Origin of the sequence: Streptomyces sp. NPDC056479, assembly GCF_042795335.1 — a bacterium.
Classification (GTDB): domain Bacteria; phylum Actinomycetota; class Actinomycetes; order Streptomycetales; family Streptomycetaceae; genus Streptomyces.
Map to the genome: position 1 here is coordinate 382,457 of NZ_JBHTRZ010000009.1, position 56,363 is coordinate 438,819.

Annotated in this window: 50 protein-coding genes, 2 tRNA genes, 1 pseudogene and 1 riboswitch (2 of these 54 running past the window's edge); of the genes and pseudogenes, 29 read left to right on the plus strand and 24 right to left on the minus strand. The window is 70.4% G+C overall.

From position 1 onward, the window contains the following. The 4 genes from ACFQ6S_RS33175 to ACFQ6S_RS33190 all read left to right on the plus strand — a co-directional run. Positions 1-85 carry the final stretch of a hypothetical protein gene (locus ACFQ6S_RS33175; protein ID WP_383418074.1) on the plus strand. Its footprint begins 242 nt before the window's first position, so the window shows 85 of its 327 coding nt (coding positions 243-327); its start codon lies off the left edge, out of view; the stop codon is at positions 83-85. Positions 86-260: 175 nt separating this feature from the next. Further along, positions 261-629, plus strand: coding sequence for a WhiB family transcriptional regulator (locus tag ACFQ6S_RS33180; RefSeq protein WP_383418076.1), 369 nt, complete (start codon positions 261-263; stop codon positions 627-629). Continuing rightward, positions 626-949, plus strand: a complete 324-nt coding sequence (locus ACFQ6S_RS33185) for a hypothetical protein (RefSeq protein ID WP_383418077.1) — start codon at positions 626-628, stop codon at positions 947-949. Before ACFQ6S_RS33180 ends, ACFQ6S_RS33185 begins: the two co-directional genes overlap by 4 nt. A gap of 139 nt (positions 950-1,088) precedes the next feature. Continuing rightward, entirely contained in the window at positions 1,089-1,298 is a 210-nt protein-coding gene (locus tag ACFQ6S_RS33190) for a hypothetical protein (protein WP_383418079.1), read from the plus strand. A 74-nt stretch (positions 1,299-1,372) separates the two neighbouring features. Here the strand turns inward: ACFQ6S_RS33190 and ACFQ6S_RS33195 are convergent, their stop codons facing one another. After that, entirely contained in the window at positions 1,373-2,740 is a 1,368-nt protein-coding gene (locus ACFQ6S_RS33195; protein WP_383418081.1) for an ABC1 kinase family protein, read from the minus strand. Continuing rightward, complete coding sequence (locus tag ACFQ6S_RS33200) at positions 2,733-3,887, minus strand: TOMM precursor leader peptide-binding protein (RefSeq protein ID WP_383418083.1); 1,155 nt, start codon at positions 3,885-3,887, stop codon at positions 2,733-2,735. The genes ACFQ6S_RS33195 and ACFQ6S_RS33200 overlap by 8 nt, the downstream gene beginning before the upstream one ends. A 368-nt stretch (positions 3,888-4,255) precedes the next feature. Between ACFQ6S_RS33200 and ACFQ6S_RS33205 the strand changes: the two genes are divergently transcribed. From ACFQ6S_RS33205 to ACFQ6S_RS33220, 4 genes are all read left to right on the plus strand, one after another. Continuing rightward, the gene (locus tag ACFQ6S_RS33205) at positions 4,256-4,852 is read left to right on the plus strand and encodes a M48 family metallopeptidase (protein ID WP_383418085.1); all 597 of its coding nucleotides are present in this window, start codon (positions 4,256-4,258) and stop codon (positions 4,850-4,852) included. Between the two features lie 176 nt (positions 4,853-5,028). Further along, a complete protein-coding gene (locus ACFQ6S_RS33210) occupies positions 5,029-6,738 on the plus strand; it encodes a TerD family protein (RefSeq protein WP_383418087.1) in 1,710 nt (569 codons plus the stop codon). 11 nt (positions 6,739-6,749) lie between these two features. Beyond that, positions 6,750-7,430: an AIM24 family protein gene (locus ACFQ6S_RS33215; RefSeq protein WP_383418089.1), complete on the plus strand. Its 681-nt coding sequence runs from the start codon at positions 6,750-6,752 to the stop codon at positions 7,428-7,430. An 18-nt stretch (positions 7,431-7,448) separates the two neighbouring features. Further along, on the plus strand, positions 7,449-8,204 hold the full coding sequence (locus ACFQ6S_RS33220; protein WP_383418090.1) for an AIM24 family protein: 756 nt from the start codon (positions 7,449-7,451) through the stop codon (positions 8,202-8,204). A 55-nt stretch (positions 8,205-8,259) separates the two neighbouring features. On the opposite strand, the gene ACFQ6S_RS33225 is transcribed toward ACFQ6S_RS33220, so the two are convergent. Then, positions 8,260-8,775, minus strand: coding sequence for an NUDIX hydrolase (locus ACFQ6S_RS33225; RefSeq protein ID WP_383418092.1), 516 nt, complete (start codon positions 8,773-8,775; stop codon positions 8,260-8,262). Continuing rightward, entirely contained in the window at positions 8,772-10,214 is a 1,443-nt protein-coding gene (locus tag ACFQ6S_RS33230; RefSeq protein WP_383418094.1) for a zinc-dependent metalloprotease, read from the minus strand. Before ACFQ6S_RS33230 ends, ACFQ6S_RS33225 begins: the two co-directional genes overlap by 4 nt. 192 nt (positions 10,215-10,406) lie before the next feature. Between ACFQ6S_RS33230 and ACFQ6S_RS33235 the strand changes: the two genes are divergently transcribed. From ACFQ6S_RS33235 to ACFQ6S_RS33250, 4 genes are all read left to right on the plus strand, one after another. Continuing rightward, positions 10,407-11,525 (plus strand): SDR family oxidoreductase, encoded by a 1,119-nt coding sequence (locus tag ACFQ6S_RS33235; protein ID WP_383418095.1) that lies wholly within the window; start codon positions 10,407-10,409, stop codon positions 11,523-11,525. A 124-nt stretch (positions 11,526-11,649) separates the two neighbouring features. Next, complete coding sequence (locus tag ACFQ6S_RS33240; protein WP_383418097.1) at positions 11,650-12,111, plus strand: molybdenum cofactor biosynthesis protein MoaE; 462 nt, start codon at positions 11,650-11,652, stop codon at positions 12,109-12,111. A gap of 150 nt (positions 12,112-12,261) precedes the next feature. Beyond that, positions 12,262-12,426: a hypothetical protein gene (locus ACFQ6S_RS33245; RefSeq protein WP_187284300.1), complete on the plus strand. Its 165-nt coding sequence runs from the start codon at positions 12,262-12,264 to the stop codon at positions 12,424-12,426. 77 nt (positions 12,427-12,503) lie between these two features. Further along, a complete protein-coding gene (locus tag ACFQ6S_RS33250; protein ID WP_383418100.1) occupies positions 12,504-13,601 on the plus strand; it encodes a PDZ domain-containing protein in 1,098 nt (365 codons plus the stop codon). 73 nt (positions 13,602-13,674) lie between these two features. Here ACFQ6S_RS33250 and ACFQ6S_RS33255 read toward each other — a convergent pair whose 3' ends face one another. Beyond that, a complete protein-coding gene (locus ACFQ6S_RS33255) occupies positions 13,675-14,217 on the minus strand; it encodes a PPA1309 family protein (protein WP_383418101.1) in 543 nt (180 codons plus the stop codon). Between the two features lie 166 nt (positions 14,218-14,383). Here ACFQ6S_RS33255 and ACFQ6S_RS33260 point away from each other — a divergent pair, with 166 nt between their 5' ends. The 4 genes from ACFQ6S_RS33260 (at position 14,384) to ACFQ6S_RS33275 (ending at position 19,933) form a co-directional block, all read left to right on the plus strand. Beyond that, positions 14,384-17,347: a UPF0182 family protein gene (locus tag ACFQ6S_RS33260; RefSeq protein ID WP_383418284.1), complete on the plus strand. Its 2,964-nt coding sequence runs from the start codon at positions 14,384-14,386 to the stop codon at positions 17,345-17,347. A gap of 57 nt (positions 17,348-17,404) precedes the next feature. Beyond that, positions 17,405-17,478 (plus strand) — tRNA-Met (locus tag ACFQ6S_RS33265). 228 nt (positions 17,479-17,706) lie between these two features. Continuing rightward, positions 17,707-19,647 (plus strand): tetratricopeptide repeat protein, encoded by a 1,941-nt coding sequence (locus ACFQ6S_RS33270; RefSeq protein ID WP_383418103.1) that lies wholly within the window; start codon positions 17,707-17,709, stop codon positions 19,645-19,647. A gap of 212 nt (positions 19,648-19,859) precedes the next feature. Next, positions 19,860-19,933, plus strand: a tRNA-Met gene (locus ACFQ6S_RS33275). 49 nt (positions 19,934-19,982) lie between these two features. On the opposite strand, the gene ACFQ6S_RS33280 is transcribed toward ACFQ6S_RS33275, so the two are convergent. From ACFQ6S_RS33280 to ACFQ6S_RS33295, 4 genes are all read right to left on the minus strand, one after another. Further along, positions 19,983-21,146: an ABC transporter substrate-binding protein gene (locus tag ACFQ6S_RS33280; protein WP_383418105.1), complete on the minus strand. Its 1,164-nt coding sequence runs from the start codon at positions 21,144-21,146 to the stop codon at positions 19,983-19,985. After that, entirely contained in the window at positions 21,143-22,006 is an 864-nt protein-coding gene (locus ACFQ6S_RS33285) for an ABC transporter permease (protein ID WP_383418107.1), read from the minus strand. Before ACFQ6S_RS33285 ends, ACFQ6S_RS33280 begins: the two co-directional genes overlap by 4 nt. After that, complete coding sequence (locus tag ACFQ6S_RS33290; protein ID WP_383418109.1) at positions 22,003-22,770, minus strand: ABC transporter ATP-binding protein; 768 nt, start codon at positions 22,768-22,770, stop codon at positions 22,003-22,005. Before ACFQ6S_RS33290 ends, ACFQ6S_RS33285 begins: the two co-directional genes overlap by 4 nt. 230 nt (positions 22,771-23,000) lie before the next feature. Further along, positions 23,001-23,417, minus strand: a complete 417-nt coding sequence (locus tag ACFQ6S_RS33295) for a Fur family transcriptional regulator (protein WP_383418111.1) — start codon at positions 23,415-23,417, stop codon at positions 23,001-23,003. A 153-nt stretch (positions 23,418-23,570) separates the two neighbouring features. Between ACFQ6S_RS33295 and ACFQ6S_RS33300 the strand changes: the two are divergent. After that, positions 23,571-25,026, plus strand: a pseudogene (locus tag ACFQ6S_RS33300) (catalase). A gap of 80 nt (positions 25,027-25,106) precedes the next feature. On the opposite strand, the gene ACFQ6S_RS33305 reads toward ACFQ6S_RS33300, so the two are convergent. Continuing rightward, a complete protein-coding gene (locus tag ACFQ6S_RS33305; protein WP_383418112.1) occupies positions 25,107-25,499 on the minus strand; it encodes a cyclic nucleotide-binding/CBS domain-containing protein in 393 nt (130 codons plus the stop codon). 112 nt (positions 25,500-25,611) lie between these two features. After that, positions 25,612-26,412, minus strand: a complete 801-nt coding sequence (hisN, locus tag ACFQ6S_RS33310) for a histidinol-phosphatase (RefSeq protein WP_383418114.1) — start codon at positions 26,410-26,412, stop codon at positions 25,612-25,614. A gap of 305 nt (positions 26,413-26,717) precedes the next feature. Here hisN and ACFQ6S_RS33315 point away from each other — a divergent pair, with 305 nt between their 5' ends. Beyond that, positions 26,718-27,326, plus strand: coding sequence for a TetR/AcrR family transcriptional regulator (locus tag ACFQ6S_RS33315; RefSeq protein WP_383418116.1), 609 nt, complete (start codon positions 26,718-26,720; stop codon positions 27,324-27,326). Between the two features lie 36 nt (positions 27,327-27,362). On the opposite strand, the gene ACFQ6S_RS33320 is transcribed toward ACFQ6S_RS33315, so the two are convergent. From ACFQ6S_RS33320 to ACFQ6S_RS33340, 5 genes are all read right to left on the minus strand, one after another. Further along, on the minus strand, positions 27,363-27,686 hold the full coding sequence (locus ACFQ6S_RS33320; RefSeq protein ID WP_383418118.1) for a DMT family transporter: 324 nt from the start codon (positions 27,684-27,686) through the stop codon (positions 27,363-27,365). Between the two features lie 154 nt (positions 27,687-27,840). Continuing rightward, positions 27,841-28,851 carry a ribosome small subunit-dependent GTPase A gene (rsgA, locus tag ACFQ6S_RS33325; protein WP_383418120.1) on the minus strand — a complete coding sequence of 337 codons (1,011 nt, stop codon included), beginning with the start codon at positions 28,849-28,851 and terminating at the stop codon, positions 27,841-27,843. 10 nt (positions 28,852-28,861) lie between these two features. After that, the gene (aroA, locus tag ACFQ6S_RS33330) at positions 28,862-30,181 is read right to left on the minus strand and encodes a 3-phosphoshikimate 1-carboxyvinyltransferase (protein WP_383418122.1); all 1,320 of its coding nucleotides are present in this window, start codon (positions 30,179-30,181) and stop codon (positions 28,862-28,864) included. A gap of 144 nt (positions 30,182-30,325) precedes the next feature. After that, entirely contained in the window at positions 30,326-31,048 is a 723-nt protein-coding gene (locus ACFQ6S_RS33335) for a M50 family metallopeptidase (protein WP_383418124.1), read from the minus strand. Positions 31,049-31,202: 154 nt separating this feature from the next. Then, positions 31,203-34,214, minus strand: a complete 3,012-nt coding sequence (locus ACFQ6S_RS33340) for an AAA family ATPase (protein WP_383418126.1) — start codon at positions 34,212-34,214, stop codon at positions 31,203-31,205. Positions 34,215-34,607: 393 nt separating this feature from the next. Here ACFQ6S_RS33340 and ACFQ6S_RS33345 point away from each other — a divergent pair, with 393 nt between their 5' ends. The 10 genes from ACFQ6S_RS33345 to def all read left to right on the plus strand — a co-directional run bounded on the left by ACFQ6S_RS33345 (position 34,608) and on the right by def (position 43,244). Continuing rightward, entirely contained in the window at positions 34,608-35,105 is a 498-nt protein-coding gene (locus ACFQ6S_RS33345; protein WP_383418128.1) for a hypothetical protein, read from the plus strand. A gap of 43 nt (positions 35,106-35,148) precedes the next feature. Continuing rightward, on the plus strand, positions 35,149-35,904 hold the full coding sequence (locus tag ACFQ6S_RS33350) for a dienelactone hydrolase family protein (RefSeq protein WP_383418130.1): 756 nt from the start codon (positions 35,149-35,151) through the stop codon (positions 35,902-35,904). Positions 35,905-36,042: 138 nt separating this feature from the next. After that, positions 36,043-36,858, plus strand: a complete 816-nt coding sequence (locus ACFQ6S_RS33355; RefSeq protein ID WP_383418131.1) for an SOS response-associated peptidase — start codon at positions 36,043-36,045, stop codon at positions 36,856-36,858. 1 nt (position 36,859) lies between these two features. Beyond that, positions 36,860-37,489 (plus strand): alpha/beta family hydrolase, encoded by a 630-nt coding sequence (locus tag ACFQ6S_RS33360; protein ID WP_383418133.1) that lies wholly within the window; start codon positions 36,860-36,862, stop codon positions 37,487-37,489. Positions 37,490-37,800: 311 nt separating this feature from the next. Next, positions 37,801-38,496: an RNA polymerase sigma factor SigR gene (gene sigR, locus ACFQ6S_RS33365; RefSeq protein ID WP_383418135.1), complete on the plus strand. Its 696-nt coding sequence runs from the start codon at positions 37,801-37,803 to the stop codon at positions 38,494-38,496. Then, a complete protein-coding gene (gene rsrA / locus ACFQ6S_RS33370) occupies positions 38,493-38,795 on the plus strand; it encodes a mycothiol system anti-sigma-R factor (protein WP_383418137.1) in 303 nt (100 codons plus the stop codon). Before sigR ends, rsrA begins: the two co-directional genes overlap by 4 nt. Positions 38,796-38,901: 106 nt before the next feature. Beyond that, on the plus strand, positions 38,902-40,191 hold the full coding sequence (locus ACFQ6S_RS33375; protein WP_383418139.1) for an HD-GYP domain-containing protein: 1,290 nt from the start codon (positions 38,902-38,904) through the stop codon (positions 40,189-40,191). After that, a complete protein-coding gene (locus ACFQ6S_RS33380) occupies positions 40,188-41,429 on the plus strand; it encodes an HD-GYP domain-containing protein (RefSeq protein WP_383418141.1) in 1,242 nt (413 codons plus the stop codon). Before ACFQ6S_RS33375 ends, ACFQ6S_RS33380 begins: the two co-directional genes overlap by 4 nt. Positions 41,430-41,538: 109 nt before the next feature. Further along, a complete protein-coding gene (locus tag ACFQ6S_RS33385) occupies positions 41,539-42,519 on the plus strand; it encodes a tetratricopeptide repeat protein (protein ID WP_383418143.1) in 981 nt (326 codons plus the stop codon). 74 nt (positions 42,520-42,593) lie between these two features. After that, positions 42,594-43,244, plus strand: a complete 651-nt coding sequence (def, locus tag ACFQ6S_RS33390; protein WP_383418144.1) for a peptide deformylase — start codon at positions 42,594-42,596, stop codon at positions 43,242-43,244. Between the two features lie 5 nt (positions 43,245-43,249). On the opposite strand, the gene ACFQ6S_RS33395 is transcribed toward def, so the two are convergent. The 4 genes from ACFQ6S_RS33395 to ACFQ6S_RS33410 all read right to left on the minus strand — a co-directional run bounded on the left by ACFQ6S_RS33395 (position 43,250) and on the right by ACFQ6S_RS33410 (position 48,701). Continuing rightward, complete coding sequence (locus ACFQ6S_RS33395; RefSeq protein WP_383418146.1) at positions 43,250-44,215, minus strand: helix-turn-helix domain-containing protein; 966 nt, start codon at positions 44,213-44,215, stop codon at positions 43,250-43,252. 244 nt (positions 44,216-44,459) lie between these two features. Then, positions 44,460-45,473: a ribonucleotide-diphosphate reductase subunit beta gene (locus tag ACFQ6S_RS33400; RefSeq protein WP_383418147.1), complete on the minus strand. Its 1,014-nt coding sequence runs from the start codon at positions 45,471-45,473 to the stop codon at positions 44,460-44,462. Further along, positions 45,473-47,860, minus strand: a complete 2,388-nt coding sequence (locus tag ACFQ6S_RS33405; protein WP_383418149.1) for a ribonucleoside-diphosphate reductase subunit alpha — start codon at positions 47,858-47,860, stop codon at positions 45,473-45,475. Before ACFQ6S_RS33405 ends, ACFQ6S_RS33400 begins: the two co-directional genes overlap by 1 nt. Before the next feature lie 124 nt (positions 47,861-47,984). Continuing rightward, a riboswitch (cobalamin riboswitch) is annotated at positions 47,985-48,159 on the minus strand. A 35-nt stretch (positions 48,160-48,194) separates the two neighbouring features. Then, a complete protein-coding gene (locus ACFQ6S_RS33410; RefSeq protein WP_383418150.1) occupies positions 48,195-48,701 on the minus strand; it encodes a GNAT family N-acetyltransferase in 507 nt (168 codons plus the stop codon). A 155-nt stretch (positions 48,702-48,856) separates the two neighbouring features. Between ACFQ6S_RS33410 and ACFQ6S_RS33415 the strand changes: the two genes are divergently transcribed. After that, positions 48,857-52,468, plus strand: coding sequence for an NACHT domain-containing protein (locus tag ACFQ6S_RS33415; RefSeq protein WP_383418152.1), 3,612 nt, complete (start codon positions 48,857-48,859; stop codon positions 52,466-52,468). Between the two features lie 36 nt (positions 52,469-52,504). Here ACFQ6S_RS33415 and mctP read toward each other — a convergent pair whose 3' ends face one another. From mctP to ACFQ6S_RS33435, 4 genes are all read right to left on the minus strand, one after another. Then, complete coding sequence (mctP, locus tag ACFQ6S_RS33420; RefSeq protein ID WP_383418154.1) at positions 52,505-54,133, minus strand: monocarboxylate uptake permease MctP; 1,629 nt, start codon at positions 54,131-54,133, stop codon at positions 52,505-52,507. Further along, positions 54,130-54,396, minus strand: a complete 267-nt coding sequence (locus ACFQ6S_RS33425) for a DUF3311 domain-containing protein (protein WP_383418156.1) — start codon at positions 54,394-54,396, stop codon at positions 54,130-54,132. The genes mctP and ACFQ6S_RS33425 overlap by 4 nt, the downstream gene beginning before the upstream one ends. 139 nt (positions 54,397-54,535) lie before the next feature. Further along, the gene (locus ACFQ6S_RS33430) at positions 54,536-54,733 is read right to left on the minus strand and encodes a YbdD/YjiX family protein (protein ID WP_383418158.1); all 198 of its coding nucleotides are present in this window, start codon (positions 54,731-54,733) and stop codon (positions 54,536-54,538) included. After that, positions 54,705-56,363, minus strand: the 3' portion of a protein-coding gene (locus ACFQ6S_RS33435) for a carbon starvation CstA family protein (protein WP_383418160.1). The gene runs 480 nt beyond the window's last position; the window shows 1,659 of its 2,139 coding nt (coding positions 481-2,139); its start codon lies beyond the right edge, outside the window; its stop codon occupies positions 54,705-54,707. The genes ACFQ6S_RS33430 and ACFQ6S_RS33435 overlap by 29 nt, the downstream gene beginning before the upstream one ends.

A 56,363-nucleotide genomic window follows, 5' to 3' on the forward strand; every position in this document is an offset into this window, starting at 1 on the left:
CGGTGCCGGATTCCGGAAGCAGACGACGCAGCATCACCTGATGTGGGCCTTCCGTGGGCCAGAACCCTGGAGTGATCCAGCCTGACAGTCGATCAGGCCGGCGCCTTCAGGGCCGCGGAACCCCATCCGGGATCCGCGGCCCTTCTGTTTGTCCCCCAACAGGGACGACGGAGCGAAGGGGCCTCGGGACAAGGAAACACCCGGTACCAGCCGCCACCCGGTCCTACAGGACCGGAACGAAAAGACGAGGAAGACGAACCGTGCAACTCGAAGCGCACGCCCCGTCAGTACCGCCCTCAGACGCGATCCCCAAGCCCGGCCTCACGGAGGACTCCACCTTGACCCCCCTCACCGCGCTCACCGCGCTCGACGACGCCATCGAGAACCTCGGCGTACCCGTCCCCTGCCGTTCCTACGACCCGGAGTTCTTCTTCGCCGAGTCGCCGGCGGACGTCGAGTACGCCAAGTCCCTCTGCCGCACCTGCCCGCTGATCGAGGCCTGCCTCGCCGGCGCCAAGGAGCGGCGTGAGCCCTGGGGCGTCTGGGGTGGCGAGCTGTTCGTCCAGGGTGTTGTCGTCGCCCGGAAGCGGCCCCGTGGTCGCCCGCGCAAGAACCCGGTCACGGCATGAACACCGCAGGCACGATCGACCGTCCCTTCACGCACGACCCCCAGAAGCAGGCCCCGATGAAGCCGTCCACCCACGAACTCGCAGGCTCCGCGCCTGAAGACGTCACCACCAGTGGCGCGAACGACTCGCGTCAGAACAGGAACCGAGAGATGCAACTCATCCAAGAAGCCCTAGCGCGTGCGCATATGCACGAGCGACAGCATGCGGCGGAGCGGGAACGCCGGGCCATGCGCCTGGCGACCGCCCGCCGGATGCAGCGCAGGGCCGAGCGCGCCTCGCTCCGTGCTCGCCGTGCGCTCGCCATGGCGGTCATGCAGTAACCGACCTCACCGCCAGGCGATTGCCTCCCGGCCCCGAGAGGGGCCATACATACCCGCGGGGGGCGGTCCGTTCGTACGGACCGGCCCCCGCGGTGCGTTGTGCCCGCCGATCGGTGAGCGGCGGCGGTATCGTCGCCGAGTGACGAGTCTTTCCGGAGGCGGTGACAACGGCGGCTCCACCACAGAGCCCCAGTCCCTCGTGTGCGCCCGCTGCGGCACCCAGGCCCAGGCCCCGCAGCCCACCTGGACCTGCTCCGTGGAGAACGGCACCCGCCACTACATCTGCGACACCTGCTCCCGAGAGAACCTCAGGGCGATCGAGGGGCGGCTGGACTCGGGGTGGTGGTAGGTGCTGCTGCTCCTCTGGGGGCTTCCCCTCCCCTCCCCCCGCCCCCCTGCCGCCTCCACGCGAGCAGCGTCAGCTCACGCCTCCGCCGCCGTCCCCTCCTCGGTCGGCTCGTCCGGTACGAAGCCCGGTAGCCACTCCTCCAGTTCCTCGCGCAGGCGTACCGTCGCGCCCAGCTGGCACAGCACCCCGATCGTGCTCAGAGTCACCCGGTGAATGAGGAGGTACGCCGGGGGAAGATTGAGCTGCTTGGCCAGTTGGTAGGCGGGGGAGCGGGGGTCTGCCACGCGGCCGGCCTGGCTGCGCATCCAGCCGCGGGTGAAGGTGAACTCGTCCACCTGGGCCGGTTCGATGATCGGCAGGAGATAGTCGAGGACGGCTTCGGGGTCCAGGTCGATGGATTCCTTGACGAAGCCCTCGGCGCAGAGGAGTTCGTAGACGGATTCCGCGTCGCCGTCCAGGGTCATGCGCAGGGAGTCGCCGATCGGGCTCGGCAGGCCGCCGGGGAGGCGGTCGACCGTGCCGAAGTCCAGGACGCCCAGCCGCCAGTCCTCCTCGCCGTCGGGGTCGCCCGGCAGAAGGCGGAAATTGCCCGGGTGCGGGTCGGCGTGCAGCAGACCGGTGCGGGCGGGGCCGGAGAAGAGGAAGCGGGCCAGGAGCTGGCCGGCGCGGTCGCGCTGCTCCTGGGTGCCGTCGGAGATCACCTCCGAGAGCGGGATGCCGTCGATCCACTCGGTGACCAGGACCTGCTCGCACTGATGGACCACCGCAGGCACGACGACGTCCGGATCGTCGGTGAACTCCTCCGCGTGGGCCTGCTGGGCCTGCGCCTCCAGGCCGTAGTCCAGTTCCTCGGAGACCCGGTCCTTGAGCTCCGTGATCAGCGGCTTGATGTCCATGCCGGGGATCAATGGACCCAGGAGTCGGGCGAAGCGGCTCAATTGGTTCAGGTCGGACAGCAGGGCCTCGCCGGCTCCCGGGTACTGCACCTTGACGGCCACCTCGCGGCCGTCGTGCCACACCCCGCGATGCACCTGGCCGATGGAGGCGGCCGCGGACGGCTTGTCCTCGAACTCCAGGAACAGGTCGTGCCAGTCCTCGCCCAGCCGCTGCGCCAGCACCGAGTGCACGGTGCGGGTCGGCATCGGCGGCGCCGCTTCCTGGAGCTTGGTGAGTGCCGCGCGGTAGGGGCCGGCGATCTCCTCGGGCAGAGCCGATTCGAAGACGGACAGGGCCTGGCCGAACTTCATCGCGCCGCCCTTGAGCTCGCCGAGCACCTTGAACATCTGCTCCGCGGTGCGCTGCTGCAGTTCGCGGCCCACGAGCTCGGCGGATTCGCCGACGATCCGCTTGCCGAGGCCCCAGGTCGCCCGCCCGGCGAAGCCGAGCGGAAGCGCGGCGAGCTTGGCGGTTCGGGTGACCGCCTTGCGAGGAAGATCAGACATGCGCCCTCCAGGTCCCAGCCAGCCGCTCCGCGTCTGCCTTACGGCGTGACTCCTTCGGCGGCCGTTGCTCCGCCATTGTCTCGTGCGACTCCTCTTCCTCGGAGGGGTGTTCTCCCTCACCTTTCTCCGCGGCGCCGCACGAGCATGCCGGATGCGCCCACACAGGCCGGGCGTGCCAGCTCAGACCGGGTAGGGCTACCTCCCAGCGTGCACCCGCGCTCGACGGAATCCGGCCGTCCAGAAAGGTCAGCGCGTGGGCGGCCGCCAGTCCGGCGACCGTGGTGGCCAGCGTGAGATCGCAGGGGCGGACCTCGCGCGTCCTTCCCGAGCCCGAGTGCCACTGTGCCACGAGCCTCGGCCAGGCCGGGTCCCGGTCGGCGCGACCCTCGTGCAGGCAGCCGGCGCAGCCGGTCTCGCCGGGCAGGACGAGCGGGCCGACCACGCCGGTTCCCTCCACGACGCCGGCGTACAGGTGGGGCGTACCGGAAGAGATCAGGGGTTCGGCGGCGGACGGGGAAGGGGCGTGCACGGCGACGTCGTCCCGGGGCGCGATGATCACCAGGGAGTGGCCGGTGCTCTCCTCACCGGGAAGCGAGTGGGGGCCGCGGCGCGGCGGGCGGTCGGGTGCGCAGCGGCGTGCGGCCCGGCGTGCGGCCTCGTCCCTGCGGTCGCCGATCGACTCCGCGGGCAGCCCGCCGGGCGCCACGTCCCATGGTTCGACCCGGCCGACCTCGCGCACGTCGACCTCGCCGACGCCGGCGGCCGACAGCAGCGAGGCCACCATCGCGCCCACGCGGCCGGCGCCCCTCACCTGCACGCGCAGTGAGCGGCGGGCGGTCAGGCGGTTCATCGCCTCGCCCGGATCGGACGTGGTCAAGGACAGTGAGGCCAGATCGGGGCGCAGCCGGTCCAGGACGTCCTTCTTGCCACGCAGGGCGTCGCCCGCCGGGCCGCCTCCCTTCGCGTCGTCGAGAAGGCCGGCCCCTGCCAGTCGCCGGACCAGCCGGTCGACATGACCGTCCGGCAGATCCATGCGGCGGCCCTCCTCGCGCAACAGCTCCAGTCCGCGCGTGCCGTTGAGCAGATCGAGGAAGCTGCCCGTAGCCGTGTCCATCGGACCCAGCGTCAGAGCGTGTGCCGGAGTCATCCCGAATTGCACTGTATTGAGGTCGCGCCAGCCGCGCTTCAGTGCGGGCTTGAGCAGAGGAGCGCGCGGAGTTGATGGAACCGTTGACGGTGACGATGTCACCGAAGCTGCGGAATCACCCGAAACCGCCGAATCTGTCGCATACATGAGCAGGCCCCCGTAGCCGTCGTGGAACATCCCCGTGTGCCGGTGGGGCTCGGTCGAAGCTCCGCCGGTGACTGTCAGCATGCACCGACGCGGCGTCAGGTGCGGAAAGTTGTCCACAGGCAGTGGATATTCGTCGTACAAATCAAACGCATGGTGGGGGATCGGGATCGAACCGTCCCGGAGTCGGGACTTCCCGCATGTGCAACGGGTAACGTCGGGGCGTGTCCGCCGACCCACTGCACCGCGCCGGAACGCCACAGCGCAGTACGACGAGCCCGCCGCCGAGCGGCTCGGGGGCGAGCGCGATCGAGGTCCGTAGAAGCGCCCGGCGCCGCCGGACGGTCTCGGCGTACCGCGAGGGCGATCGCACCGTCGTGCTCATCCCTGCCCGGATGTCAGAGGCCGAGGAGCAACGCTGGGTGAACGTCATGCTGGACAAGCTGGCCGCCCAGGAGAGCAAGCGGGTCATCGGCGATGCCGAGCTGGCGGAGCGGGCCGAGCGGTTGTCGGACCAGTATCTGGACGGCCGCGCCCAGCCCAACTCGGTGCGCTGGGTCACCAACCAGAACACCCGCTGGGGCTCGTGCACCCCGGCCGAGGGCAGCATCCGGCTCTCGCACCGACTGCAGGGCATGCCCGAGTACGTCGTCGACTACGTCCTACTGCATGAGCTCGCGCATCTCCTGGTGCCCGGACACGGGCCCCGCTTCTGGCGGCTGCTGGAGGCCTATCCCCGCACGGAGCGGGCGAAGGGCTATCTCGAAGGCGTGGTCGCCGCCGAGCGGTTGCCGCATCTGCCGAGCGCGCGCGGCGAATGAGCCCGAGGGTCCCGAAGCGGCGACCGTCCGCTTCCTGAGGCATCCCGGATGCCGCGCTTCCGGTTCGGTCGAGCGCGGGTTGTGTACCGGGTCTGTACCGGCTTCGTCCGATGTCGGAGTTTGCCGTTAGCCTGGCGCGACGCAATCGCATTCGGGATGGGGGACGGTCGTTACGCATGGCCAGGGAATTCCAACGCGGCCACAAGGCCAAGATCAGTGATCTCACGGCGGGCACGGATCTGTACGTAGGGGTACAGATCGGCGCCCCAGGGCTGAGCTTCGACATCAGCTGCTTCGGTCTCGACGCCGATGAACGGCTCTCGGACGACCGTTACTTCATCTTCTTCAACCAGCCGAAGTCCCCCGAGGAAGCCATCCAGCTCCTCGGTTCCCAGGCCGGTGACGCGGAGTCCTTCCGGGTCACGCTCGACAAGATCCCCCCGCAGATCCAGAAGCTGTCCTTCACGGCGACGATCGACGGCGCGGGGCAGATGTCGCAGGTCGGCCCGGGATACATCCGGATCGTCGCCGGCGGCGAGGAAGTGGCCCGCTACGCCTTCAACGGCTCGGAGTTCTCCACCGAACGTGCCGTGATGCTGGGCGACTTCTACCTCAAGGACGTCTGGCGGTTCGCCGCCGTCGGACAGGGCTTCGACGGCGGTCTCGACGCGCTGCTGAAGAACTTCGGCGGTGAGGTCGCCGAGGAGGAGACTCCCGCCGCCCCGCAGCAGCCGCAGGTCGGTGCGACTCCCGGCTTCGCGCCTCCCGCCCAGGCCGCAGCGCCGCCCGCGTTCGGAGCCCCGGCCGGCGCTCCCGCCGCGCAGCCCGCCCCTCCGGCCCCCGCGCCCGCCCCGGCGGCGCAGGGCTTCGCGCCCCCGCCGGGATCCACGCCGCCGCCGCCGAGCCCGGCGCCCTCGGTGCACGCGCAGCCGACCCTCATCGCGCCCATGACGCCGCCCGGGGGCGCCCCGCCGCCGCCCGCCCCGGCGCCCGCGCCCTACGGTCAGCCGGGGCAGCAGCCGTACGGCCAGCCCTCGGCGCCGCCGCCTCCCGGCTACGGCTACCCGCAGGCGCCCCCGGCACCGCAGGCCCCCGCCCCGCCGCCCGGTTACGGCCAGCCGACCCCGCCCCCCGGCTACGGTCAGCAGCCGCCCTACGGCCAGGTCCCGGGCCAGCAGGCGCCCTACGGTGCCCCCCAGGGCGCCCCGCAAGGCGCGCCTCAGGGCCCCGGCGTGGCCGCGGCGCTCCAGCAGTTCAAGGAGACGCCCACCGGCCAGCGCTGGACGCAGCAGAACAAGAAGATGGTCCGGGTCGACCTCGGCATCGGCGGTCAGCCCGTGCTGGCCCGCCAGGGCAGCATGGTGCTCTACCAGGGCAAGGTCGACTTCAGCTACAAGGGCGCCGGCTTCGCCGGCCGGATCGTGGGCAACGCGACCGGCCAGGAGATGCAGCTGATGCGCTGCACCGGGCAGGGCCAGGTGTTCCTCGCCGAGAACTCCACGATGCTGCACCCCATCGAGCTCCAGGGCGACGGCATCTGCGTCTCCGCCGAGAACGTCCTCGCCTTCGACGAGAGCCTCCAGTACGAGGTCCGCCGTGTCGAGGGTCACGGCATCCCCGGTGGCGCGCTGTTCACGATGCAGTTCACCGGCACCGGCACGATCGTCGTGAAGACACACGGCACGCCCGTGGTGCTGCCGGTCACGCCCACGACGTTCGCCGACGCCAACGCCGTGGTCGCCTGGTCGTCCGCCGCCCAGGTGATCGTCTCCAGCCAGGTACGGATGCGCCGCAACGCCTACCCCGGAGACACCGGAGAGAGCGTCAACCTCCAGTTCCGGGCCGCTCCCGGCAACTTCATCGTCGTCCAGCCGTACGAGATCTGAGGGAGCCCGTCATGAATCAGCCACTCGCGGGCTTCGCCCCCGCACCCGTCTCCGCCCGCATGGAGAACCACGGCAACCACATGCTGAAGGTCGCCATGCAGACCGGGAACGACCTCCTCGCGCGCGTGGGCTCGATGGTCGCCTACGAGGGCTTCGTCCAGTACGAGCCCAACCCGCCGGCCGTGCGCCAGATCGCCAAGGACTGGATGACCGGTGAGGGCGCGCCCCTGATGAAGTGCTCCGGCGACGGCCTGCTCTACCTCTCCGACTACGGAGCCAACGTCGTCGTCATCAACCTCAACGGCGACGGCATCTCCGTCAACGCCACCAACCTGCTCGCCTTCGACGCGCATCTGACGTGGGGTGTCGAGCGGGTCAAGGGCCTGGCGAAGTTCGCCGGGCAGGGCCTGTGGAACACCAAGATCTCCGGGCAGGGCTGGGTCGCGCTGACCTCCCGGGGCAAGCCGATCGTCGTCGACTGCGGCGGTGGCGAGGACGAGACATACGTCGACCCGGACGCGCTCGTCGCCTGGTCCCCGAACCTCAAGGTGAAGGGCAAGCGCAGTTTCAAGGCGCAGTCACTCATCGGCCGGGGCAGCGGCGAGGCCTACCAGATGGCCTTCTCCGGCCAGGGCATCGTCGTCGTACAGCCCAGCGAGGACAGCACCGACCGCCTCCGGGTCCGGGGCTGAGGGGAGCGAGAGAACGCCATGCAGAGCCCGATTTTCGCCTACAACGACCAGCAGACCCAGGACCGCTGGAGCCTGCAGAACAAGCAGATGCTCCGCGTCGGCCTGGAGGGACACGACGACATCCTCGCCCGCAAGGGCACGATGGTCGCCTACCAGGGACTCGTCGAGTTCGACGCCGAGTACCAGAGCAACCAGCAGGGACGCGCGCGAGCGCGCACCGGCGAGGGCCTGGACCTCATGCGCTGTCACGGACAGGGCACGGTCTATCTCGCCAACCTCAAGCAGCACGTCCATCTCATGGACGTCGACCAGGACGGACTGACCGTCGACAGCAGCTATGTGCTGGCGATGGACTCCTCGCTGCACCACGAGGTCATCGCCGTGGACAGCCTCTACGGCATCTCCGGCTCCGGGAAGTACCAACTCAACATCACCGGCCGCGGCAAGGTCGCCCTCATGACCTCCGGGATGCCGCTGATGATGCAGGTGACGCCCGACAAGTACGTCAACTGCGACGCCGACGCGATCGTCGCCTGGTCGACCTCGCTGCGTGTGCAGATGCAGGCCCAGACGCATTCCTCCGGGGTGTGGCGGCGCCGCGGCAACACCGGTGAGGGCTGGGAGCTCAGCTTCATGGGCGCCGGCTTCGCGCTGGTGCAGCCCAGCGAGCTGCTGCCGCCGCAGAACGCCCAGATCGGCTCCGGCCTCGCCGCGCAGTACGGCATGGGGCAGCAGGGGGCGCGGGGGCAGAACCAGGGCAACGTCTGGAGTTGACCGTCCGGAAAGCAAACGTAAGGGGCGACCATCCAGGCGGTCGCCCCTTACACGTTCACAGCCTCGCGCGCGTCGCCGCGAGCAGCCGTACCACCGACTCGTCCGCCACGTCCGCCACCTCGTCGTAGGCGAACCAGCGCAGGTCGAGCGACTCGTCGCTGATCGCCTCCACGGCGCCCTCCGGGGCGAGAGCCCCGTACTGGACGTCGAGGTGCCAGGCGCACGGCGTGTGATGGCGGTCCAGGCGCACCGGGCCGCCGGGCAGCAGGGTCAGCCCCGCGATGCCCGACTCCTCGGCTCCCTCGCGCAGGGCGGCCGCCGCCAGCGTCTCGTCGGCCGGTTCGCAGTGGCCGCCCATCTGCAGCCACATGCGCATCTTCTTGTGGAGCGTCAGCAGCACCCGCCCGCGCGAGGGGTCGATCACCAGCGCGCTCGCCGTGACGTGGCCGTCGCCGCAGGCCTTCCACATGCCGTCCGGATGGGTCTCCAGATGCTCCAGGTACGTGCGGCGCAGCTCGTCCTGGCCCTCGTACCCCTTCAGCACGAGGACCGCGTCGTCGTACAGGCTCACTCGGTCTCGTCGCCCTTGGACTCGCCCTCGGAGCCGTCGTCCTTCTTCAGGTTCGGCTTCCCGTCGGAGCCGCCCGCCGCCTCGCCGAGCATCTTGTCCAGCTCGGAGAAGTCGATCTGCTCGCGGTGCACGAAGCCGTCCGGGTCGTCCAGGTCGGTCGCGGTCGGCAGCATGTCCGGGTGGGCCCACAGGGCGTCACGGCCGTCGACACCCCGCGCGTCCGTGAGCGAGGCCCACAGGCGGGAGGCGTCACGCAGACGGCGCGGACGCAGCTCGAGGCCGATCAGCGTGGCGAACGTCTGCTCCGCCGGGCCGCCCGAGGCACGACGGCGGCGCAGCGTCTCACGCAGCGCGTCGGCGGACGACAGACGCGGCTTCGCGGCCGCGTGGACCACCGCGTCGACCCAGCCCTCGACGAGCGCCAGAGCCGTCTCCAGACGGGCCAGAGCCGCCTTCTGCTCCGGGGTGTCCTCCGGCTGGAACATGCCCTGCTGGAGGGCGTCCTGCAGCTGCTCGGGGTTCTGCGGGTCGAACTGGCCGACGACATCCTCGAGCTTGGCCGTGTCGACCTTGATCCCGCGCGCGTAGCCGTCGACCGCGCCGAACAGGTGCGAGCGCAGCCACGGCACATGCGCGAAGAGGCGCTGGTGGGCCGCCTCGCGCAGGGCGAGATACAGCCGCACCTCCTCCTTCGGCACGCCCAGGTCCTTGCCGAACGTCTCGATGTTCACCGGCAGCAGCGCGGCCTTGCCGGCCGGGCCGAGCGGCAGACCGATGTCGGTGGAGCCGACGACCTCGCCCGCGAGCACACCGACGGCCTGCCCGATCTGCGTGCCGAACATGGCGCCGCCCATCGAGCGCATCATGCCGATCAGCGGGCCGGCCATGGCCTGCATCTCCTCCGGCAGCACGTCGCCCATGGCGGTGCCGACGCGCTCGGCGACCGGGTCGACGAGCTCCTGCCACGCGGGCAGGGTCGCCTCGACCCACTCCGCGCGGCTCCACGCCACGGCGGTGCCCGCGCCGGACGGCAGGGACGTCGCGTCGTCGAGCCACAGGTCGGCCAGGCGGACGGCCTCCTGCACGGCGGTGCGCTCGGAGGGGCCGACGCTGGCGTCCTTCGTGCCGTCCGCGGTGCCCTGGGAGACGGTCTGGCGGGCGATCTGCTTGGCCATGTCCCAGTTCACCGGGCCGCCCTCGTAGGAGAGCATCTGCCCGAGCTGCTGGAACGCGGCGCCCAGGTCGGTGGGGTTCAGCGAACCGAACATGGCTGCGAACGGATTGTCCGCACCGCCTCCCATGCCGCCGGCACCGGGCCCGAAACCGAACGGGTTGGCCGGTCCCTGACCACCACCGCTCTGCTGGTCCTTCTTTTTGCCCTCGTCGCCGTCGTCCGGCTCCTCCGGCGGAAGGCCGAATCCGAATGGGGTGTCACTCACGGGATTCCTCGGCTGTTAAGGCCACCGGCTGGCGCCGGCGGCATGACTGCCCGATAACACCACCCAGCGTAGACACCGCGAGCCGATCGGGCCTCGGTGCTTCGCCGACTCTCGGCCTGCGGCAGGATGGATGCCACCTGGTACGTACGCGTCACTCGCGCCCGTACTGAAGACAACCGCTGGAGACGCCCGGTGAGTTCCCCTGATCCGCAGGTTCGCGCAGCGCGAAACCAGTCAACCCCTCCCGCGCGCGGCGCGCGCGGCCCCGTCGTCGCGGTGACCGGCGCCGCGTCCGGGATCGGCGCGCTGCTCACGGAGCGGCTGGTCGCGTCCGACGAGGTCAAGCAGGTCATCGCCATCGACGAGCGGCGCGGTGACTGCGCGGCGGCGCAGTGGCACATCCTCGACGTGCGGGATCCTGCCATCGCGGAGAAGCTGCGGGGCGCCGACGTGGTCGTGCACCTGGCGCTCGACCTGGATCTGGAGACGGATCCGGCCGCGCGGACGGCATACAACGTTCGGGGGACGCAGACCGTGCTGACGGCCGCGGCGGCGGCCGGGATCCACCGGGTGGTGCTGTGCACCTCGGCGATGGTCTACGGCGCGCTCCCGGACAACGAGCTGCCGCTGTCCGAGGACGCGGAACTGCGCGCGACGGCGGAGGCCACCGGGGTCGGCGACCTGCTGGAGATCGAACGCCTCGCGCGGCGCGCACCCCGGGCCCACCCGGGACTCAATGTCACCGTGGTGCGGCCCGCGGTCCTGGTCGGCGGCACCGACACCGCCCTGACCAGGTACTTCGAGTCGCCCCGGCTGCTCGTGGTCGCCGGGTCGCGGCCCGCCTGGCAGTTCTGCCACGTCGAGGACCTGTGCAGCGCCCTGGAGTACGCCGTCCTGGAGAAGGTCGACGGGGAACTCACCGTCGGCTGCGACGGCTGGCTGGAGCAGGAGGAGGTCGAGGAGCTCAGCGGGATCCGGCGCATGGAACTGCCCTCGGCGGTCGCGCTGGGAGCCGCGGCCCGGCTGCACCGAATCGGGCTGACACCCTCCCCGGCCGGTGACCTGGCCTACACGATGTACCCGTGGGTGGTGAGCGGCAGCCGGCTCCATGACGCGGGCTGGCGGCCGCGGTGGACCAATGAGGAGGTGCTCGCGGAGCTCCTCGACGAGGTCTCCGGCAGGCACACGGTCGCCGGCCGTCGGCTCGGCCGCAAGGACGCGACGGCGGCCGGGGCGGCGGGAGCGACGGTGGCCCTGCTGGGCGCGGCGGCGGTGGTGCGGCGGGCGAGGAAGGCCAGACGGCGGATCTGATGTACGCGCGCGTCGCCCCGGGGCCGTATCGCCGCGGGGCTGTAGGAGGCTCCAAAGCCGCACGCGCGTGTGCCGGGCGATGACGCTATTCCCCCTCCTCACGCGCGTGGGGCACGATGGGGCCATGGCACCTACCAACGATCACCCCGGCGAGCAGGGCGCTCACGACCCCGTCAAGCTCATCGCCATCCGCGAGACCGCCCTGTCCGTGGACGAGGTCTTCCGGGCCGTCGGGGACGACGCCGCCGGTGGGACCGCGCTGTTCGTGGGGACCGTGCGCAACCACGACGGGGGCGCCGACGTCGACGAACTCGGGTACTCGTGCCACCCCAGCGCCGAGGCCGAGATGCGGCGGATCGCCGAGAAGGTCGTCGCCGAGTATCCGGTCCGGGCGCTCGCTGCCGTGCACCGGATCGGGGACCTCGACGTAGGTGATCTCGCCGTCGTGGTCGCCGTCTCCTGCCCGCATCGCGGCGAGGCCTTCGAGGCGTGCCGGAAGCTGATCGACGATCTCAAGCACGAGGTGCCGATCTGGAAGCACCAGAAGTTCTCCGACGGCACGGAGGAATGGGTGGGCGCCTGCTGAGAGCCCATCCGGGCACGTCCACCCCTCTGTGCGACCCCGTCCACCCCACTCCGCTTGCGTAACCGCACCCCTGGCGTGAGCGTTGTCAGTGCCAGTGGTTAATCTGCTGATCAGTCAGTTGCGGTCGCTCATTGGGGATGGGAGGACGGCATGGCGGCGCTCGCCTGGTTGCTGATTCCGCTTGTGGCTGCGATCTTCGCCGGTCTGTGGGGCAGTTGGGCCAATCGGACCCGGAAGGCACGGGGCGACGGCCCGGAGCTGGACGGCTATGCCCGCTTCCGCGCGGCCATGGAGAAGCCCTCCTCCCGCACATGATCGCTCGGCACATGATCACGGAGTCGGGTTCGCGGCCCTGACGGGGCTCTGACAGGAGTGTCACGTACTGTCTTGGCATGCCACGCCGCACCGCGACGATGCTCGCCTCCACCCTGATGCTGATCGCGCTCCTGTGCGCGGGAGTGTTCATTCCCGTGCCGTACGCGGAGATGTCCCCGGGGCCGACGGTGAACACCCTCGGCGATCACGACGGCGAGCCGGTGCTGCAGATCTCCGGGCGCAGGACCTACCCGACGACCGGGCACCTCAACATGACCACCGTCCGGGTCACCAGTGCCGACTACAAGATGAACCTGGTGGAGGCCGTCTACGGCTGGCTCGCGCACGACAACAAGGTCGTGCCGCACGACACCCTCTACCCGGACGGCAAGACCGAGGAGCAGTCCACCCAGGAGAACGCCGAGGAGTTCAGCCAGTCCCAGGAGAGCGCCAAGGTCGCCGCCCTGAAGGCACTGGACATCCCGGTGCAGAGCTGGGTGATCGTCTCGACGGTCGTCAAGGGCACCCCGGCCGAGGGCAGGCTGCACGCCGGTGACGTGATCAAGGCCGTCGACGGTGCTGCGGTGAAGGAACCCGGGGACGTCGCCGAGCTGGTGACCAAGCACAAGCCCGGCCAGGACGTCGTCTTCACGATCGTGCCCGCCAAGGAGCAGGCCGCCGCGGAGAAGGAGCGCAGGACACCGACGAAGACCGAGAAGGTCACGATCAGGACCGCCGAGTCCACCGACAGCGCCGACAAGCGCGCCATCGTCGGGATCTCCGCCGGGACCGACCACACCTTCCCGTTCACCATCGACATCAAGCTCGCCGACGTCGGCGGACCCAGCGCGGGCCTGATGTTCTCGCTCGGGCTCTACGACAAGCTCACCCCGGGCAGCCTCACCGGCGGCAAGTTCGTCGCCGGCACCGGCACCATCGACGACACCGGCAAGGTCGGCCCCATCGGCGGCATCGAGATGAAGACCATCGCCGCGCGCGACAAGGGAGCCCAGTACTTCCTCACCCCCGCCGACAACTGCGCGAGCGCGGCAAGGGACGTCCCCAGCGGGCTCACCCTCGTCAAGGTCGACACCATCGACGACGCTCTCGGCGCCATGACGGACATCCGCTCCGGCGACACCGCCGACCTGCCCGAGTGCACGACCAAGGGCTGAGCGACAGGGATCCGTACGACAGCGGGGGCGCCCCTCATACCGAGGGGCGCCCCCGTCGTCGTAGCGGAAGACCTCAGTCCTCGAAGGTCGCCGCCAGTGCCTCCGCCAGGCCAGGGATCAGCTCCGGGCCGGTGAGGACCTCCGTCGGGGTGTCCTTCTCGCGCAGGCGCACGGCCGACTCGCGGGTGCCGTCGCGCAGGACCGCGACGGTCATGCGGACCTCCTGACGGTCCGGGTGCTCCGCCACCCACTTCGTGAGCTTGGCCTCGCTCAGGCCCTGCGGGACCTGGGCCTCGGCGGACGGCGGCAGCATCAGACGCTCCACCGTGAGCGCGCAGCCGGCCACCGCGTCGGGCCAGGCGATGGTGGCGAGGAACTCGTCGAGCGCCTTGCCCGTTGCAATTTCGTCCTGCTCGATCGGGGTCAGGCCGGAGGACTCCTGCTCGTCCCCCAGGCCGAGCTGGGCGGCGAGGCCGGGTTCCTGGGCTCGCAGCCGTGCGGTGTCGACGAGGGCGAAGAGGCGGGCGGGCTGGTCCCAGCCGAGGCCGGAGGCGTACTCGTCGATCTCGAGGACGGCCCGGGTCAGCGGGTTCGCAGCCATGGGAGTGTTGGACATGGTCACAATCCTGCCTCGTTCCCGGCCGGAATCGGGAACCGAGTAAGCGATGAGTAAGTTGCATAGGTGTGGGCCCACGATCACGGGGGGCCACGAGGGGTCCACGAAGACGCGGGCCTGACGAAGACCAACAGCGAACTTCGGGGTGCGAACCTTGGCTTTCCAGATGCCGGACCGCGGCGGAGGCCCCACCGGGCCACGGATCAGAGTGGGCCGCCCGTCCCGGCGTGTCCGGACCCTGCTCATGACACTGGGCGTGCTCGCCGTCCTCGGCATGGCGTTCACCATGTTCGCGGGGTTCTGGACCGACTGGCTCTGGTACCGATCGGTGAACTACTCCTCGGTGTTCACGACCACGCTCTGGACGAAGATCGGACTCTTCTTCGTCTTCGGCCTGTTGATGGCTCTCGCGGTCGGCTTCAACATCTGGCTGGCGCACCGGCTGCGCCCGCCGCTGAGCGCCATGTCGATGGAGCAGCAGAGCCTCGACCGCTACCGCATGGGCATCGCGCCGTACAAGAAGTGGCTGTTGCTCGCGATCACCGCGCTGGTCGGACTGATCGCCGGCGCCTCCGCCTCAAGCCAGTGGCGGACCTGGCTGATGTGGGTCAACGGCGTGCCCTTCGGGGAGAAGGACCCGCAGTTCCACCTCGACGTCGGCTTCTACGCCTTCGACCTGCCCTGGTACCGGTTCCTGCTCGGCTTCGGCTTCGCCGCCGCGATCCTCTCCGTGATCGCCGCCGCGCTCACCCACTACCTGTACGGCGGGCTGCGCATCACCAGCCCTGGCGCGCGCGCCACGGCCGCGGCCACCGGTCATCTGTCGGTCCTCATCGGGATCTTCGTCGCACTGAAGGCGGTCGCGTACTGGCTCGACCGGTACGGACTCGCCGTGAAGTCAAGCGACTTCAAGGCGACCGACAACTGGACCGGCCTCAGGTACGTCGACGCCAACGCCTATCTCCCGGCCAAGACGATCCTGTTCTGCATCGCCGTCATCTGCGCGCTGCTGTTCTTCGCCACCCTGTGGCGGCGCACCTGGCAGCTGCCCGTCATCGGTTTCGGCCTGATGGTGCTCTCGGCGATCCTGATCGGCGGCCTCTACCCGGCGATCGTCCAGAAGTTCCAGGTCCAGCCCAACGAGCAGGCCAAGGAAGCCCCGTACGTCGAGAAGAACCTCAAGGCGACGCGCGAGGCCTACGGCATCGACGGCACTCAGGTCACCGAGTACACGGGCACGGGCAAGACCGAGGACAAGACGAAGCTGCGCGACGACGTCGACTCCACGGCGAGCATCCGCATCCTGGACCCGAACATCGTCTCGCCGACGTTCCAGCAGCTCCAGCAGATCAGGAACTACTACGCGTTCCCGACCAATCTGGACGTCGACCGCTACGCCAAGGACGGCAAGGACCAGGACACCGTCATCGGTCTGCGTGAGATCAATCTCAACGGCATTCCGAAGCGGAACTGGATCAACGACCACTTCCGCTACACCCACGGCTACGGCGTGGTCGCCGCCGAGGGAACCAGCGCCGACTCCCAGGGCCGGCCGGACTTCACCGAGTCCGACCTCCCGTCCAAGGGCGACCTCGGGACGTACGAGCAGCGGGTCTACTACGGCGAGAAGACCACGATGTACTCGATCGTCGGCGGTCCCCAGAAGGAGATCGACTACTCCGACGACAACGGTGAGAAGACCTACAGCTACAAGGCCGACAGCGGGGTCAGTCTCTCCAACCCGGTCAACCGGGCCGCGTACGCGGTGGCGTTCGGCGAGCCGCAGATCCTGTACTCCGGTGCGATCGGCGACGGTTCGCGCATCCTGTACAACCGCACGCCCAAGGAGCGGGTCGAGGCGGTCGCCCCGTGGCTGACCATCGACGGCGACGCCTACCCGGCGGTCGTGGACGGCCGTATCCAGTGGATCGTCGACGCGTACACGACGACGAACGGCTACCCGTACTCGTCCCGTACGACCCTCGGTGACACCACGGCCGACTCGCTGACCGCCACCAACGACAACCGCGCGGTGGTGGCCCAGCAGAACCAGGTCAACTACATCCGCAACTCGGTGAAGGCGACGGTCGACGCCTACACCGGTGAGGTCAAGCTCTTCCAGTGGGACACCAAGGACCCGGTCCTGAAGACCTGGATGAAGGCCTTCCCGGGCACGGTGGAGTCCAAGAGTGAGATCTCCAAGTCGCTGATGGCCCATCTTCGCTACCCGCAGGACCTGTTCAAGGTCCAGCGCGAGCTGCTCACCCGCTACCACGTGAAGGACGCGACGACGTTCCTCAGCGGCAGCGAGGTCTGGCAGGTGCCGGACGACCCGACGAACAAGTCGGGCAGCGCCACGCCGCCGTACTACCTGAGCATGAAGATGCCCGACCAGAAGGCACAGGCGTTCTCGCTGACGACGACGCTCACGCCGAGCGGCCGGGACAACCTCAGTGCTTTCATGGCCGTCGACGCCGAGGCGGGCACAAGCGACTACGGCAAGATCAGAATCCTGAAACTGCCGACCAACACCACGGTCAACGGACCCAGTCAGGTCCAGAGCCAGTTCAACTCCGAACAGGACATCGCCGAGACCATCAGACTTCTGAGAGGCGGCGACTCCGAGGTCGAGTACGGCAACCTGCTGGCGGTCCCGCTCGACGGTGGACTGCTCTACGTGGAGCCGGTCTACGTACGCGGTGGCGGACTCAAGTACCCGCTGTTGCGGAAGGTATTGGTGTCCTACGGCGGCACCACCGCCTTCGAGGACACGCTCGACGAAGCCCTCAGCAAGGTCTTCGGAGCTGAGGGCGCGACCCCGGAGCCACCGGACGAGGGCGACGACGGCGGTACGACACCTCCGCCGACGTCGAGCAACCCGACCGTCCAGGACGCGCTCAACGACGCCCAGAAGGCCTTCGAGGCCGGCCAGGACGCCCTGAAGAAGGGTGACTGGGAGGCGTACGGCAAGGCGCAGAAGGATCTCGAGGACGCGCTCCGGCGGGCCGAGGACGCGCAGTCGCAGCCCGACAAGACCGGCGGCGGCGCGGGCAACGGCGGCGGCGGTGCGAGCCCGAGTTCGAGTCCCACCCCGAGTTCGAAGCCGAGCAGCAGTCCCACCGGCACCTAGGGACGGCGGTTGATCGAATAGCTCCCCCCGCGCCGTGATACGGTTGCAGAACAACGGCGCGGGGTGGAGCAGCTCGGTAGCTCGCTGGGCTCATAACCCAGAGGTCGCAGGTTCAAGTCCTGTCCCCGCTACTGAAGTCGGCGAACATTTCGTACGACAGCAAAGGCCCGGATCCTCCAGAGGATCCGGGCCTTTGTGATGCCCGAACGCATGTGCCGGGCAGCGGGACGGTCGTGCCGCCGTGGGGAGTTGGGCGAACTGTGTTTGACTTGTCTCTCTGTGGGCATGTCGACAAAACGCTGAAGTGACCTCACTGGCTGCGGTATACCAGGTGTACCCAGGTTGCAGGTGGTGCGACGATGGACGTTATGGGGGACAAGGCAACTCTGTTGGAGACAGGGCGGTTTGTGCAGCCTGCCGACTTTGTGCAGTCGACGGGTGATTTCGTGCAGCCGGAGAACGAAGCCCCGCGTCCGACGGACGGTGCCGCGCAGCCGGCGGGTGAGCTCGTGCGACCGGAGGGTGACTTCGCCGTCGACCGGCCGGCCGACCAGGACGAGACGGGGGAGGCCGCCGAGGAGGCACGGCACCGGCTCGCCGCGGAGACCGGTGACGTCGAGGCGATGAGCGTCCTCGGGGCCATGCTGCTGCGCCGCGGTGATCTCGACGGAGCCGAGCCCCATCTGCGTGCCGCGACCGCGGCGGGGGACCGTGCGGCCGCGAACAACCTGGGAGTCCTGCTGCACCAGCGCGGCTACGCCGACGAGGCCGCCGGATGGTGGCGGATCGCCGCCGTCGCCGGGTCGGCCGCGGCAGCGCACGCGCTGGGACGTCATCACCGTGAGCGCGGCGACGAGCCCGCCGCCGAGTACTGGCTGCGGCAGTCCGCCGAGCAGGGGCACGCGCTGGGCGCCTACGCGCTCGCCGATCTGCTGGAGCACCGCAGCGACGACCGGGCCGAGCAGTGGATGCGGGCCGCGGCGGAGCGTGGGCACCGGGAGGCGGCGTACCGGCTGGCGCGCAGCATCGACCGGCAGGCGACGGGTACGGGCGAGGACGGCGCCGACAACGGTGTCGAGGTGGACGAGACGCTGCTCGACGAGGCCGGCCAGTGGTACCGGCAGGCCGCAGCGCGCGGGCACCGCAGGGCCGCTCTCCACCTCGGGGCGATCCTCGAGAAGCGGGGGGAGCTCAAGGAGGCCGGGCGCTGGTACCTGACGTCCGCCAAGGACGGGGAGGCACGGGCCGCCTGCGCGCTCGGGTTCCTGCTGCGGGACGCCGGGGACACCGAGAGCGCCGCCGTGTGGTGGCTGCGGGCCGCGCAGGACGGCGACGGCAACGCCGCGAACGCGCTGGGCGCGCTGCATGCCGAGCGCGGGGAGACACAGACCGCCGAGCGCTGGTACCGGGCCGCGATGGACGCCGGTGATGTGAACGGCGCGTACAACCTCGGGCTGCTCTGCGCCGAGCAGGCGCGTATCGCGCAGGCCGAACAGTGGTACCGGCGGGCTGCGTACGCCGGGCACCGCGAGGCGGCGAACGCGCTGGCGATCCTGCTGCTGCAGGGAGGGGACACGACGGGTGCCGAGCCCTGGTTCTCCAAGGCCGCGGAGGCCGGGAGCGTCGACGCCGCGTTCAACCTGGGGATTCTGCACGCCGGGCGGGGCGAGGAGCGGCCCGCGCTGCGGTGGTACGAGCGTGCCGCGGCCGCCGGGCACACCGAGGCGGCGCTGCAGGTCGGCATCGCTCGGCTGCGGGACGGGGACGAGCTCGCGGCGGAGCGGCATCTGCGGTGTGCGGCCGGGGGCGGCAGCGCGGAGGCGGCGTACCGGCTGGCGACCGTGCTGGACGCCCGGCGGCCGCCGGAGCCGGAGCATGAGCTCGGGGAGACGGTGCACGAGAAGAGCGAGTGCGAGGAGTGGTACGAGCGGGCGGCTTCGCAGGGGCATCGGCGGGCTCAGGTGCGGGTCGGGATGATGGCCGCTGCCCGCGGGGACGTGGTGGAGGCGGCTCGGTGGTACCGGGAGGCGGCCGAGGCCGGGTCCCGCAACGGCGCCTTCAACCTGGGGCTGCTGCTCGCCCGGGAGGGGAGCGAGCCCGAGGCGGCCGTGTGGTGGACGCGGGCGGCTGACGCCGGGCACGGGCGGTCGGCGTTGCGGCTCGCCCTGGTCTACGCGCGTCGCGGCGAGCTGGCGGAAGGGCAGCGGTGGGCCGACCGGGCCGTGTCGCTGGGGCCGGCGGAGGTTGCCGAGCGGGCGGCTCGACTGCGGGACGCGCTGCGGGAGGAACTGTCGGCGTGACGCTGCGCTGAGCTGGGGCGGGGGTTGTCGGCTCGGCGCGGTGGCCGCCGCCCAGGGTTTCGCCCCCGCTGTCGGCCCTGAAAGGGCCTCGTCCTCAAACGCCGGACGGGCTGAGAGTGCCTGGGCCGGTCACTGAGATGCCACCCGGCGATGCGGTGGCGACAAGCGATTTGCCTCTGTCCGCGTCCTTGACGTAATGTTCCATTCATCGACGCGGGGTGGAGCAGCTCGGTAGCTCGCTGGGCTCATAACCCAGAGGTCGCAGGTTCAAATCCTGTCCCCGCTACTGAAGGCCTTGGGCCGGAATCCGTAAGGGTCCCGGCCCAAGGTGTTTTTCAGGGTTGATGGCCGACCGCTTCCTCGTAGAAGGAGCGGGTCACGGTTTGTGACTCCGGTAGGGAGTCTCCGTCCGTCACCCCCTGCGCCTCGTACGCCGACTGGAGGCGGGTCGTCGTGCCGGAGCGGATTTCCCAGTCCATGACCAGGGACGGGGTGGATTTCAGGATCGGCTCCTCCGCCTTGAGGAGTTTGGCCAGGTATGTGACGAAGCTCGCATCCTGCTTGTAGTCCGACGCGAAGTACGTGTTCAGCGTGCGGATGTAGGCCCTCAGCAGGGCCACCCCCGCGTCCACGTCGTCCTGGAGCAGCGAGCGGCCGTAGAGCATGCCGCCCAGGGGTTCGCCGGGCGGCTGGCCGCCGAGGAAGGCGTAGCCCCGCTCGCCGTCCACCTTGCGCCACACCGGGTCCAGGAGCCACGCGGAGTCGACTCCGCCGTTCTGGAGGGCCGTGAGGACGTCGGCCGAGCCCAGTTGCTGGTACTGGATGTCGGCGAGGCCGCCGCCGTGTTTCTTCAGCGCCTTCTCCATGGGGTACGCGATGACCGAGCCCTTGCCGATCATCGTGCCGAGCTTGCGGCCCGCCATGGGGACGCGGTTCGCGCTCTCGCCGTCCTTCAGGCGGACCCACAGGCCGCTCTTCGACTTCGGGGCCGGTGAGAAGTTCCCCGCGACCCACTTGATGTCGAACCCGCCCCGCAGGCCGTTCATCACCGCCGCCTCCGGAGCCGCCCACAGCGCGTCGATCTCGCCCTTGGCCAGCAGCGGGAGTGCGTCCGGGGTCGGCAGGACGCGCAGCTTGACGTCCAGGCCCTCCTTCTCGAACTCGCCCTCGTCGAGGGCCACTTGCAGCGGTGCCACGTACTCGGCACTCAGCGTCCCCGTCGCGATCGTCAGCTCGCGCGGCTCGGGCAGAGGCTGCGAAGGAGGGGCTCCGGGCTGGCAGCGCGCCGGAGTCCGGTCCGGGGCGAGGTCCGCCGGGTCCGTCCAGGAACTCGCGCCGCAGCCCTCGACCGGGCGGATGGTGCGGTCGCCGCCGGCCGCATTCGAGGAGTCCGACTCGTAGGGCGATGAGCACGCCGCCGTAGCCAGCAGTGCCAGCAACGTAAGGAGGGACACCGTGGTCAGGACGCCGCCGCCCTGCCGATTGCTCCTGCCCTTCATGACTGGCCCCTTCCTCGGTCCCTCGGTGCCCACGGCGTCAGCAGGCGGCCCGCGAAGCGGATCAGTTCGGAGAAGAGGACCCCGAGGATCGCCACACAGACGATGCCGACGAACATCACGTCGTTCTGGAACAGGGCGCGCGAGTCGAAGATCAGATGACCCAGGCCGTTCGTCGCGGCGATCTGCTCCGAGGCGACGATGACCAGGACCGCCACGCCCGCCGCGATGCGCGCGCCCACCAGGACGGCGGGGAGCGACGCGGGGAGCAGGACATGGCGGAACATCTGCCATCGCGAGGCGCCGAAGACCCGGCCCGCGTCGCGATGGCCGGAGGGAATGGCCATCACCGCGGACATGGTGGAGATCCAGACGAAGAAGAACACCGTGGTCGCCACGAGCGCCACCTGCGGGCCCTCGCCCAGGCCGAACATGTTCAGGAACACGGGCAGCAGGGCGAGTTTCGGTACGACGTACAGCGCGTCCAGGAGCGGTTCCAGGGCCGCTCGTACGAGGGACAGCGAGCCCATCAGCAGACCCAGGGCGTATCCCGCCGCCGTGCCCGCCGCATAGCCGCCCAGGACCCGCTTCAGCGTCGCCCACACATCGGGCCAGAGCTCGCCCGCCGCGGCCCGGTCCCAGCCGTCGGCGAGGATCGTGGACGGGGCCGGATAGACGCGGTCGTCGATCCAGGCCTGGGCCGCGGCCAGTTGCCACAGCAGGAGGAGGAAGCCGGGGACGGCGAGCGCCAGGGACAGCTCCAGTGCGCGCCTGCGGCGGTGGGTGCGGGTGGGGTGGAGTTCGCGCGGGCCCGGGCGGCGGACCAGGACCGACTCGGCGGGCGGCTTCGTGAGCGTCGTCATGCCGGTACGGCCTCCTTTCGCAGCAGGTCCCACAGCTCGCTCCCCAGCCCGGTGAACTCCGGGGTGGCGCGGATGTCGCCGGTGCGCGGGCGCGGGAAGGGCGGGCGGTGCTCGGCGATGATCCGGCCCGGCCGGGCGGACATGACCAGCACCCGGTCGCCGAGGACGATGGCCTCCTCCAGGCTGTGGGTGATGAAGAGCGTGGTCGTCCTGAGCGACTGGGTGATGTCCAGGAGTTCGTCCTGGAGGATCGTGCGCAGCTGGGCGTCCAGGGCCGCGAAGGGCTCGTCCATCAGCAGGAGTCCGGGCTCCACGGCGAGGGCGCGGGCGATGGCCACACGCTGGCGCATACCGCCGGAGAGGGTGGCCGGGTAGGCGTCCGCGAAGTCCGACAGGCCCATGCGGGCCAGCCAGTCGTCGGCGCGGGCGTTCGCCTCGCGGCGCGGGACGCGCTCGATGTCCAGGCCGAAGCGGACGTTCGCGCGGACGGTCTTCCAGTCGTAGATGCCGTAGTCCTGGAAGATCATGGCTGCCGGGCGCCGGCCGGCGGTGCGGATCTCCAGGGTGCCGGCGCTGGGGCGGAGCAGGCCCGCGGCGATCCGCAGCAGCGTGGACTTGCCGCAGCCGGACGGGCCGACGACGCAGACGAACTCGCCGGGTGCGACGGTCAGATCGAGGGGGCCGAGGGCGTGGACCGTGTGGGGGGTTCGCCCGAAGGTGCGTGTCAGGTCGTTCGCTCTGAGTTTGGGGTAGGGCTCTCCCACTGCTGTCTCCTCGCGGAGTGCGGAACGGACGTGTGGGTGTCGTTGACCATATGACGGCCCGTCAGATTCCGAAACCCCGCCCGCAGTCGGGCAGCACAAAGCCCCGGCACTCTCGGGTGCCGGGGCTCATGGCGTGGCGTGCTAGGCCGCGTCCGCAAAGTCCCGCCTGCCCCGCGACGCCTGGCACGCGCCCGCCCTCCGGGCGGACGACGGGACTTTGCGGACGCGACCTAGGCCTTCGCGCAGTTCGGGCAGATGCCGCGATACGTCATCTCGACGTCCGAGACCGTGAAGCCGAAGCGCTCGGAGTCGGGGAGGTCGGCCATCGGGTTGCCCGTGGGGTGGACGTCCCGGATCGAGCCGCACTGGGCGCAGACCAAGTGGTGGTGGGGCCGGTGGGCGTTCGGGTCGTACCGCTTGGCGCGCTTGTCGGTGGAGACCTCGAGCACCTCACCGAGGGTGACCAGCTCGCCCAGCGTGTTGTAGACGGTCGCGCGCGAGATCTCGGGCAGCTTGGCCACGGCCCGCGCGTGCACCTCGTCGGCCGTCAGATGGACGTGATCGCCGGCGAGGACCTCGGCCACGACGCGTCGCTGCGCGGTCATCCGCCATCCGCGTCCGCGCAGCCGTTCCAGAAGGTCGCTCATGGAGAACACCTTAACAGCAGTAGGACCAGCTTCCGAATGGGTGTGACTTTGGAGCTTGCCTTGATTTAGACGAAGTCCAGTATAGGATCGAGATCGGCTTTGGTCAGTGGACAGGAGTGGCCGGAGTTGCTCGTACCTACGCAGGAGGCGCACGTGACCCAGGGACCGCTCACGACGGAGGCCGGAGCCCCGGTCGCCGACAACCAGGACAGCGAGACCGCGGGCAGCGGCGGGCCCGGTCCTCGTCCAGGACCAGCTCCTGCTGGAGAAGCTCGCCCACTTCAACCGTGAGCGCATCCCGGAGCGCGTGGTGCACGCGCGCGGCGCCGGAGCCTACGGCACCTTCACGGTGACCGCCGATGTCACCAAGTACACGCGTGCGGCCTTCCTCTCCGAGGTCGGCAAGCAGACGGAGACGTTCCTGCGCCTCTCGACGGTGGCCGGCAACCTGGGCGCGGCGGACGCCGTGCGCGACCCGCGCGGCTGGGCGCTGAAGTTCTACACCGAGGAGGGCAACTACGACCTCGTCGGCAACAACACCCCGGTGTTCTTCATCAAGGACGCCATCAAGTTCCCGGACTTCATCCACACCCAGAAGCGCGACCCGTACACGGGCAGCACCGAGCCGGACAACGTCTGGGACTTCTGGAGCCTGTCGCCCGAGTCCACGCACCAGGTGACCTGGCTCTTCGGTGACCGGGGCATCCCCGCCTCCTACCGCCATATGAACGGCTACGGCTCGCACACCTACCAGTGGAACAACGAGGCCGGCGAGGTCTTCTGGGTCAAGTACCACTTCAAGACCGACCAGGGCATCCGGAACCTCACCCAGGAAGAGGCCAACCGGATCGCCGGCGAGGACCCCGACTCCCACCAGCGTGACCTGCGGCAGTCCATCGAGCGGGGCGAGTTCCCGACCTGGACCGTGCAGGTGCAGATCATGCCGGCGGCGGACGCGGCGGCGTACCGCTTCAACCCGTTCGACCTCACCAAGGTGTGGCCGCACGAGGACTACCCGCCGATCGAGATCGGCAGGCTGGAGCTCAACCGCAACCCGCGGAACGTCTTCGCCGAGGTCGAGCAGTCGATCTTCAGCCCCGCCCACTTCGTCCCCGGCATCGGCCCGTCCCCGGACAAGATGCTCCAGGGCCGCCTCTTCGCATACGGCGACGCCCACCGCTACCGCGTCGGCATCAACGCCGACCACCTGCCGGTGAACCGCCCGCACGCCACCGAGGCGCGCACCAACGGCCGCGACGGCTCCCTGTACGACGGCCGCCACGGGGGCGCGAAGAACTACGAGCCGAACAGCTTCGGCGGTCCCGCGCAGACGGACCGGCCGCTGTGGCAGCCCTTCACCGGCTTCACGGCCGGCCCGGGCAACCACGAGGCCCCGGCCCACGCCGAGGACGACGACTTCGTCCAGGCGGGCAACCTGTACCGGCTGATGTCGCAGGACGAGAAGGAGCGCCTGATCGCCAACCTCGCCGGTTTCATCGCCAAGGTCGCGCGCGAGGACATCGTCGAGCGCGCGATCGACAACTTCCGCCGGGCGGACGACGACTACGGCAAGCGGCTGGAGGCCGCGGTCCAGGCCCTGCGCGGCTGACCAGCGGCACTGGATCGCTTGCTGTGAGCGGACGGGCCGGATTCCCCGTGGGAGTCCGGCCCGTTTCGCGTTGCGCGTGCCTAGGCCGGCACGTGCTGCCGTACGGGTGCCCAGCAGCGGATGATGTCGCGGACCGAGACGATGCCGACGGGCTCGCCGTGGTCCAGGACGATCAGATGCCGGAAGCCGCCGTGCGCCATGGCGCGGGCCGCCTCCTCCAGGGTCCATGCCGGAGCCGCGAACACGACATCCGTGGTGGTGTGGTCATGGGCGCGTTCGTTGTCCGGGTTCTGTCCCAGGCCGACGGAGTTGAGGATGTCGCGTTCGGTGAGGATGCCGATACCGCCGGCGTCGGGGTCGTGGACCACGGCCGCGCCCACCCGGCGGGTGGACATCAGCGCTGCGGCCTGCCGAAGGGTGTGGGTGGGGCCGATGGTGAGGACCACGGTGCTCATGGCGTCACGTACGAGCATGGATGGAGCCACCTCCTGAAGTGCCCCCGCACCGTTTGTTCACGGTTTCACAAATTCACAAGTGGGGGGACTTTCAGAGTGACAGGTAAAGAGGGGGTCAACAAGGGGGCGCTCAGTAACGCTCGTTGAGGTACCCGAGGAGCTCGTCGTGCAGCAGGCCGTTCGAGGCGGCGGCGTTGCCGCTGTGCGGGCCGGGGCGGCCGTCGAGGCCCGTGAAGGTGCCGCCGGCCTCCGTCACGACGATCGAGGGGGCGGCCATGTCCCACAGGGACAGCTCCGGCTCGGCGCAGATGTCGACCGACCCCTCGGCGACCATCATGTACGGCCAGAAGTCGCCGTACGCGCGCGTGCGCCACACTTCGCGAGTGAGGTCGAGGAAGCCGTTCAGCCGGCCCAGATCCTCCCACCCGCTGAGCGAGGAGTACGCGAATGAGGCGTCCGGCAGCTTGGAGACCTGGGAGACCCGCAGTCGGCTGGCGGAGGAGAGGCTACGGCCGGTGAACGCGCCGTGACCCTTGGCGGCCCACCAGCGCCGTCCGAGCGCGGGAGCGGAGACGAGTCCGACCACGGGCTGGAAGCCGCCCTCGCCCGCTTCCGTCAGGGAGATGAGGGTGGCCCAGACAGGGACGCCGCGCACGTAGTTCTTGGTGCCGTCGATCGGATCGATCACCCAGCGGCGGGGCCCGGTGCCCTCGATGCCGTACTCCTCCCCGAGGATCGCGTCTCTCGGCCGGGCCCGCTGCAACTGGCCGCGAATGAGTTCCTCGGCGCCCTTGTCCGCCTCGCTCACCGGGGTCATGTCCGGCTTCGTCTCGACCTTGAGGTCGAGCGCCTTGAATCGGGCCATGGTCGCTGCGTCGGCGGCGTCGGCGAGGACGTGGGCGAGGCGGAGATCGTCGAGGTAGTCCGGCATGGGACGAACGCTATCTGTCATGGTCCTGGTGGGGCTACCAGGCCCTGGGGTCGGAGGCGGATTGCCCACGGTTGGCGGGGCGCCGACGTACGCGTCCTCGAACGCCGGACGGGCTGAGAGTCACCGACCGGAGCCGGAGGGTGATCGTCGAAACGGGAGTGGCTGCTGTCGGGTGGGCGGGCCCGAGCGCCGAAAGCCCGCGCACCCCGGGCACATGGCGCCTCCGCGTGCCTTCGCGAACCCTTGACAGTGACCCCGTGCGCGTCAAATCTGGGCGCAGAGCCGCTCGTCCCCGGGAGGCGATGATGCCTGCAGCGCGGGAATCCCTGCTGGACGCCGCTTACACGGCGCTGGCGCGCCGGTCGTGGTCCGCCGTGCGGATGGTGGACGTGGCCGCCGCGGCCGGAGTGTCCCGGCAGACGCTGTACAACGAGTTCGGGAGCAAGGAAGGGCTGGCCCGCGCGCTCGTCAGGAGGGAGGCCGACGGCTACCTCGTCGGCGTCGACCGTGCCCTCGCCACCCCGAGCGATGCCCGCGACCGCCTCACCGCCACCGCGGAGTGGACCGCCGGCCTCGCCCGCGACAACGCCCTCGTCCGCGCCATGCTCACCGGCTGCTGGAGCGAGCGCCTGCCCTCGCCGACGCTCACCGCGGTTCCGTCCACCTCCGCCGTGCCCGCCCAGCGCCGAGCGGACGGCCCGTTGCCCTCACCCGGTGACTTCGTGAGCATCGTGCGCGACCGGGCGGTCGTGGTGCTTTCCGGTCCCGGCGTCAACAAGTCCGACACCGCCGATCTCGCCCGCTCCTGCGAACTCGTCGTCAGGCTGGCCCTGTCCTGTGTCAGCGCCCCGCCCGGTGAAGGCGGCGTCGCCGACCTCGTACGCAGCGCGCTGCACCGGCAGTTGGCGAGCTGACCGATCGGCGACGCCCGCCTCGGCGCGTCGAGCGCGTCACTGCGCCGATCCCGACAACTGCAGTCCGACGACCCCCACGATCACCAGGGAGATCGACACGATCTTCAGCGTCGACACGATGTCCCCGAGGAAGATCATCCCGTAGATCGCCGTTCCCGCCGCCCCGATCCCGGTCCACACCGCATACGCCGGCCCCACGTCCAGCTTCCGCAGCGACACCGTCAGCAGACCGAAACTGCCGAGTGCGAAGATGCAGAAAGCGACGGTCGGCCACAGCCGGGTGAAGCCGTGCGACAGCTTCAGGCAGACGGCGAAGCCGGTTTCGAGCAGCCCCGCCACAATGACCAGCAGCCACGCCATGTGCTGTCCTCCCGTATCCCCACGTTCTGTGACCGCTTCGTCAGGTTCGCCAGGCTTTGGTCAGGCTTGGTTCCGGCTCGGTGCGATTATGCCTTTACCGGACTCGGCGGGGGACAAACAACGCGGAGGTCAATCGCCTTCCTCCGGCCACTTCCTAGTCGCCTTCCTTGCGCTCACGCGTGGCCAACAACCGCCGCAGCGAGTAGAGCCGCGCCGGATCGGCGTGCCCCTGCGCCACCCACTCGTCCAACGCACAGTCCGGTTCGTCATGACTGCACGCCCGCGGGCATCCCTCGGTTCCCGATTCCAGATCGGGAAACGCGTGGATCACCCGTGAGGGATCGACGTGTGCCAGACCGAACGACCGCACCCCCGGGGTGTCGATCACCCAGCCGTCGACCTCCGTCAACGGCAGCGCCAACGCCGACGTCGTCGTATGCCGACCGCGTCCCGTCACCGCGTTCACATGTCCGGTGGAACGTCGACGCTCCTGCGACACCAGCGCGTTCACCAGCGTCGTCTTGCCCACACCCGAGTGCCCGACGAACGCCGTGACCCGGCCGTCCAGCTGCTCGTGCACCCGGCCCGCGGCGTCCCCGTCCTCCAACTCCGCACGGCTGGTGACGACATAGGGGATGTCCAACGCCCCGTACAGCTCCAGAAGTTCGTCCGGCGGCGCCAGGTCCGACTTCGTCAGCACGAGCAGCGGCTCCAGACCTCCGTCGAACGCCGCGACCAGACAGCGGTCGATCAGCCGGGGGCGTGGCTCGGGGTCGGCGAGGGCGGTGACGATGGCGAGTTGGTCGGCGTTGGCCACCACGACCCGCTCGAAGGGATCGTCGTCGTCGGCGGTACGGCGCAGCACCGACGACCGCTCCTCGATCCGCACGATCCGGGCGAGGGTGTCCTTCTTGCCGGACAGATCGCCGACCAGTGCCACCCGGTCACCGACCACCGCCGCCTTGCGGCCGAGTTCGCGAGCCTTCATCGCCATCACGACGCGGTCGTCGACGAGGCAGGTCAGCCGCCCCCGGTCGACGGTGAGGACCATGCCCTCGGCGGCGTCCTCGTGCTTGGGCCGGATGTTCGTACGGGGCCGGGTGTTCCGACGGCCGGGGCGCGTGCGGATGTCGTCCTCGTCGGTGTGCTTGCCGTAGCGGCGCATGACGGTGTCCCTACGCCCCGAGCATCCCGGTCCACAGTTCCGGGAAGTCCGGCAGGGTCTTCGCCGTCGTCGCCACGTTCTCGATCCGTACGCCCTCCACCGCGAGGCCGATGATCGCGCCGGCCGTGGCCATGCGGTGATCCTCGTAGGTGTGGAAGACGCCGCCGTGCAGCCGGCGCGGGCGGATGTGCAGACCGTCGGCGGTCTCGGTGACGTCGCCGCCGAGTTCGTTGATCTCCTTGGTCAGCGCGGCCAGGCGGTCGGTCTCGTGCAGCCGCAGGTGCGCGACGCCGCGCAGGGTCGACGGGGAGTCGGCGAGGGCCGCGACCGCCGCGATGCCGGGGGTCAGCTCGCCGACCTCGCTCAGGTCCACGTCGATGCCGTGAATCGCGCCCGAACCGGTGAACACGAGCCCGTACTCGGTGAGTTCGCAGGAACCGCCCATCTCGGTGAAGATCTCACGCAGCCGGTCACCGGGCTGGGTGGTACGGGCCGGCCAGTCCGGGACGAGCACCTTGCCGCCGGTCACCAGCGCCGCCGCCAGGAACGGCTGGGCGTTGGACAGATCCGGCTCGATGGTCAGGTCCCGGCCGAGCAGGGCGCCCGGCGTGACCCGCCAGACGTTCGGCTCGCCGCCCGACTCCGGCGTGTCCACCTGGGCACCGACCGAGCGCAGCATGTCGACGGTCATACGGATGTGCGGCATCGAGGGGAGCGCGGAGCCGGTGTGCCGGACCTCCACGCCCTGGTTGAAGCGCGGGCCGGAGAGCAGCAGCGCCGACACGAACTGGGACGACGACGAGGCGTCGATCTCGACCGGGCCGCCTTCCAGCGCACCCCCGCCGTGCACCGTCAGCGGCAGTGCGCCGCGGGCGTCGTCGTCGATCCGGGCGCCGAGGACGCGCAGGGCGTCGATCACCCCGTTCAGGGGGCGCTCGTACGACCTCGGGTCGCCGTCGAAACGGATGGGGCCGTCGGCGAGCGCGGCGACCGGCGGCAGGAAGCGCATCACCGTGCCGGCGTTGCCGACGTCGACCGTGGCCGGGCCGCGCAGGCCCGCGGGGAGCACACGCCAGGCCTCACCGGTGCCCTCGGGGCCCACGCCCTCCTCGATCCCGACGCCCATCGCGCGCAGGGCGCCGGCCATCAGCAGGGTGTCGCGGGAGCGCAGTGGGCGGCGCAGCCAGCCGGGCTCGCTCGCCAGGGCGGCGAGGACGAGGGCGCGGTTGGTGACCGACTTGGACCCCGGCACGTGGACCGTCGCGTCGACGGGTCCGCTCGCGTGGGGGGCGGGCCAGAGGGCGGTGTGTGCGGCGGGGTTTTGGGCCATGGGTTCACTTTATAAGGAGCGTGTGGTTCGGGTGCGGCGCCGTCGGGGCTGGTCGCTCCCCCACTCTCGGCTTCGCTCGAGCGGGGGGACCCCCTCGCGGCGGAGCCGCACATCGATACGGCCCGCGCCCCTTGGGTCGGCCGGCTACATCGCCAGCAGCCACCTGCCGCCGCCTATCAGCGCGCACAACGACACCGCGTGGAACAGGAACAGCCACAACCCCGCAGGCACGTGTGTCAGCCGCGACAACTGGTCGGCGTCCGAGTCGCCCGCCCCGCCCCGCGCCCGCTTCGCCTGCAGTTCGAACGCCGGCCTGACTCCGCCCAGCAGCAGGAACCACACCACCACGTACGCGAAAGCCGCCTGGACCTGGGGTCCCGCGAGCCACGAGACCACCACGAACGTGCCGCCCGTGACGAACACCGTCAGTGCCCCGTACGCGTTGCGGATCATCACCAGCATCGCCACCAGCAGGACCGTCGCCAGCCACAGCAGAAGAGTGATGCGGCCCGCGGCCAGCAGCGCGGCGCCGCCCAGGCCCAGCAGCGGGGGAGCCGTGTAGCCCGCGGCGGCGGTGAGGATCATGCCGAGGCCGTACGGCTTGCCGCGGCTGACCGTGAGGCCGCTGGTGTCGGAGTGCAGACGTATGCCGGTCAGCGTGCGGCCGGTCACCAGCGCGACCAGGCCGTGGCCACCCTCGTGGGCGATGGTGATGGCGTTGCGCGAGAGGCGCCACAGGACGTGCGGGACGACGAAGGCGAGCGCGACGACCATGGTGGCGATCACGACCCACAGATCTGGGTCGGGCTGAGTACCGGAGACCTCGTCCCAGAGGGAGGCGAGCGAGGCGGATGCGGTGCTGTCCATGTAAGGCTTTGGCTCCCTTGGGTCGGATGGAATCTGGCAGTGTGGCACGCGTGCCTGGACGGTATCTGAGACGCCGGCTTGGCAGCGATCGTTCCTGGCGGCAAACGCGCAGGTCAAAGCGTTGGAGGCGTGGAGTGGTCCCCGGCAGGGGTCGTTACTGCCCGTCCGCGTAACGGCGTGCCAGGGCGATCAGAGCGACCCGGCCGCCCTGGCCCGTGCGGCTTCTGAGACTCGCGAGGTGTTTCTCGACGGTGCGTGGTGAGAGGAAGAGGTGCGCGGCGATCTCCTGGTTGCCGAGCCCCCGTCCGAGCAGGCGCAGGACCTCGTACTCCCGTCCGGTCACCCCCGCCCGCCGCAGTTCCTGCGGAATCGTGTCGTGACCCTGGCGGCGGCGGGGAACGGGAGAGCCGGCTTCCCGTAGCAGGGCGCGGCAGGCGGCCGACACCCGTGTCGTGCCCCGGTCGTGGAAGAACTGCTCGGCGGCGCACAGCCATTCGACGGGGTGCCCCCAGCCGTCCGCGAGCGCCGCGGAAGCGCCCAGCCGCAGACACAGGTGACGGGCCAGGGGGATGGAGTCGGTCCCGGCCAGTGCCTCCTCAGCCGCCTTGGCGGCCTCGGCCGCGCGGCCTTCGCGGCCCAGCAGCACGGCCCGGGACCACCCCACGAAGGGCCGGTCCCAGTGGACCTGGCCGAGCCGGTCCGCGACGGCCCCGTCCAGCTCCGTCCAGCCTGCTGCGCCCCGCACGGTACGCAGCAGCAGGTACGGGCCCAGGAAACCGGTGACCCCGCGCGTACTGGGCAGTGCGCGCATGGCCCGGTCCGCCTCGGTGAACTCGGCCATCGCACGGTCGGGTTCCTCCCGCAGCAGGGAGCAGATGCCCTGGGCCCAGCCCCACACGGAGGTGTCGGCGTAGCCCCAGATCGCTCCGGCGCTCCGGCCGGCCAGTGCGCTCTGCATGGCGTGCAGCGCGGCCTGGAGTTTCTCCCGCTCGCCACGGGAGGCGGCGATGATGGCGTCCACTCCGACGCCGATCAGCTGCACCTCGTGCAGCCGCAGTCTGGCGGCCGTCGTCCGGAGCCGCCGGGCGGACTCCAGGGCCTGATCCTGCTCGTCGCGCAGCACATGGGCGTGTGCCAGATGCATGTCGGCCCAGGCCGTCATGAGCACGGCGCCGGTCTCCTCGGCCGCCTTCCGTGCGGCCAGCAGCCGATCGGTCCCGGTGAACCGGATCCGGTCCAGGGCACCGAGCTCCAGCAGGCCGCGTATCCGCCAGACCGGCAGCGCATGGGTGTCGGCCGTGACCACCAGGCGTTCGAAGACTTTTTCCGCCTCGGCCAGATCCCGGGGCCGAAGGCAGTACCCCAGCATGTTCAGCGCCTTGCAGCCCACCTCCGGCAGCCCGACCGCCTCGGCGGTCGCCACGGCCCCTTCGGCCAGGGCCCTCGCGCTCTCCAGCCGGTCCGGGCGCTGCGAGTTGAGCACCAGGTGCGCGGCGACCGCGTCCAGGGCGGCGCGGGACGCCGGGTCCGGCTCCCCTCCGAGCAACTCACGGGCCCGCCGTACGGCGGTCAGGCCCTCCTCCCACTGCTGCGCGGTGGCCGCGGCCCTGGCCCGGATCAGGAAACCCGCGGCGCGGCGGGCGGGCGGCGCGCCCCACGCGGTCAGGACACGGTCCAGCCGGTCGCCGAGCTCCGGGACGCGCTGGACGTCGCCCGTGAGGACGAGTGTTCCCAGCAGCTCCTCCAGCAGCCGGGCCACCGCCTCGGGCGGGGCGTCGGCCGCGTCGGCGGTCAGCTCCAGGCCCCGGTCGAGGAGTTCCACGGCGGTCAGCAGAGCGCCCCGCAGGACCGCCTGCCGGCCGGCTCGGGTGAGCAGTACGGCCGCCCGTGTCCGCTGCCCGCCGGCGACGCACAGCTCGGCTGCCAGGCGGGACAGGTCGTCGCCCGGGTCACCGCCGATCGGACCGTCGGGCTCCCCGGCGCGCCGGGCAGGGTCGCCGGTGCCCCGCGGCCGAGGCCCTGTCGTGTCGACGGACTCGATCGCGTCGGCGGCGGCGAGGCAGAGCGCCGCCCGCTCCGCGGGCAGCAGCCGGTGGGTGATGGCGTCGGCGGTCAAGGCGTGACGGAAGGAGTGCCAGCCGGGCTCCTCCGCGGTGGCGCCGTCGGTGACCAGATGGGCGCGTGCCGCATGCCGCAGCTGGCGGAGCGCCGTCGTCCGGTCGACCCCGGCGACGCGGGCGGCGATGTCCACGGGGAAGCGCCTGCCCAGCACGGCCGCCGCTTCCAGAAGCGCGACGCCCGGCGGTTCCAGGTGGTCCACGCGCTGGAGGACGGCGGCGGCGACCGTCGCGGGCACGCCGGCGTCCAGCGAGCCGGTCACCGTCCAGCCGTCGCCCTGCCGCCGGACGAGGCCACCGCTGTCGACCATGGCGGTCAGCAGCTCCTCCACGACGAAGGGGACACCTTCGGAGACGGCGTGCAGCCGGTCCAGTACGGCCGCCGGTACCTTGCCCGCGTCGTCGTGGCCCAGACAGCGGGCCGCCAGTTCCGCGGTGTGGGCGGGGCCGAGGCGGGCGAGGCGAAGCATGCGGGCCGTACGGCGGGATGCGGCGGCCTCGGCGAGGTCGAGGGCCGGACCCGGCCCACCGCGGAGGGTGGCCAGCAGGACGGCTCGCCGGCCCGGAAGGTTGTCCGTCAGGTAGTCGACGATGGTGAGCGTGTCGGCGTCCGCGTCGTGCAGGTCCTCCAGCACCAGGACACAGCCGCCGGAACGCCCGAGGGTCCCCAGGAGTCGCAGCACCGCCTCGGCGTAGCCCACCAGCGGCGCACCGTCCTGCGGCGCCAGCCCGCACAGCCGCGACAGCAGCGGCTCGTAGGGGCCCAGGTCCCCGTCCGCGGGCGCCCCTTCGCCGCGCAGTCCGGAGAACACGGCCTCCGCCAGCGGACGCAGCGGCACCGCGCGCCCGGCGGACGCGGCCCGCCCGCGCAGCACCCGCAATCCGGAGCGGACAGCGGCGGCTGCGGTCTCCTCGACGAGGCGCGACTTGCCGATGCCCGGCTCGCCCAGCACGAACACCGACGAGCCCCGCCCCTCGCCCGCCGATGCGACCGCCGCGGTCAGAAGATCCCGCTCCGGTTCTCTGCCGATCAGTGCCGATGACGACAACGACGACACTCAGGCCCCCTGCGCCCTCATCCGGGATGTCCCCCGCCGGTACCGGTCGAATACTCCTTCGAGCCCGCACAGCGTAGTACCCACAAGTCACAGGGGCCGCACAACTACATGGGGGCTCATCCCCGATGTCCGCGGTGCCCGGTGGGCGGCACGCTTACCTCCAGCAGGGCTCGGGGGACAGGGCATGACTCGGGGGACATGCCCTGCCTGCTGTTCTTTCTTCGATCGGGAGTCGCCGACATGTCTTCAATGCCGCATGCCGTCAGATGGATCACCGCCGGGCTGCTGGGCGTGACGCTGTGCGGGTGCTCGTCGCTCACCGCCGATACGGGAGGGGATACCGGCGGATCGGCGTCGACGAGCTCGGCAGGGGACGGACCGGACGTGCCTGCGTTCGCCCAGGACCTGGAGCGGGTGTGCACGGAGGGGCTCGGCTACTCGGGGATGCCCGCCTACGACCGCACGAAGAAGACCGTGCACCCGGCGATGCTCATGAACAAGCCCGGTGACGACTGGTCGCAGTCCGAACCGTCCGCCGGTGACTTCCCCAAGGGCTGGTTCCTCGGCTACTCGGACAAGCCGGCCGAGGCCGAGCTGGTCGTCTGCGTCGAGCGCACCAAGGCGACCGCGACCGGCAAGGTGTGCGACATGGAGGGCGACGACGGCAAACCGTTCAAGGTGCGCACGTACAACACCTCGTACCGCCTGAAGGTCGTCGAGGCGCGCACCGGCAAGGAGCTGTACCAGCACACGGGGGAGGCCAAGTCCGACGAGTGCCCGGTGTACGTATTCACCTCGGACGGCGAGGACGAGGACAAGTACTACAACGAGGTGCGGCCCAAGGACTTCCGCAAGAACGTCCAGCCCTTCATCGCGCCGTAGGCTGCACGACGGCCGTCCCGTCCCCGCCCCTCCGGAGGACCGCATGCCCGCCGCGACCACCACCGTCGATCTCACCGAGCTGAGCGCCGCCCGCGGTGGCTCGCGCCGGCTCACCGGCCATCTCACCCGGCCCGCCGGGCCGGGCCCCTGGCCGGGTGTCGTCGTGGTCCATGAGGCCCTGGGCGTCAATGATGTGATGCACCGTCAGGCGGAGCGGCTGGCGAGCGCCGGGTACCTCGTCCTGATGCCGGACCTGTTCACCGACGGAGGGGCCGTACGCTGCCTGGTGCCGACCTTCCGGGCCGCCCTGTCCGGCCACGGCCGTGCCTTCCGCGACATCGAGGCGGCCCGCACCCGCCTCGCCCAGGATCCCGGCTGCACCGGGCGGATCGGCATCATCGGCTTCTGCATGGGCGGTTCCTTCGCCCTCCTCGCCGTGAGCGACGGCGAGTTCGACGCCGCTTCCGTCAACTACGGTCGTCCGCCGAAGGATCTCGACGGGGCGCTGGGCGGCTCCTGCCCCGTCGTCGCGAGTTACGGAGCCCGCGACCGTACGCTGCGCGGCGTGGCCCCCAGACTTCAGGCGTCGCTCGACCGGCTCGGCATCGTCCACGACGTCAAGGAGTATCCGGAGGCCGGGCACTCCTTCCTCAACGACTCCGAGGTCGGGCCACGCGCGCTGCGTCCCTTGATGCGTGTCGCAGGAATCAAGCCGCACCCGGAGTCCGCCGCCGACGCCTGGCGGCGCATCGACGGCTTCTTCGCCACGCACCTCAAGGCCGACGGCCACAAGCCCTGACCGTGCCGGGTGCGGGAGTGGTCTGCCACTCTTGGACGTCTCCAGGAAGCTCGGGCACGCTGACCCGGCACCGTGCCGCCTGGTGCTGACCGAGGCAGACTGATCTGGCGTTTCCGCAGGTCGGAGGGGTGGTTGCAGATGTGTGGGCGGTATGCGGCGAGTCGTGGGGCCGAGGATCTCGCAGGAATCTTCGAGATCGAGAAGTGGGAGCCCGAGGAGACCCTGGAGGCGGACTACAACGTGGCTCCGACCAAGGAGGTCCACGTCGTCCTCGACCGTCCCTTGAAAGACGCCGACGACCCGCGGCCGGTCCGGCAGCTGCGCAAGCTGAAGTGGGGGCTGGTACCCAGCTGGTCCAAGACCCCCGAGAGCGCCTTCAAGATGATCAACGCGCGCGCGGAGACCGTGCACGAGAAGCCGTCGTACCGGCGGGCGTTCACCTCCCGGCGCTGCATCATCCCCGCCGACGGCTACTACGAGTGGGTCACCGGCAAGCAGGAGCGGGACCTCGAGGTCGAGGGGAGGAAGAAGCGGCCGCGCAAGCAGCCGTACTTCGTGCTGCCCGCCGACGGGACCGTGTTCGCGATGGCCGGGCTGTACGAGTTCTGGCGGGACGCGACACTGCCCGACGAGCATCCGCAGGCCTGGTGGGTCACCTGCTCCGTCATCACCACGGAGGCCGAGACGACCCCGCTGGCCGTCGCGCCCGAGGAGGGCCCGCACACGCTCGCCGAGATCCACCCCCGGATGCCGCTGATGCTGACCCCGGACCGGTGGGACGCCTGGCTGGACCCGACCCGCAAGGACCCCGAGGAGCTGCGGACGCTGCTCACCCCGCCGCCCGCCGGACTGATGCGCGCCTACCCCGTCTCCACACTGGTCAGCAACGTCCGCAACAACGGCCCGGAGCTGTTGAAGGAGCTGGACGGCCCCGAAGAGGGCACACTCTTCTGACGTGACGACCGAGATCATTGGCACGGACGCCGGGGACGCCCGCATCACCTGGCACCCGGCGAAGAAGGCACGGCTGGTGCTGGCCGCGAGCCACGGCGCGGGAGGCGGCATCGGGGCCCGGGACCTCGTGGCCCTCGCCGAGGTCCTCCCGGCCCACGGGGTGACCGTCGCCCTCGTGGAGCAGCCCTGGCGGGTGGCCGGCAAGAAGGTGGCGCCCGCGCCGAAGACGCTGGACGTCGGCTGGCGCGGCCTGTGGCCCGCGCTCACCGTGCCCGGCCTGCCCGTCATCTCCGGCGGCCGCAGCGCGGGCGCCCGCGTCGCCTGCCGTACGGCCGTCGAGCTGGGCGCCCATGCCGTGCTCGCGCTCAGCTTCCCCCTGCACCCGCCGGGCAGGCCCGAGAAGTCCCGCGCCGACGAGCTGCTCGGGGCCGGGGTGCCGACCCTCGTCGTCCAGGGCGGCAACGACCCGTTCGGGAAACCCGAGGAGTTCCCGGACGGCGACCACGAGCTGGTCGAGGTGCCGTACGGCGATCACGGGTTCGCCGTGCCCAAGCGAGCGCCCCTCGATCAGCACGAGGCCGTGGCGATCGTCACGGACGCGGTGGTGAAGTGGGCCGGGTCACTCGGGTAAAGCTTCGGGAATGTCGTGGACCCGGCCTCTGTTGAGGCGGACAGCGGTGCTGAAACACCAGCGCCGACGTCGTAGGAGAGGGAGTCCGCCGCATGGGTTCGACCTACTGCCCGCCCGTCACCCGCCACCACCCCGTGGACGGGCTTCGCCCGGCAGAGCTGGATTCGAGCCGCAGCAGCCGCGCCGACCTGGAGTGGACGGTGCTGCATGCGGCGAAGGCCGCTCCTATTCGAGGGGCGGCAGGTACGGCAGGTCGTCTATCCTCCGATTCAGGTGGGTCCGGATTCGGCCCTGCCCGCAATCTTGAGGAGGTGGGTCCGGTTCCCGGTACCGACGCAGGGACCGACAACGGCCAGGCGGAGCAGCCCGAGGGCCTGGGCACGAGCGCGGGCACGTCCGCGGAGACGACCGCGGAGCGCACCGCCCGCTTCGAGCGGGACGCGCTCGAATTCCTCGACCAGATGTACTCGGCCGCCCTGCGTATGACACGCAACCCGGCCGACGCGGAGGACCTGGTGCAGGAGACCTACGCCAAGGCGTACGCGTCCTTCCATCAGTTCCGCGAGGGCACCAACCTCAAGGCGTGGCTGTACCGGATCCTCACCAACACCTTCATCAACTCGTACCGCAAGAAGCAGCGCGAACCCCAGCGCTCCGCGGCCGAGGAGATCGAGGACTGGCAGCTCGCCCGCGCCGAGTCGCACATGTCGACGGGTCTGCGCTCCGCGGAGTCGCAGGCGCTCGACCACCTGCCCGACTCGGACGTCAAGGAAGCGCTCCAGGCGATCCCCGAGGAATTCCGCATCGCCGTGTATCTGGCCGACGTAGAGGGCTTTGCGTACAAGGAGATCGCGGACATCATGGGGACACCCATCGGTACGGTGATGTCCCGGCTGCACCGGGGCCGCCGTCAACTGCGCGGCATGCTCGAGGACTACGCCCGCGAGCGTGGGCTGGTCCCGGCCGGCGCCGGAGAGTCGAACGAAGCGAAAGGCTCGGGCTCATGAGCTGCGGAGAGCCGCACGAGACGGACTGCTCTGAGGTGCTCGATCACCTCTACGAGTTCCTCGACAGCGAGATGCCGGACGTCGACCGCGACAAGTTCAAGCAGCACTTCCGGGAGTGCTCGCCGTGCCTGGAGAAGTACGGCCTCGAAGAGGCCGTGAAGAAGCTGGTCAAGCGGTGCTGCGGACATGACGACGTGCCCACCGACCTGCGCGCCAAGGTCCTGGGGCGGCTCGACCTGATCCGCTCCGGCCAGACCGTGCCCGAGCACGACGTCACCGCCGCGCCACAGGAATCCTGAACGCGCAGCCGTCACTCGAACGTGCTAATTCACCGGTCATAAGACCGCGAACCCCCCTGGCCGCCTTAGGCTCCCGTGCTTGAAGCGCGTGGCCGGGGAGGGGCGTATGAAGGCGACACCCACACGGGCATGTGTCTACGTCGGCTGTGTCGTCCTCGGCGCCCTGTACTGCCTGCAAGCGCCGACGGCGACGGGCGTCTCCTGGTGGGCGGTGGCCCTGCTGGCCACGCTCCACGCGGGGGGCGAGCGGCTGTCCGGCCCGTTCTATCCGGTGCTCCTGGCCGGGGCCTTCCTGCTGCCACCGTCCGCTGCCGCGCTGGTCGCGGTGCCGGGGGCGCTCTGCGCTCCGGTCGGCGGGAGCCCGCGTCTGCTGCGGCGGGTGTGGCGGGCGGCGCAGCTCGTGGTCGCGGTGTGGGTGGCCGCCCGTGTGCACGAGGCGCTCGGCGAGCAGGACGCCCTGGTGGCGTCCGACTTCCCCTACGCGCTCGCGCCCGCCGGAGCCGCGGTGCTGGCGTTCTGCCTGGCCCTGACCGTGCTCGACGCCGGGATCCTGGTGCTCGCCGAGCGCGTGCCGCCACGGCGCGCCGGGCGGGGGCTCTTCCTGCGGTCGCTCGCCCCGATCGCCGTGCACGGGCTGGCCGGACTGATGATGGCCGTCCTGTGGCGCAGTCCCTACGGCCCCGTCGCCGCACTGCTCGTACTGCTGCCGATGTGCGTGTCGTGGTGGGCGTTCGCCCAGTACCACCGGGAACGCGCCGCCCACCAGGCGACCATCCGGGCACTCGTCCAGGCCGTCGACATCAAGGACGGCTACACCCGCGGCCACAGTGAGCGCGTCGGACAGGCCTCGATGATGATCGCCCGTGAGCTCGGCCTGGCCGACGAGCGCATCGAGGTGCTCCGCTTCGCCGGGATCCTGCACGACGTCGGCAAGCTGGGCGTGCCGACGCGGCTGCTGCGCAAGAACGGGCCCCTGACGCCCGAGGAACGCCAGGTCATCGAGCTGCACCCCGAGTACGGGCACGAGATGGTGCGCGGGATCTCCTTCCTCGGCGAGGCCCGGGCCGCCGTACTGCATCACCACGAGCGGCTGGACGGAAGCGGCTACCCCTATGGGCTGAGCGGAAGTCAGATCCCGGAATCGGCAAGGGTGGTGGCGGTCGCGGACGCGTTCGACGCGATGACCTCGACCCGGTCCTACTCGCGGGCCCGGCCAGTCTCCGTCGCGCTGCGGGAGCTCGAGAAGTGCGCCGGCTCGCAGTTCGACCCCCGGATGGTCACGGCCCTCGCCCGAGCCGTCGACCAGCACGGATGGCATCCGGCCGTGACCGCCGACGAGGCCGCCGCGCCCGCTCCCCGCCCGGCGGTCGCCGGTGCCCCCGGAGCCCACCGGTGAGCGCCCCGAGACCGAGCCGCCTGCTGAGCCTCGTCCACGCCTGCGCCGCCCTTCTCGCCACGGGCTGTCTGCTCGGCAGCGTGTCCGGCGGCCTCGTCGAGCGCGGCACGGCCGTCGCCTTCGGGGTCCTGATCGTCCTCGGCGAGCTCACCCGCTGGACCGGGGCCGAGGGCAGGGAGGCCGCACCGCTCGGGGCCGCCGCAGCGCTGTCGTACGCCCTGCTGGGGGAGCTGGGCGGGCGGCCCACCGGGCACGGCCTCGCACAGGTCGTCGCCGTAGTCCTCGCCGCCTCGCTCCTCGGCAGCGTGCCGCACATCGCACGAGGGCGCCCCGTGCTGGACCATCTCGCCCGGCGCGTGCTCACCGTCGGCTTCGCCGCCGTCTGCTTCCAACCCCTGTTCAACCAGGGCACGTTCCGCGGCTGGGGCACCTCCTACGCCCTGCTCCTGCTCGCGATCCTCGCCCTCACCACCCTGTGCGACGCCATGCTCGCCGCGGCCCTGGCGCACTCGCGCACCCGATGGCCGTTCTGGCCGCTGCTGCGGGACGAGCTGCGGGCGACCCTCGGGATCGGGTCGGCCGTCTGCGCGACCGGCGCCGTGATGGCGCTCGCGGTCGCCGTGGTCGGGCTGTGGGCCCTGCCCGTGTTCTCGCTGCCCCTGCTGCTCACCCAGATGTCCTTCCACCGGTACGCCGCCGTGCGGACCACCTATCGGCAGACCATCGCCTCCCTGGCCAGGGCCACCGAGATCGCCGGGTACACCCCGACCGGACACGCCCGGCGGGTGGCCGCGCTCAGCCGGGAGGTCGGGCGGGACCTGGGCCTGTCCGAGACGGAGCTCACCGTGCTGGAGTACGCGGCGCTCATGCACGACATCGGCCAGCTCAGCCTGGTCGATCCGGTGCCGGCCGGGGCCACCGCCGTGCTCCCCGTCGAGGAACAGCGGCGGATCGCGCTGCTCGGCGGTGCCGTCGTACGCCAGACCGGGGTGAATGCGCAGGTCGCGATGATCGTGGAGCGGCTCGCCGACCCCTGCCCGGAGCAGCCGGTCGCCGCGCGGATCGTGCGGGCGGTGAACGCCTACGAGGAGAAGGTGCGCGACGCGGGTCCGGGCGGGTCGCTGGAGGCGCTGGAGGAGCTGCGGCTGGGCACCGCGGGGGAGTATGCGCCGGAAGTGGTCGGGTCGCTCGCACGGGTGCTGTCCAGAGACCGTCTTACAGCGCCCGTGGCTGGGTAACCCATGGGTAATGAGCGCCCTTCCAGCCGTACGTGGTTGGATGCGAATGAGAGTGTGTCCGGGGGCGAGCACTAGCCAGCCCACTCCACGGAACTGGCAGGCGGGAATCGTGAGGATCTTCGGCAAGGGACGGCACCGGCCCTCCGCCTCCTGGCGGCAGGCCACCGACCGGGCGTTCACGCTCATCGGCGACGGCCGGTACGAGGACGCGGGCGCGCTGCTTACACGTGCCGCCGATCTGGAGCCCTGGCTTTCGGAGTCCTGGTTCAACCTCGCGCTGCTGCACAAGTTCCGGCACGACTGGGAACAGGCACGGGCGGCCGGACTGCGTGCCGTGGCGCTCCTCGACCGGGAGACCGGGGCGCCCGACTGGTGGAACGTCGGCATCGCGGCCACCGCGCTGCAGGACTGGCCGCTGGCCCGGCGGGCCTGGCAGGCGTACGGACTGCGGGTGCCCGGCGGGGCGACCGAGTCCGGTGAGCCGGTCGGCATGGACCTGGGCAGCGCGGCCGTACGGCTGTCCCCCGAGGGGGAGGCCGAGGTCGTGTGGGGGCGGCGGCTCGACCCCGCCCGTATCGAGGTGCTGTCGATTCCGCTGCCGTCGTCCGGGCGGCGCTGGGGCGAGGTCGTGCTCCACGACGGCGTGCCGCACGGCGAGCGGACCACGTCCGCCGGACATGCATACCCCGTCTTCGACGAGATCGAGCTGTGGGCGCCGTCGCCGGTGCCCACCTGGGTGGTCCTCCTGGAGGCCGCCACCGAGGCCGACCGGGACGCGCTGGAGCAGCTCGCCGCCGACGCCGGGTTCGCCGCGGAGGACTGGTCCTCGTCCGTGCGGCTGCTGTGCCGGATGTGCTCCGAGTCGCGGATGCCGTCCGACGAGGGCGACGGGGAGCACCTGGATCCGCACGACCACAGTGAGCCGGGTCACCCCGGTCCGCTGGGGCACCGGACCGACGGGCAGCTGTGGGTGCCGGAGCGGGAGTGCGGGGTGGCCGCGCCGGCCGCGCTGGTTCGGGGGTTGCTGGACGGGTGGGTTGCCGACAGCCCGGATTCTCGGGATTGGCGGGATCTCGAAGAGGTCTGCTGAGCGTTCGCCGTACCCTGTATCAGCGTCACACCCCCTTTTCTTCTTTTGTTTGTGCAGGAAGGCATACGTCGGTCATGGCCCAGCAGGACACCGAGCAGCAGCACGCGGGCGTGCTCCCCGTGGACGACGAGGGTTTCGTCGTCGACACCGAGGACACGGAGGAGCGCGAGAACGCCTGGCGTGAGCGCGGCACCTCGCGGCCGATCACCGTCGTCGGGAACCCGGTCCTGCACAAGGAGTGCAAGGACGTCACCGAGTTCGGCGCCGAGCTGGAGCAGCTGGTCGCGGACATGTTCGCCTCGCAGCACACCGCCGAGGGCGTGGGCCTGGCCGCCAACCAGATCGGCGTCGATCTGAAGGTCTTCGTCTACGACTGCCAGGACGACCAGGGCGAGCGGCACGTCGGCGTCGTCTGCAACCCGAAGCCGGTCGAGCTGCCCGCCGACCGGCGCCGGCTGGACGACAGCAACGAGGGCTGCCTCTCCGTGCCGACCGCGTACGCGCCGCTCGCCCGCCCCGACTACGCCGAGGTGACCGGGCAGGACGAGAAGGGCAACCCGATCAAGGTGCGCGGCACCGGGTACTTCGCCCGCTGCCTGCAGCACGAGACCGACCACCTGTACGGCTACCTCTACATCGACCGGCTCTCCAAGCGCGAGCGCAAGGACGCGCTGCGGCAGATGGCCGAGAGCGAGCCCCGCTACCCCGTGGTCGCCAACGACTGAGCCGGCTAGGCGGCGGTCGGACCCTGGAACGTCCTGCGGTAGGCGTTGGGGGTCGTCCCCAGCGCCCGTACGAACTGGTGGCGCAGCGCCGCCGCGGTGCCGAAGCCCGTTCGGCCCGCGATCGCGTCCACCGTCTCGTCCGAACCCTCCAGCAACTCCTGCGCCAGCAGAACCCGTTGGCGCAGGATCCAGCGGTAGGGAGTCGTGCCGGTCTCCTGCTGGAAGCGGCGGGCGAAGGTGCGCGGGGACATGTGCGCACGCTCGGCGAGCTGCTCGACGGTGAGGTCCTCGTCGAGGTGCCCCTCCATCCAGGCCAGTACCTCGCCGACCGTGTCGCAGTGGGAGCGGGGCAGCGGCCGCTCGATGTACTGGGCCTGCCCGCCGTCCCGGTGCGGCGGTACGACCATCCGCCGGGCGATCTTGTTGGCCACATCGGGCCCCTGTTCCTGCCGCACGATGTGCAGACAGGCGTCGATCCCCGCGGCGGTGCCGGCACTGGTGATCACCGGGCCCTCGTCGACGTAGAGCATGTCCGGCTCGACGATGGCCTTCGGGTTCTGCCGGGCCAGTTCCGCGGCGTGCCGCCAGTGCGCGCTGCAGCGCCGCCCGTCGAGCAGCCCGGCAGCGCCGAGCACAAAGACGCCGGAGCACACGCTGAGCACCCGCGCACCTCGGTCCACGGCCCTGACCAGGGCGTTCAGCAGCTCTGGCGGATAGACGCGGGTGGCGAAGTCATCCCCCGCCGGCACGACGATCAGATCGGCCTCCTCCAGCCGCTCCAGGCCGTGCGGCGTGGAGACGGTGAGGCCGCCGACATGGGTGCCCAGCGCCGGTCCCTCGGCCGAGGCGACGGCGAAATCGTAGGTGGGCAGCCCGTCGTCGCTGCGGTCGAGGCCGAACACCTCGCAGACGACGCCCAGTTCAAAGGGGTGCACACCGTCGAGGAGTACGGCGGCCACGTTTCTCAACATACTGCCAGTGTGCCTCACGGCTGGCAGTAAATCGAGGGTGTGCGGCAGTCCTGCCACTGTTCGTCATGAGTGTCCGGAGCGACAGTGGTGTCATGACTACAGAACAGACACAGACACTGCTCACCATGGTCTTCGTGCTCGGGATCTTCGTGCTCCTGGCCCTCCCGTCAGTGATCGGGATCGTGCACGACAGGCGCATCGACCGTCAGATCAGGGAGGCCCAGGGACGCAACGAGCCCGAGGCTCAGAAGTCCTCGTCCAGGTCGACGGTGCCCTCCACCGCCACCTGGTACGCCGAGGGACGCCGCTCGAAGAAGTTGGTGAGCTCCTGAACACCCTGCAGCTCCATGAAGGAGAAGGGGTTCTCGGAGCCGTACACCGGAGCGAAGCCGAGGCGCGTCAGGCGCTGATCGGCGACACACTCCAGGTACTGCCGCATCGACTCGGTGTTCATGCCCGGGAGGCCGTCACCGCACAGGTCGCGCCCGAACTGGAGCTCGGCCTCGACGGCCTCCCTCAGCATGTCGGTGACCTGCTGCTGGAGTTCGCCGTCGAAGAGCTCGGGCTCCTCCTTGCGGACGGTGTCGACGACGTCGAAGGCGAAGCTCATGTGCATCGTCTCGTCGCGGAACACCCAGTTGGTGCCGGTGGCCAGGCCGTGCAGCAGGCCGCGGCTGCGGAACCAGTAGACGTAGGCGAAGGCACCGTAGAAGAACAGGCCCTCGATGCACGCCGCGAAGCAGATCAGGTTGAGCAGGAAGCGACGCCGGTCGGCCTTGGTCTCCAGGCGGTCCAGCTTCTCGACCTCGTTGATCCACTTGAAGCAGAACTCGGCCTTCTCACGGATCGACGGGATGTTCTCGACGGCGTCGAAGGCCGCCGCCCGGTCCGCCGGGTCGGGCAGGTAGGTGTCGAGCAGCGTCAAGTAGAACTGGACGTGCACGGCCTCCTCGAAGAGCTGCCTGCTCAGGTACAGGCGCGCCTCGGGCGAGTTGATGTGCTTGTACAGCGTCAGCACCAGGTTGTTCGCCACGATCGAGTCGCCCGTCGCGAAGAACGCGACCAGCCGGCCGATCATGTGCTGCTCACCCTCGGACAGCTTCGCCAGGTCGGCGACGTCGGAGTGGAGGTCGACCTCCTCGACGGTCCAGGTGTTCTTGATGGCGTCCCGGTAGCGCTCGTAGAAGTCCGGGTAGCGCATGGGACGCAGGGTCAGTTCGAAGCCCGGGTCGAGCAGGTTGCTGTTACGGGTGGTCATTACTGGCAGGCCTCGCAGGACTCGGGGTTTTCCAGGGAGCAGGCGACGGCGTCGGGCTCGGCGACCTGCTGGACGGGGATGGTCTTCTCGGGCTGGGCGGACTGAGCCTGGGCGGCGCGGGCGATGCGGGTCGCCGGGCGCGAGCGCAGGTAGTACGTCGTCTTCAGGCCCGACTTCCAGGCGTACGCGTACATCGAGGAGAGCTTGCCGATGGTCGGCGTCTCCAGGAACAGGTTCAGGGACTGGGACTGGTCCAGGAACGGCGTCCGGTCGGCGGCCATGTCGATCAGGCCGCGCTGCGGGATCTCCCACGCCGTGCGGTACAGGGCCCGTACTTCGGCGGGGATCCAGGCGAAGTCCTGCACCGAGCCGTTCGCTTCGCGCAGCGCCTCACGGGTGCGGGCGTCCCAGACGCCGAGCGCCTTGAGCTCGTCGACCAGGTAGGAGTTGACCTGGAGGAACTCGCCGGACAGCGTCTCGCGCTTGAACAGGTTGGAGACCTGCGGCTCGATGCACTCGTAGACACCGGCGATGGAAGCGATGGTGGCGGTGGGCGCGATGGCGAGCAGCAGGGAGTTGCGCATACCGGTCGTGGCGATACGGCTGCGCAGGGCCGCCCAGCGCTCCGGCCAGGTCAGCTCGACGCCGTAGTGGTCGGGGTGCAGCACACCCTTGGCGGAACGGGTCTTCTCCCAGGCCGGCAGCGGACCGCTCCGCTCGGCGAGGTCGGCGGAGGCCTCGTACGCGGCGAGCATGATGCGCTCGGCGATACGGGTGGACAGGGCCTTCGCCTCGGCCGAGTCGAAGGGCAGCCGCAGCTTGAAGAAGACGTCCTGCAGGCCCATCGCACCCAGGCCCACCGGACGCCACTTGGCGTTGGAACGGCCCGCCTGCTCGGTCGGGTAGAAGTTGATGTCGACGACACGGTCGAGGAAGGTGACGGCCGTGCGGACGGTGGCGTCGAGCCGCTCCCAGTCGATGTCGCCGGTCGTCGTGTCGACGAACGAGCCGAGGTTGACGGACCCCAGGTTGCAGACGGCCGTCTCCCCGTCGTCCGTGACCTCCAGGATCTCCGTGCAGAGGTTGGAGGAGTGGACGACCTGGCCCGGCAGGGCGGTCTGGTTGGCGGTGCGGTTGGCGGCGTCCTTGAAGGTCATCCAACCGTTGCCGGTCTGCGCGAGGGTGCGCATCATGCGGCCGTACAGGTCACGGGCCGGGATGGTCTTCCGCGCGAGACCGCTCGCCTCCGCCTTGCGGTACGCCGCCTCGAACTCCTCGCCCCACAGGTCGACCAGCTCCGGCACGTCCGACGGCGAGAACAGCGACCACGGCTCATCGGCGTTGACCCGGCGCATGAACTCGTCCGGGATCCAGTGCGCGAGGTTGAGGTTGTGCGTACGCCGGGCGTCCTCACCGGTGTTGTCGCGCAGCTCCAGGAACTCCTCGATGTCGGAGTGCCAGGTCTCCAGGTAGACCGCGGCGGCACCCTTGCGCCGGCCGCCCTGGTTCACGGCGGCGACGGAGGCGTCGAGGGTCTTCAGGAACGGGACGATGCCGTTGGAGTGCCCGTTGGTGCCTCGGATCAGTGAACCGCGGCTGCGGATACGGGAGTACGCGATGCCGATGCCGCCGGCGTGCTTGGAGAGGCGGGCGACCTGGTGGTAGCGGTCGTAGATGGAGTCCAGCTCGTCGAGCGGGGAGTCGAGGAGGTAGCAGGACGACATCTGGGGGTGCCGGGTGCCGGAGTTGAAGAGCGTGGGGGAGGAGGGGAGGTAGTCGAGGCGACTCATGAGCCCGTAGAGCGCGGCGACTTCGTCCAGTGCCCGGGTGGTGTCGTCCTCGGCGAGACCGGCGGCGACACGCAGCATGAAGTGCTGGGGTGTCTCGATCACCTTGCGGGTGATGGGGTGCCGGAGCAGATAGCGGCTGTGCAGGGTGCGCAGGCCGAAATAGCCGAAGCGGTCGTCGGCGCCCGTGTCGATCAGCGCGTCGAGGCGGGCCGCGTGGATCCGCGCGAACTCGGCGGTCCGGTCGGCGATGAGCCCCTCGCGGTGGCCGACCACGACCGACTCGGTGAAGGACGTGACGCCCTGCGAGGCGGCCTCGGCGGCGATGGAGATGGTCAGCAGCCGGGCGGCCAGCCTGCTGTAGGCGGGGTCCTCGGAGATGAGACCGGCCGCCGCCTCGGTGGCCAGTTCGCGCAGCTCCGCCTCGTCCGCGCGGGCCGACCGGCCGCGCAGAGCGGCGGCGGCGACCCGGCCGGGGTCGGCGTCGGGGAGGTCGGCGGTCAGCTCGGCCAGGAGCCGCAGCAACGCGGTTCCCGGGGCGTCATCGTCGATCGGGACCGCTGAGACGGCTGAGGCCGGGTCTGCTGGCGCGATGGTCACGTGGGGGCTCTCCCTCGCTCGGCACGGGGGCCTTGCGGAGGGCAGGGGGCAGCACACGAGCGCACACGGCGTCGCGTCCACCGGCCCATTCCACGAGGCCCGGACGTCTGGGCGCACCGGCCGGGTGGCCGGGCGCGCTGTCGGCAGGTCCTCGGACTGACTCCTGTGCACGGGGTTCCTGGGTTCCTGGGGTTCCTGGGAACAGACATGCACAAGTACACCGTTGCGGGACAGTTCCGGATTCGCACCGGATTCCCCTGCGACGACAGCGAGGACGAGCATACATCTTGTGCTCGCCCGCCACGCCACCCCCAGATGTTGTGTCGCGGTGGTTTCAGAGCGTCAACTCATAGGTGAGGAGAGTGAGGTCGAGGACGTCCGGGAGCGGATTCCAGTCCCGATCGGGTGTGCGGACGAAGCCCAGGCGTTCGTAGATGCGATGCGCGCCGAGCATGGTCCGCTGGGTCGACAGCACGATCCGCACACAGCCCTCGGTGGCCCGGGCGCGGGAGACGCAGGCGCGGACGAGGGCCTCGCCGGCGCCGCGTCCGCGGGCGATGCCGTCGACGGCGAGCATCCGGATCTCGGCCTCGCCGGGCCGGGCTATGTCGGCCATGGGGCCGCCGCACGGCACGAAGGTCACCCCGCCCAGCAGCCGGTCGTCCTCGACGGCCACGAGCACCTCGGCGGCAGCCGCCCGCCCCGCCACGTCCTTGAGCTCCCCCAGGTACGAGTCGCTCTCACCGAAGTCGAGGAGGTCGTCCTGGAGGTAGGCCTGGGCGGTGATCTCGCCGAGCGCGTCGTACTCGCCGGGATGCACCTGCCGGATCACGATGTCCATGCGGTCGAGTCTGGCGGACGGGTCCCGGCGACGGCCTGGGTTTTTTATCGAGGGCCGCCGGGTTGCGGGCAGTTTTGGGAGTGCTTCCATGGAGGTAGGTGTCGACGCCCGCGGTCCCTTTCGTTTCGAGAGCCTGTCTCGGAAGGAGACGCACGATGACGAGGGTCGTCCGGCACCCGCCCGGCAAGGAGCGGCCGCGCAACGCGCCGATGGCGACACTTGCTCCGAGACGGGCGGGCAGTTGGGCCGGGCGGGGATTCGTGGGGCACTGGCACCGGCTGACGATCCGTCTGGAAGCCCGCCGTGGCACCACCCGCCCCAAGAAATGGCGCCGCTGGATCTCCTACACCAACGCCACCCGGGCCGTCTGGGTGGTGGCCGCGCTCGCGCTGCTCGCCTGGGCCGTGGAGGGCCTGTACATCGTGATCACGGGCACCACGACCGGCTTTGAGGAGTGGCGGCAGGACAGCGAGGGGTTCGAAGCCGTCATGCGCTTCGTCGGCCCGGTGCTCGCCGCGTCGATCGCCGCCACGCTCTTCCTGTTCTGGTGGTACCGGTGGACGAAGCGGCGCTATCTCGCGAAGGCACGGGACGACCCCCATGGACTGGTGGTCACCGCCGGCCCGGACGCCGCTGACATCGTGGGCCGGGAGGACATCGCCCAGGTCATCGCCGAACGGCTGCGGGAGCGCGACACCCGCCGGCCCTATCTGCTGGTCGGCGGCGTCGGCGTGGGCAAGACGGCCGTGCTGGTCCGGCTCACCGAACTGCTGGCCGAGCAGAACGCCGTGCCGGTGCCGATCCGGCTGCGGGACGCGACCGGCGACCTGAACTTCGAACGCATGGCCAGGCAGCGCTTCGCCGAGGAGGCGCCCCGGGGCATCCTCGCGCGCAGCAAGACCGACCGGGTCTGGCAGCAGCTGCTCGCCGACGACAAACCGGTCGTCATCGCCGACGGGCTGGAGGAGGCCCTTCTCGGCGACGGCCTCCAGCAGAACCGGGACAACATCATCCGGCGGGCCATCGAGCGCGCCCACGAGGAGAAACTGCCCCTCGTCATCGCCTCCCGGCCGCACAGCCCGCTGGAGAGCACCCCGGCCGCGATCGTGGAGCTGGAACCGCTCAGCGAGGAGGAGGCCCTGCGCTTCGTCCAGGCACATGTTCCGGAGGCCGACGAACGCCGCGTGGACTGGATCGTGGAGACGGCGGAGGTGACCGAATCGCCCGTCTATCTGCAGATAGCCCGCGAACTGCACCGACACGGAGCCCTGGAGCACGATCGTCCGGACAACGACCCGCAGCACATGAACACCCGCAGCCGCGACCGCGGCACGCTGCGGCTCTGGCTGCTGGAGACCTGGGACCAGGCACTGTGCGAGGGCCGGCTGCGCAAGGACGTCGCACTGAGCCGACGGGAGCGCCGCGACACCCTCGAAGTGGTCTCCGCGCTGGCCTGCGTGGGACTGCTCCAGGACAAGCTGGAGGTCGGCTTCGGGGAACTGCTCGACACCGACGTCCATCCCGGCCCGGCCAGGCGTGCGCAGGCCCGCGCCGAGCACCTGTGGAGCAGCGGACGCGGCTTCGACCGGTACGGCAGACGCGGCAACGTCTTCTCCGAGTGGCACCGGCAGCAGATCTGGGACGTGCTCTGCCGACGGCTCGGCCAGGAGGAGCGGAGGCGGCTGCGCCGGGGCAACATGGACCAGTGCCGTGCCGCCCTCGCCCGGATCGCGCGCAACGCCGACAAGCTGGGACTGGTGGAGGGCTTCGAACGCAAGGTCCGCTTCCCGCACAGCATCATCCAGGCCTACTTCGGCTACCGCGTCCTGAACGAACTGGGCGAGCGGGACACCGGAGAGCTCGTCGAGCAGGCGTTGCAGCCACCCGGCCCCAGTCGCGAACTGCTCATGTCCCTGGTGCTGTTGTCGCGCCGGCGGGCGGCGACGCTGCGGGCCCCGAGGGACGGTGTCCGGGCGGAGGCGAAGAAGGAGATCGAGGAACTGCTCCGCAAGTCGCCCGTGGGCGGCCACACCGTGGCCCACCGGCTCCGCACGGCCGCGCGCCGCCGTACCGAGGATCCCAAGGCCCTGGATCTGTACGCGGCGGCCGTGGAGATCGAGAGCGCGGAGGAGTCCCCGAGGCTGCTGGGCGGCATCGTCGACGAAGTGCGCAAGAGGTGGGCCGGTTTCAAGGGGGACCGGCGCACTCTCGACGACGCCAAACTGAGGCTGCTCAGGCAACTAGGGGCAGCGCTGCGCGGCGTCTCCGGCCGGATCGACACCACTCCGCTCTACGAGGACCTCGTCCAGATCGGCGTACGGGAACCCTCCTACTCCATCCGCCTGGCCGCGGCCCAGGAGTTCGGCACCGGCGGCAACGCGGCGTTTGCGGTGATCCGCGGATGGGTCGGGATTAACACCGACCCCGTGCGGGAGTACGACGACCGGCTCGGCGAGCTGACGGCGTGGAAGCGGCGGGAGTACGAGCGATGGGCCGAGCGCATGGCACGGGCGAGGGCCGCGGGCGCGCCCTCACGGGCCCGTTCCGAGCGCATCGGCCGGCTGCAGCAGGACCGGCGCGGTCTCAACCAGGAATACCGCAGGAGGCGGGTCGATCTGCTCCGGGAGTTCACGATGCGCGCCTGGATGATCCCCATGCTGCTGGGCTCCGTCGACGAGGCGCACCGTGACGAGGCCAGGGAACGCCTCACCAAGTGGCTGCGCCACCTCGACCCGAAGGCCACCGGCGGCGCCCCCGACCTGCCGCTCGCCCTGGAGGCCGCGCTGGCCCAGGGTTTCAAGTACGCGGCCAACCGGCGCATACGGCATCCGCAGGCCTACACCGGCGGTCGCGCCGACCTGATCCGGCAGGCGGAGACCGTGCTGCGGCAGTCCCGTTGCTGGTACGCGCAGCTCATGCTGCTCCAGGCGCTGTGCCTGTGGGAGCTCCCGGACGGCCTGGGCGTCCACGAGCCGGATGCACAGGCGACGAACGGGAAGGGCGATCGCGACGGCGCGCGTGGGCCGTACCCGGGGATGCGCGGGACGACCGCCGTACAGACCGTGAAGCGGTGGCTGTCGATGACCGGCACGGTGAACCCGGCGCCCGGGCAACCGGAGCCGAACGGCGACTCGCCCCGGCGGTTCCTGCACCCGTTCGTCGCCGAGGCGGGCGACCTGGTCGCCCTCGCGCTGGAGACCGGGCAGCCGGAGCGGTTCCTCTGGATTGACGAGAAGGGCGTCGCCGACAACATCGGCGCACGCACGGGCAGCCCCGAGGGATACCGCAAGCACAACCTGTGGATTCCGCCCTCGGTCGGGTGGAGCACCCTCGATGCGCGTGCCCAACGCCTCGTCGCCGATGTGCTGGTGATGCTGAACCTCGTCGAACGGGACGGGCATCCCGACGAGGTCGAGGAGCGGATGGCCCGCGTCGAGCAGCCCGGGATGCAGCTCCCGCCGTGCATCCGCAGCGACCGCGGTCCGCTGCGGCCCGACCTGCGGGCCGGCATCTCGGCCCCGCCCACGCCGGGCACGACATGTCTGCCGGACTGCAAGTTCCAGCTCTGCCCCTACCCGCCGCGGGGCTGCGTGCCCAGGGGGGAGATCCGGGAGCCGTTCTGCCGCCAGCAACAGGCCCTGCTACCGGGACGCGCACGCCGCCACCTTCCCAGAGGCCTGCGCCGCAAGACACCGCACTGGGTCAGCATGCGCGTCCGGGAACTGGACGACTTCTGGCAGCAGATGGCCGGGCGTACGCGCAGCTAGTGCGGCACGCCCGGCCATCGGGCAGGTGAACCGGCGTCAGTGGGACGAGCCCGCCGTCGCCGGCGGCAGTTCCACCTCCACGCCCGGGTCCCCGGCGTCCGCCGTGTAGTCCTCCGGCTTCGTCTCGTCGACGCCGTCCGGAGCCTTCGCGGCCTTCAGGACGAAGGTCAGGACCACGGTGACCAGGACGTTGAGCACGAACGCCGTCAGGCCGATGTAGCCGATCTCGCCGATGCCCGGGATCTCCTTCGCCGAACCGCCGAAGTGCTGCTGGGTCGGGGAGGCGACGCCGTACGCGGCGACCGTGCCGTAGATCATGCCGACCGCCCAGCCGGCCAGCAGCGCCCAGCGGTGGAACCAGCGGGTGAACAGGCCGCCGACCAGGGCCGGGAAGGTCTGCAGGATCCAGATGCCGCCCAGCAGCTGGAAGTTGATGGCGACCGTCTTGTCCATCGTCAGGACGAAGACCAGCGCGCCCACCTTCACCAGCAGGGACACGATCTTGGAGACCTTGGTCTCCTGCGCGGGCGTGGCGTCCGGCTTGATGAAGTCCTTGTAGATGTTGCGGGTGAAGAGATTCGCGGCCGCGATCGACATGATCGCCGCCGGCACCAGCGCGCCGATGCCGATCGCCGCGAAGGCCACGCCCGCGAACCAGGACGGGAACATGTTCTCGAACAGCTGCGGAATCGCCAGCTGGCCGTTCTGCACCTTGATCCCGGCCGCGATCGCCATGAAGCCCAGCAGGGCCAGCAGGCCCAGCATCAGGGAGTACAGCGGCAGGATCGTGGTGTTGCGGCGGATCACCTCACGGCTGCGGGAGGACAGCGTCGCGGTGATCGAGTGCGGGTACATGAAGAGCGCGAGCGCGGAGCCCAGCGCCAGCGTGGCGTACGTCCACTGCCCGGCCTCGGCTGGGACCAGCGCACCGCGCGGCGCGCCCGTGGCCGGGTTGGTCTGGCTGTACGCCTCGCTCGCCTTGGCGAAGATCTCGTCGAAGCCGCCCAGCTTGATCGGGATGTAGATGATCGCCACCGCGATGACGATGTAGATCAGCGTGTCCTTCACGAACGCGATCAGCGCGGGGGCGCGCAGACCCGACGAGTAGGTGTACGCGGCCAGCACACCGAAGGCGATGAGCAGCGGCAGGTCCTTGATGAACCAGTTGGTGTTCTCGCCGCCGCCGACGCCCATCACGTCCAGCACGGCCTGGATGCCGACGAGCTGGAGCGCGATGTACGGCATCGTCGCCAGGATGCCGGTGACGGCCACCGCCAGCGACAGGCCCTTGGAACCGAAGCGCCCGCGCACGAAGTCCGAGGTCGTCACATAGCCGTGCTTGTGCGACACCGACCACAGACGCGGCAGGAACGTGAAGACCAGCGGGTACACCAGGATCGTGTACGGCACCGCGAAGAAGCCGGCCGCGCCCGCCGCGTAGATCGCCGCGGGTACGGCGACGAAGGTGTACGCCGTGTACAGGTCGCCGCCGAGCAGGAACCAGGTGACCCAGGTGCCGAACGACCGGCCGCCCAGGCCCCATTCGTCGAGGCTGTTCTCGTTCTCGGCCTTGCGCCAGCGCGCGGCGAGGAAGCCCATGACCGTGACGAGCAGGAAGAAGATGATGAAGACGGCGAGTGCAACGCCGTTGACGCCGTCCTTCACTTCGACGCACCGCCCTTCTGAGCGGCGCGGGCACGCTGGTCACGCTGCCACAGCTTGTACGCGGTCATCGTCAGCAGCGTGGAGATGAGGACCCACAGCATCTGGTACCAGTAGAAGAACGGGATGCCGGCCAACGTCGGATCGGTCTTGGCATACGAACCGACCCACAGCATCGCCACGAAGGGCGCGCCGAGGCAGAGCGCGATGACGACCCGCACAGGCGTCACCACCGGCCCTCTGTTCACTTCTGGCACATCTGACATCTGACGGCTCCGTCCCCTCACTGATCACCTGAGAAACGCCCGGGCAATGTAGGTGACGGTGCAACGACAGCGGAAGACCCTGTCCGCATATCGGATGTGGAGGGTTGGTGTGCATGGCAGCTTCAGGGCGGCGCCGCGCTCAGCAGCAGCGGAACCCCTGGCGTGGGTCGGCTTCCTGACGGTCCGTCCGCATCCGTTCGAAGTCGCGCCGGGAGGGCACCTTCGCGTCCGGGTGCTCATGCCGGATGTGTGCGACATAGCGGTCGTACGCCGACTCGTCGGTCAGCTCCCGCACATACCAGCGCACGCTACCGAGCACCCGCCGAAGTGACCGCACTGCGCTCCTCCTCCTTCTCCTCCTTGGTCGGGAACAGCCCGGCCGGAGCGATGATCTTGGACTCCACGTACGGCGTCTCGCTGAGCGTGGACAGGGCCGGGCGGCGGACATGCCGGACGCAGACGCGGGTGGCGTCGACGATCACGACGACGATCAGGAGGGCGAGGGCCGCCGTGAGGACTCCGTCCACCGTGGAGTTGGTGACCACGGTGTGCATGTCGTCCATGCTCTTGGCGGGCGGCAGCACCTCGCCGCGGTCGATGGCGTCCTGGAAGATCTGACGCTGCTTGAGGAAACCGACCTTCGGGTCGCTGGAGAACACCTTCTGCCAGCTGGCGGTCAGCGTCACCGTGGCGTCCCAGGCCAGCGGAACCCCGGTGATCCAGGCCCACTTCAGGCGCCCGGACTTCACCAGCAGAGTCGTGCAGACGGCGAGGGCGACGGCCGCGAGCAGCTGGTTCGAGATGCCGAAGATCGGGAACAGCTGGTTGATGCCGCCGAGAGGCTCGTGGACGCCCACCCACAGGAAGTAGCCCCACAGACCGCACACGATCGCGCTGGTGATGGCCAGGCCCGGCTTCCAGCTGACGTTCTTGAAGGGCCGGTAGACGTTGCCCAGCATGTCCTGGAGCATGAACCGGCCCACGCGCGTGCCGGCGTCCAGCGCGGTCAGGATGAACAGCGCCTCGAACATGATCGCGAAGTGATACCAGAAGGCGCGCAGCCCGCCGCCGGTGACCTGCGAGAAGATCTCCGAGACGCCGATGGCGAGGGTGGGCGCCCCGCCGGTGCGGGAGAGCAGGGACGCCTCCTCGACGTTCTTCGCCGCCTGGGCCAGGTCCTCCGGGGAGATCTGGTAGCCCCAACTGCCCACCACTTGCGAGGCGTTCTGCACGGTGTCGCCGATGACCCCGGCCGGCGCGTTCATCGCGAAGTACAGGCCCGGGTCGATGATGCTCGCCGCGACCAGCGCCATCACGGCGACCGACGACTCCATCAGCATGGAGCCGTAGCCGATCATCCGGACCTGTGTCTCCTTCTGGATCATCTTCGGCGTCGTACCGGACGAGATCAGCGCGTGGAAGCCGGACAGGGCGCCGCAGGCGATGGTGATGAAGACGAAGGGGAAGAGCGACCCCGCGAAGACCGGGCCGTCGCCGCGGGAGGCGAAGTCCGTCACCGGGTCCATCTTCAGCGTCGGCAGCGCGACGACCACACCGAGGGCGAGCAGGAAGATCGTGCCGATCTTCATGAAGGTCGACAGGTAGTCGCGCGGCGCCAGCAGCATCCACACCGGCAGGATCGAGGCGATGAAGCCGTACGCCACCATCCAGACGACCAGCGTCGAGGGCGCGAGGGTGAAGGTGCCGGCCCACGAGGACTCGGCGACCCAGCGCCCCGCGACCAGGGCGAGCAGCAGCAGGGCGACGCCGATGACCGAGACCTCGGTGACCCGGCCGGGGCGCAGCACCCGCAGGTAGAAGCCCATCAGCAGGGCGATCGGGATCGTCATCGCGATGGAGAAGGTGCCCCACGGGGACTGCGCGAGGGCGTTGACGATCACCAGGGCCAGCACGCCGAGCAGGATGATCATGATGACGAAGGTGGCCAGCAGCGCCGCCGCGCCGCC

Bases quoted from the DNA above. Each gene is read 5' to 3' on its own strand.
- ACFQ6S_RS33185 (WP_383418077.1), top strand. From the start codon at position 626: ATGAACACCGCAGGCACGATCGACCGTCCCTTCACGCACGACCCCCAG.
- ACFQ6S_RS33195 (WP_383418081.1), bottom strand. From the start codon at position 2,740: ATGTCTGATCTTCCTCGCAAGGCGGTCACCCGAACCGCCAAGCTCGCC.
- ACFQ6S_RS33200 (WP_383418083.1), bottom strand. From the start codon at position 3,887: ATGACTCCGGCACACGCTCTGACGCTGGGTCCGATGGACACGGCTACG.
- ACFQ6S_RS33210 (WP_383418087.1), top strand. From the start codon at position 5,029: ATGGCCAGGGAATTCCAACGCGGCCACAAGGCCAAGATCAGTGATCTC.
- ACFQ6S_RS33215 (WP_383418089.1), top strand. From the start codon at position 6,750: ATGAATCAGCCACTCGCGGGCTTCGCCCCCGCACCCGTCTCCGCCCGC.
- ACFQ6S_RS33220 (WP_383418090.1), top strand. From the start codon at position 7,449: ATGCAGAGCCCGATTTTCGCCTACAACGACCAGCAGACCCAGGACCGC.
- ACFQ6S_RS33240 (WP_383418097.1), top strand. From the start codon at position 11,650: ATGGCACCTACCAACGATCACCCCGGCGAGCAGGGCGCTCACGACCCC.
- ACFQ6S_RS33245 (WP_187284300.1), top strand. From the start codon at position 12,262: ATGGCGGCGCTCGCCTGGTTGCTGATTCCGCTTGTGGCTGCGATCTTC.
- ACFQ6S_RS33250 (WP_383418100.1), top strand. From the start codon at position 12,504: ATGCCACGCCGCACCGCGACGATGCTCGCCTCCACCCTGATGCTGATC.
- ACFQ6S_RS33255 (WP_383418101.1), bottom strand. From the start codon at position 14,217: ATGTCCAACACTCCCATGGCTGCGAACCCGCTGACCCGGGCCGTCCTC.
- ACFQ6S_RS33260 (WP_383418284.1), top strand. From the start codon at position 14,384: ATGCCGGACCGCGGCGGAGGCCCCACCGGGCCACGGATCAGAGTGGGC.
- ACFQ6S_RS33270 (WP_383418103.1), top strand. From the start codon at position 17,707: ATGGACGTTATGGGGGACAAGGCAACTCTGTTGGAGACAGGGCGGTTT.
- ACFQ6S_RS33280 (WP_383418105.1), bottom strand. From the start codon at position 21,146: ATGAAGGGCAGGAGCAATCGGCAGGGCGGCGGCGTCCTGACCACGGTG.
- ACFQ6S_RS33285 (WP_383418107.1), bottom strand. From the start codon at position 22,006: ATGACGACGCTCACGAAGCCGCCCGCCGAGTCGGTCCTGGTCCGCCGC.
- ACFQ6S_RS33295 (WP_383418111.1), bottom strand. From the start codon at position 23,417: ATGAGCGACCTTCTGGAACGGCTGCGCGGACGCGGATGGCGGATGACC.
- ACFQ6S_RS33305 (WP_383418112.1), bottom strand. From the start codon at position 25,499: ATGCTCGTACGTGACGCCATGAGCACCGTGGTCCTCACCATCGGCCCC.
- hisN (WP_383418114.1), bottom strand. From the start codon at position 26,412: ATGCCGGACTACCTCGACGATCTCCGCCTCGCCCACGTCCTCGCCGAC.
- ACFQ6S_RS33315 (WP_383418116.1), top strand. From the start codon at position 26,718: ATGCCTGCAGCGCGGGAATCCCTGCTGGACGCCGCTTACACGGCGCTG.
- ACFQ6S_RS33320 (WP_383418118.1), bottom strand. From the start codon at position 27,686: ATGGCGTGGCTGCTGGTCATTGTGGCGGGGCTGCTCGAAACCGGCTTC.
- rsgA (WP_383418120.1), bottom strand. From the start codon at position 28,851: ATGCGCCGCTACGGCAAGCACACCGACGAGGACGACATCCGCACGCGC.
- aroA (WP_383418122.1), bottom strand. From the start codon at position 30,181: ATGGCCCAAAACCCCGCCGCACACACCGCCCTCTGGCCCGCCCCCCAC.
- ACFQ6S_RS33335 (WP_383418124.1), bottom strand. From the start codon at position 31,048: ATGGACAGCACCGCATCCGCCTCGCTCGCCTCCCTCTGGGACGAGGTC.
- ACFQ6S_RS33350 (WP_383418130.1), top strand. From the start codon at position 35,149: ATGCCCGCCGCGACCACCACCGTCGATCTCACCGAGCTGAGCGCCGCC.
- ACFQ6S_RS33355 (WP_383418131.1), top strand. From the start codon at position 36,043: ATGTGTGGGCGGTATGCGGCGAGTCGTGGGGCCGAGGATCTCGCAGGA.
- rsrA (WP_383418137.1), top strand. From the start codon at position 38,493: ATGAGCTGCGGAGAGCCGCACGAGACGGACTGCTCTGAGGTGCTCGAT.
- ACFQ6S_RS33375 (WP_383418139.1), top strand. From the start codon at position 38,902: ATGAAGGCGACACCCACACGGGCATGTGTCTACGTCGGCTGTGTCGTC.
- def (WP_383418144.1), top strand. From the start codon at position 42,594: ATGGCCCAGCAGGACACCGAGCAGCAGCACGCGGGCGTGCTCCCCGTG.
- ACFQ6S_RS33395 (WP_383418146.1), bottom strand. From the start codon at position 44,215: ATGTTGAGAAACGTGGCCGCCGTACTCCTCGACGGTGTGCACCCCTTT.
- ACFQ6S_RS33400 (WP_383418147.1), bottom strand. From the start codon at position 45,473: ATGACCACCCGTAACAGCAACCTGCTCGACCCGGGCTTCGAACTGACC.
- ACFQ6S_RS33410 (WP_383418150.1), bottom strand. From the start codon at position 48,701: ATGGACATCGTGATCCGGCAGGTGCATCCCGGCGAGTACGACGCGCTC.
- ACFQ6S_RS33415 (WP_383418152.1), top strand. From the start codon at position 48,857: ATGACGAGGGTCGTCCGGCACCCGCCCGGCAAGGAGCGGCCGCGCAAC.
- ACFQ6S_RS33425 (WP_383418156.1), bottom strand. From the start codon at position 54,396: ATGTCAGATGTGCCAGAAGTGAACAGAGGGCCGGTGGTGACGCCTGTG.